Consider the following 56,442-nt stretch of genomic DNA (forward strand, 5'->3'; position numbering starts at 1 on the left):
CCTCTTGCGACGCCGGGGAAAGCTGCCGAGCGTTAGTCACCGCCACCCTCACACCATAACCAACGAACACGCCACATTTGAGTTACGCATCAATAAGTCACGGCTCCCGCAGTCCAGGCGGACGCTGAGGTTCCGCCACCCGCACCGCCACACAAGCCATTCTGCAACCACTCCTGATACCGTTGTGGCGTCTCGACTTCGCTTGCGTCGACTACTCGAATCGACGCATGGACAGCGGACTGTGGCGGGATCTTCTCGCTCTCGGGCGGTCGGTCGAACTCGCCGGTGCCGTGCCGTCGATTGGGCGCCGTGCCGTCGAGTACGTGGCCACATACGAGCGAGTGGTCGCCCCGATCGTCGAGTCGACGCTGGGCCGTTCGGGCCCTCGCCGGTACCTGGACAGTTCGATGTGCGAGGTGTGCGCCAAGCTGTGCTTCCTGGTCTCCGGCTACGCGGCCATCGCGAATGTGCCCTTTCGCGCGGATCTCGCAGTGCTCGGCGGCGCGGTCGCCAGGGTGTACGACGACCTCGTCGACGAGCACGGCGGCGGCGACGATCTGTTCGAGCGGCTTTCGACGCTGTTCGGCGGTGGCGCGTTCGCGCCGGCCAACCCCATCGAACGGCTGTTGTTCGCCCTGTACCTGGAGTTGGAACGGCGGCTCGGCCGGAGTCGCGACGATCCCATCAACTTCGCGCTGGCCGCATTGCACGAAGCGCAGGTCAGGTCGCAGCGCCAGCGTGACTCCACGATCCCGTCGTCGGTCCTGGCGGAGATCACGCGGGCCAAGGGCGGACACGCGATGGTGGTGATATTCGCGTTGCAGCGGCCGGCGATGGGAATCCGGGAACTGGAACTCGTGCGGGAACTGGGCGGGACACTGCAATTCCTCGACGACTACGTGGACGTCGCGGCCGACCGGAAGATCGGGATCACCACCTCGGCGACGAGAGGAGAGTTGTCACTCGCCCACATTTGTCGACGGCTGCGAAGGCTGCGTCCCGCGCTGTGCGACTTCTACGGCCGGTCCCAACCGCTTTGCGGTGTCATCTACGTCGGTTTGTGGGGATCTTTCCTACGACGCCGTTGGCCGAGCCGGCTCGCCGCGGGGACTCCGGCGAGAATGCTGGCATCCCTGGCTCGAAAGTGGGTGCGGGTACGACGAACCGGGGGCTGACAGGTGACGTCGACCGGAGGGTGGTGGATCTCGTGCACGGCGGCGTTTTCTCCGAGCAGGGGCCGCTGCGCCCGGACCTGTCCGTGCCGCTGCCGCCGACCGGTGGGGTGGCGGCGGCTATGTGGTTGCGCGGGCCTGCGTTGCGAAATGCTGCCCTCAGGCAGTCTCACCTACTGGCTGGCTGGCTGGCTGGCTGGCTGTTGGGCGGGCCGGTCGCGCGGCCAGCCGATCCTGCAACACCGCGTGCCGAAACTGGTAGTGCGGACCGACCTGACGCAGCACGCCGAGTCGATGAGCGTCCGCGAGGAAGGACATGAGCCGCAGCGGCGTTCGGCCGCGCAGCGCCAGCCAGAGCCGGACGACGAGGAAAGCGCCGCAAGCACTCGTGGACTGCATGACGAGACCGAGCCCGCAGGCACCGATCAATCCGCCGACCGCCGCGCCGACCAGGCCGACGAGCGCGGGGTCGTCGATCGGGGTGATCAGTCCTCGGTCGGCCGCGCCGAAAACGCCGCCCATCAACGCCCCGACCAGGGCTCCGACCACGGCACCGAGCCCCGCTGCGTAGAGCACCGCGAGTTCGTCGTCGCGCAGCGTTCGGGCCGGGGTGACCGCCTCGCGCGACTCGGTCGGCTCGGTGAACCGGCGGACCAGGCCGAATGCGAGCCCGAAGACCAACCCGATCACCACCCCGAAACCAGCGCCCCAGAGCACACCGACGACGATCCCGCCGACCAGCGCGCCGACCACACCGAACCCGAGGTCGCGAGCGAGTTCGCGCCGGCGCAGTGGCCGCGGTACGAACCGCCGAGGATTCTCCGGTCGGACGAAGCTCAGCCCGAACCCGCAGATCACGCCGACCGCGAGCCCGAGCAATGCCCCGAAGCCAGGGCGGCCGAACAGCCCGAAGAACAACCAGCCCAACAACGTGCACGACGAGCCGCCGGTCAACGCGCCTGCGCTGGGCCACACCGGTTTCGGCACCAGCTCGTGGAGGCGCCACCAGGCGATCTCTCGTCCGCCGCCGCGGGCGAGGAAAACCAGCCACCGCTCTGCTTTCGCTGGATCCCAACGTCGTGCCGGGTGCGCGGGGTTTGACAGCGGAGAGGGCGGCCGCGTCGCGAAAGCGTGTTGGGTGAACACATCCAGCAGGCGTTCTTCGATTTGGCGCGCGTCGGGAAGTGCGAGCAGTTCCGCAGGATCGGTGCCGGGATGGGCGTACGCGGTTCGGGCCAGGAAGAGCATCAGCGGGGTGCGCAGTGCCTCGACGATCGGCTCGTCGTGCCCCTCGGTGAGTTCGGCCAACACGGGATCCCAGCGATCGATGCCGGCATCGGGTGCTGCTTCGAGCAGGTAGCCGGCAGCGGTCTCAGCGGCTATCGGCAAAAGCTGCACTACCAACGCATCGCGCACGATCCCGGTCGTGTTCGCCGAGTGGAACTCGTCGCTGCGGCAGGTCAGCACAACCGGCTCGGCGTTGCGCGCGTCCAACTCGATGGCCCGCAACGCGGTGGCCCGGTCACTGGGGGCCATTTCGTCAAGACCGTCGAGCACCGGCAGGATTCGGTGCTGCGCAAGCAGATCCCGCACGGCAGTGGTGCCAAAGCGCGCCTCGTTGCCGAGGAACGGGTAGTCGTCGAGGATGTTGCGGATCAGCCAGGCGTGCAGGTTCTCCGACGGATCCCACGAGGAGATCTGGAGCGGCACGGGTACCTGGGGCGGCGCGGGCCGGCGCAACAGTTCCAGGGTCAGCAACAGGCACAAGGCCGTCTTCCCGGCGCCCGGCTCGCCGATCACTACGAGGCGGCGCGGATCGTCGGCGTAGGAAGCGATGAGCTGAGCCAGGTCTCCCGCATCCACGCCGCCCCTGGCCTGCCATCGGACCGGCAGGGATCCCGCATCCTCGAGCAGTCGCTGGTCGGCCTCGGCCTCCCGCTGCGTGCGCACTTCCCAGGCCAACGCCTCGGCGGCGCGGTCCACCTGTTCCGGTGTGCTCGGCTCCATCAGTTTCGAGCGCAACCGCCAGGCGGCAACGGCCTGCGCCACTGCAGCCGCGCCGGAAACGATGGTCAGTAGGGTCGTCGCGACGGCAGCGCCGTACTGAACCCACATGATCGTGAGTCCGAGTACCAGCGCGGCCCACAACGCGATGCGTCCCAACGCTCCTTTTCGCGACACTCGATCATTAAACCGAACCCGGCCGCTCGGGAACAGGAACGACCGCAGAACCGTTGAAGGCAACGCAAAAACACCCTCGGGCCGAGACCTCGGACGTCGTTGCGCCGGGCTCCGGCTAGTCGCCGCGGTGCGGTGCGGGGTCGGCGGGCCAGCGGGCGCCGTTCTCCCAGTAGGCGCGGATGCTCTCCAGGGACCGGCCCTTGGTCTCGGGCGCGAACCGGAACACGAACGCCCAGGCGATCGCCGCGAGCAGCACGAAGATCGCGAACGTGGTGGCACCGCCGAGGCCGTCCATCAGCGGCAGGAAGAACTGGGCGACGATCAGGTTCGCCACCAGGTCCGCGGTCAGCATCAGCGACGCGCCGAAGGCGCGCAGCCGCGCGGGGAAGCTCTCCGAGGCGAACACCCAGACCAGCGAACCGAAACCGAAGTTGAACCCGGCGGTGAACACCAGGATCGCCGCGAAACCCCACCACGATCCGCCGCCGCCCAGCGATCCGGTGGCGAACACCAGGATCATCGCGACCCCGGCGGCCATCATCGCCGCGATGCCGCCGAGCAGGATCGGGCGCCGCCCGGCGCGGTCCACGACGAACAGCGATCCGATGGTCGCCAGCAGCGCCGCCGCCTGCACCATCGCGGGCAGCCCGAGCACGGTGGCGTTGCCCTGGAAACCCATCTGCTTGAAGATCATCGGGCTGTAGTAGGTGATCGCGTTGATCCCGGTGATCTGCACGAGGAAGCCGAGGACCAGCACGAACATCGTCGCGCCGGAGTAGGGGCGGCGGAACATCTCGCCGAACCGGCCGCCGTGCCGGGCCGAGATGTCGGCGCGGATCTCGGCGAGCTCCCGCTCGGCGTCGGCGCCCGGGTCGACCAGCCGCAGGGTCCGGCCGGCCTCGTCGTGCCGGCCCTTGAGCACGTACCAGCGCGCGGTGTCGGGCAGCCGCACGAGCAGGAAGACCACCAGCACGGACGGGACCGCGGACAGGGCGAGCATCAGCCGCCAGTTCCCCGACGAGGCAAGGCTCCAGTCGACCAGGTAGGCGGCGAGGATGCCGGCCACGGTGGCGACCTGGTAGCCGACGACCAGCGCGCCGCGGATCGCCGCGGGCGCGGATTCGGCGAGGAAGATCGGCGCCACCACCAGCGACAAGCCGATGCTGACGCCGAGGAAGAACCGCGCGACGTCGAGCCAGAGGATGTCGGAGACCAGCCCGGACCAGGCGGCGAACACCGCGTAGCCGAGCACCACGACGATCATCGTCGGCTTCCGGCCGATCGCGGTGGCCAGCTTCCCGGCGAGCAGCGCGCCGACGATGTTGCCCGCCACCAGCACCGTGGTCACGCTGCCCTGCAGCGCGGGGGACAGGCGCATCTCCTCGGTGATGAACAGCAGCGCGCCGGAGACGTTGCCGATGTCGTAGCCGTAGATGACGCCGATGGTCGCGGCGGCGATCGCGATCCGCCGGGCCGTTGCCGAGGCGGCGCCCAGCGAGGGGGAGGCTCCGGACATGACACCCTCCTTGGTGCGGTCAGGTTCCGAGGACGTCGAGGTGCTTGCGGGGGTCGACGGCGGCCAGGGCCTCCGCCGTCAGCGGTCGAGCACGACGGAGCGGCTGAGGTGCCGCGGCGCGTCCGGGTCGAGGCCGCGGTGCCGCGCGAGCCGGACGGCGAGCAGCTGGGCGCGGACCAGATCCGCCATCGGGTCGATGGCGTGCCGGACGAACGTCGCGCCGGTGCGCCGCACGTCGGCTTCCAGGTCCGTCAGCGCCGCGCCGAGCAGCCACGTCACGCGCCCCGGTTCGGCGATGCTGATCGGCCCGTGCCGGTACTCCAGCGCCGGGTAGGACTCGGCCCAGATCCCCGTCGCCTCGCGGAACTTCAGCGCCGCCTCGTGCGCGAGCCCGACCGTCCAGCCCGTGCCGAGGAACGTGAACTGGTTCGCCTCCAACAGGTTCGGCAGCGGCTCGCGGAGCACGGCCTCGGCCTGGTCGGCGGCGCCGGCCAGGGATTGCCCGAGATGCGTGCGCAGCAGCGCGAGAGTGCTGGTGGCGAACCGGGTTTGCACCACCGAGCGCTCGTCGCAGAACGACAGGTCCACGACCTCGTCGGCGACGTCGCGCACAGCGTCGGGCGTCGCCGTGAGTACCGTGGTGGGCACTTTTCCACGCAGCGAAGCCAGGAGCTGCCGGACCTCCGTCGTCGTGCCGGAGCGCGTGATGGCCAGCGCCCGGTCGTAGCGGCGGCCGGCCGGCATCTCCGACGCGGGGAACGCGTCGGTCACGCCCAGCCCGGACGCCTCCCGGAGCGCCGCGAAGGACTGCGCGACGAACCACGAAGTCCCGCAGCCGATCGCCGCGACCAGCTCGTCCGCCCGCGGCAACGCGTCCTGCACCGAGTCGGCCAGCGCGGCCGCCCGGCGCCAGCACTCCGGTTGGCTGGTGATCTCGGCCTGCACGAACGACTGCGCCATCGCGCGCTCCTCCGAAGGGCGTCGGCGAACGAAACAGCCATCAGGCTAAGTGCGTGAAAGTGATTGATCAATGCTCTATTCGAGCATCATTGATCAGTCAGGCGACCAGGACCCTGGTCCCGGTCGCGTCGAAGGCCTGCCGGACCTCCTCGTCGACACCGGAGTTGGTGATCAGCGTGTCGATCGCGTCGCCCGCGCAGATCTGCGCGAACGCGCGGCGCCCCAGCTTCGAGCTGTCGGCGACCACGACGACGCGCGCCGCGCGCGAAGCCATCAGCCGGTTGATGCTCGCCTCGCCCTCGTGGTGCGCGTAGGCGCCGAGCTCGCTGTCGATCGCGTCGACGCCCAGGAACAGCAGGTCGAGGGTGATCTCCTGCAGGATGTGCGTGGCCAGCGGCCCGGTGAGCTCGAAGGACTGCTGCCGGGCGACGCCGCCGGTCACCACGATCTTGATGTGCGGCCGGACCACCAGCTCGTTGGCGATGTTCAAGGCGTTGGTGACCACGGTCAGCCCCGGATCGCCGCGCTCGCTGAGATCCGGCCGGGTGGCCAGGCAGCGGGCGACCTCGGTCGTGGTGGTGCCGCCGTTGAGCCCGATCACCATGCCGGGCTGGACCAGCCGCGCCGCCGCCGCGCTGATCCGCTGCTTCTCCGGCGCGTGCCGGGCGGCCTTGTGCCGCAGCGGCAGGTCGTAGGCGACGTTGGTGGCCACCGCGCCGCCGCGGGTGCGGGCGAGCAGCTGCTGGTCCGCGAGGTGGTCGAGGTCGCGGCGGATGGTCGCGGCGGAAACGTCCAGCTCGGCGGCCAGTTCCTCAACGTCGGCGCGTTCGCGCCGGCCGACGATGTCCAGGAGTTTGCTCAGCCGTTCGTGCCGGTTCACAGCCATTCCTTTCGCGCGGCCCCGACGAAAAGTACTACAACGCCCGTCGCGACCCGGGTGCTTCGGGGCAGCCGAACGGATCATCGCCGAACCGCCCGTGCGTCGGTACTGCCGCGAGGGCAGATGTGCAATTCTGCGCGAAACATTCTTTAATCACGCACTTTCATGCAGGAGGAGACCGATGGCCGACCGCACTCCTCTTTCCCGGCGGACCCTGCTGCGAACCGGTGCGGTGGCCGGAGCCGGGCTCGGGCTCGCCGACCTGGCGGCCGGATCCGCCGCCGCGCAGCAGGCCTGGCCCGAGGCCAAGGGAGATCCCATGATGGGCGTGCCGTTCGAGCCGCTCGACACCGTCCGCGTCGGGATCATCGGCCTGGGCAACCGCGGCGCGAGCATGCTGCCGCTGTTCCTGGAGCTCGAAGGCGTCGCGATCACCGCGCTGTGCGACGCGAACCTCGATGCCGTGAACCGCGCCGCCAAGGCCGTGGTCGACGCGGGGCGCCCGGAACCGGCCAAGCACGGCGGCGGGGACCACGACTTCGAGGCCCTGTGCGCCCGCGACGACGTCGACTTCGTCTACATCGCCACCCCGTGGGAATGGCACACGCCGATGGCGGTCACGGCGATGCGCGGCGGCAAGCACGTCGGCGTGGAATGCCCGGCCGGCGTGACCACCGCCGAGCTGTGGGAACTCGTCGACACCTCCGAGCAGACCCGGCGGCACTGCATCCAGCTGGAGAACTGCTGCTACGGCCAGAACGAGCTGCGCGTACTGCGGATGGCGCACGACGGCATGTTCGGCGACCTGCTCTACGGTGCCGGCGCTTACCTCCACGACCTGCGGGAACTGCTGTTCTCCAAGACCTACTACGCGAAGCAGTGGCGCCGCGCGTGGCACACCAAGGTCAACGGCGACCTGTACCCGACGCACGGGCTCGGCCCGGTCGCGGCGTACCTCGACGTCAACCGCGGCGACCGGCTGACGCGGATCACCTCCATGAGCACCCCGGCGCTCGGGCTGGCCGCCTACCGGCAGGAGCACCTGCCCGCGGACGACCCGGCGTGGCAGGAGCCCTACGTCAAGGGCGACGCGACCATGAGCCTGATCCAGACCGAGGCGGGCCGCGTCATCCACCTCGTGCACGACGTGTCCAACGGCCGGCCCTACAGCCGCCTCAACCAGCTGCAGGGCACCAAGGGCGTGTTCGAGGACTACCCGCCGCGGATCTACCTGGAGCCGACCGGAAATCCGCACGAGTGGGGGAACTGGGACGACTACGCGGGCCACGACCACTGGCTGTGGAAGGACGTCGGCCCGGGCCCGGGCGGGCACGGCGGCATGGACTACCTGATGCTCTACCGGCTCGCGCAGACCATGCGCCTCGGGCTGCCGCCGGACATCGACGTCTACGACTCGGCGACCTGGAGCGCGCCGTTCGTGCTCAGCGCGGAGTCGATCGCCGGCGGCAGCTCCGCGGTCGACTTCCCGGACTTCACCCGAGGCCGGTGGGACACCCCGCACCCCGGGACCGATTCCGCCAAGCCCTGACGTTCCGGGCATTTGCGAGGATCGGCGCGTGGCACCAGAACTCGCGCCGTGGGACCCGGCCGGACCGGCCGAGGTGCAACGCCTCTTCGCGCGGCAGCCCGCGCCCTGGTGGGTGGCCGGCGGGTACGCGGTCGAACTCGCAGCGGGGCGCAGGCTGCGCGAGCACGGCGACATCGACGTGCTGCTGCTGCGCCGCGACCAGCTCGCCGTCCAGCAGGCCCTGGCGGGCTGGGAGTGGTGGGCGGCCGACCCGCCCGGAACGCTTCGGCCCTGGCGCCGCGACGAGCGGCTGCCCGCGGGCGTGCACGACATCTGGTGCCGGCGGAACGCGGATTCGCCCTGGCGGATCCAGGTGATGCTGGACGAATCGGCCGGCGACGAGTGGGTGTCGAGACGAGCGCGACACCTCCGCCGGCCCATCGCCGGGATCGGCGGCCGGACCGCGGACGGCATCCCGTTCCTGGCCCCCGAGATCCAGCTGTTCTACAAGGCGGCGAACCCGCGCCCGAAGGACGAGTCCGACTTCGCGGCGGTGCTCCCGAGCCTCGGCGCGGCGCAGCGGCGCTGGCTCGCCGACGCGATCGCGACCACCTGCGGAGCCCATCCGTGGCTGTCCGCGCTCGTCCCCGCCGACGCCCCGCGCGATCCCGGCTGATGCCCGGATCCGCGATGCGGTCCTCACCGCATGCGCTAGCCGCGATGGTGTCGACCGGCGCTGAGCCGCACAAGGCGAGTTGAGCCTCGACCTGCGGTGATCGACGCGCGGCGGCTCGGTCCGGGACGCTGCCGGGTAGCATCGGGCTCCGGCCGCCCCGGGGGTGGCCGGAGCGCGAAACCGCCCGCCGGCCAGCGGAATCCCGGTCGGCTTTCGCGCTGCGAGCACAGTGGACGGAAGTTCGGGGGGCCGGGTGGCGCAAGGGCAGCGCGCGCAGGTGGAGCGGGCGGCGGAACAGGGCGTTCGGTTCGAGCACCTGCTGGACGAGCACGCGCAGGTGCTGCACCTGCTCGACGACACGGCCGCGCTGCGCGGGCTCGCGCAGCGGGTGCGCGACGAATGCGGCGCGCACATCGGCCTGGCCGGGCCGGTCGAGGCCGACCGCCTGCTGGTGCTGCGGCAGTGGAACGGCACCTGCGCCACCGGACTGCACGACCTGCGCGTTCCGATGGGCCTCGGGCTCGGCGGGTTGGCCTTCGCCGAGCTGCGGCCGGTGTGGGTCGACGACTACTGCGCGTCGGAGCTGATCACCCACGACTTCGACGGGCCGATCTCCGCCGACGGCATCAAGACCATGCTGGCGGTGCCGATGGTCCGGGCGGGCGAGGTGCACGGCGTGGTCTACGCCGCGATGCGCGAGATCACCGACTTCGGCGGCAGGCAGCTCGACGCCGCGGTGCACGTCGCCAACAGCGGGGGACTGGCGCTGCAGACGGCGTCGGCCGCGCGGCGCCAGCGCGAGACGGCGGCCGCGGCCGAACGCCGCCGGATCGCCTCGGAGCTGCACGATTCGGTGGGAGCGCGGCTGTTCCGGATGGGCGCGGAGCTGCGCGACCTGCGGACGCACGCCGAAGGCGGCAGCAGCGAACTGCTGGACCGGTTGGTGTCGCTGGAGAACCAGCTCGCGGAGACCGCGTCCGCCTTCCGGGACTCCGTGCACGCCCTGGACAACGGCGAACCGGGCGGCGGCCTCGCCGAGGCCTTGTCCCGGGATTGCGCGGCGTTCCAGCGCCGCACCGGCACGACGGCGCAGTCGGTCGAGGTCGGTGCGGTGCCGGACTGCGGGCCGCACCGCACCCGGGTGCTGCTCGCGGCCGCCCGCGAGGCGCTGCTCAACGTGGAGAAGCACGCCAACGCCCGCTCGGTGCTCATCAGCACGATCGCACTGGACGACGAGATCACCGTCTCGGTCGCCGACGACGGCAGCGGCTGGCCCGGCCGGGGCCAGGAGGGCAACGGCATCGGGCTGCGGGCCACCGCCGACCGGGTCGGCGAGGTCGGCGGCACGCTGTCGGTGGTGGCCAACGAGGACGGCGGGCTGACCGTGCGCATCCGGGTCCCGCTGACGTGAGCGAGGACATCCGCCTCGTCGTCGTCGACGACCACCCGGTGGTGCTCGACGGCGTTCGCCTGCTGCTGCGCGACGATCCGGGGATCCGAGTGGTCGGCGGCGCGCCGGACGCGGCCTCGGCGGTGCGGCTGGTCGCCCGGGCCCGGCCGCACGTCGTCCTGCTGGACCTGCGGTTGCCGGACGCGGTGGCGAGCGAACTCGTCGCGCCGCTGCGCCAGGCCGCGCCCGACGCGCGGATCGTGGTGTTCACGGCCTACCGCGACCACGCGGCGCTCCAGGCGACGCTCGACGCCGGTGTCGACGGCTGCCTGCTCAAGGACGCCGGCGCGACGGACCTGGTGGCGGCGGTGCGCCAGGCGGTGAGCGGGGTCGCGATCTTCGACCCGCGCGTCGACGCCCGGGCGGCGCCCCGGATGCGCGCCCGGCTGCACGACACCGGGCTGACGCAACGCGAGTACGACGTGGTCCGGCACGCCGCCGCGGGACGGACCAACCCGGAGATCGCCGAGCAGCTCGGCCTCACCCGGCACACCGTCACCGGCTACCTGCGCAACGCGATGCGCAAGCTCAACGCCCGCAACCGTATCGAGCTGATCACCAAGGCCGCCCAGTCGGGCCTGCTGTAGCCCCTGTTCGAGCACAAGCCCGACACGCCGGTGCATGTCGCGTCCCAGCGAAAACGTCACCTCAACCCGAACGGGTTTCGCCGGTAGCCCCCGATCCGGGGCGAAACCCCACAGGTGTGGGGGTCGGCTGTGCGTTCTGCGTCTCACCCATCGGTTCGATCGCGCGCCGGATCCGGCGTAGGCGCAGGTCAGGGGATCGCCGGTGCGAGCGGTCGGCGTCGGACTCCCGGTGCCGGCCTGGAAGGTGATCGCCATGGACAAGAAGTCGAAGCTGCTGATCATCGTCGTCGCCGGGGTCATCGCCATCGGACTGCTGTTCGTGGCCGTGTCGGTGGGCTGAAAAACGCCTGCACCCCCGGGTGCAGCCGGGAGTGCAGGCGTTCATCGGCAGGGCTCAGGCGTTGCCGGGCGGGGGCGTGCCGTACTGACCCGTGCCGTACTGGGTCGTTTCGGACGAGTCCGGGTCCGGCCACGTCGCTTCGTACGGGTTCTTGCGGGCCGTCTCCGCTTCGGACGAGTTCGCCGGGCGCGCCATCGGGCCACCCGCCGCCATGTAGGGCGAGCCGCTCTGGGAACCCGCCCCGGCCGCGGCCGAGTAGGCCGAGCCGGACGAACCCGGGTTCGTCCCCACGGGATTGGCGGTGGAGTAACCGGCCGCTGCCAGGCGAGGCGAGCCGGCGAGCGACGAGGTCGCGCCTGCCGCGGCCGTGCCTGCCGCGGCCGAATACGGCGCCCCCTCGAACGACGATCCCGGGATCGACGACTGGTCCGACGGCAGGCCGGAGAGCCCGGACCGCGTGCTCTGGGCCGTCGTGCCCCTCGGCGAGCCGGTGCTCTGCTGGGCGAGCTCGCTGATCTGCACGATCTTGTCGGTCAGCGAGGCCACGGCCTTGGCCGTCGAATCGACGTGCTTCATCAGGTTCTGCGCGCTGGAGAGCAGGGTCTGCAGGTGCCCCATGATCCGGCCGCCGTACTCCACGGCGACCTGCACGGCCTGCGGGATCGCGGCCGCGATGCTCGCCCCGAAGGTCGCCTGGGCCGCGGCGATCGCCTGGTTCATGATCATGATGATCTTGCCGACGGCCTCGTTGACGAGGGTCGTGACCTCCTGGAGGGTCTTCGCGACCGCTTCGCCCGCGCCGGCCGCGGCCTCCGCCAGCGCGACCCCCGCCTGGCCGAGCCCGTTGATCCCGTCCACCAGCTCCGCGCCGGTCTTCAGGTATCCGGCCGCTGCCTCGCCCGACCAGCCGCTGGTCTCCGGCCCGGTCGACTGCCCGTACTCCGAGGCGATCGTCGAGACCGCTCGCCCGGCGTTCTGGAAGCCCTCCGCGCCCGAGGCGATCGAGCTCGGGTCGCCGGCCAGCTGCTGCAGCGGTTCGGACAGGAACGACACCGATTCCGCCAGGAAGCCGAAACCGGCGCCGGCCAGGGCCGACAGCGGGTCGGACACCGAGCCGAGCACCTGCAGCCCGGCACCGGCCCCGCCGAAGTCACCGGTCTGCCAGTCCTTGTTCTGCACGGCCTGGATGGTCGACTTCAGGTCGTCGACGACCTGCGAGGCGTTCGACGGGTCCGGGTTCGCCGAGAAGTTGATCTCCACGGTCATCGCGCGTCCCTCCCGAACAGCAGGCCGGCGTTGCGGTCGTCGGAGCGCTCGTAGCCCTCGGCGGTCTGCACGAGCGCCGAGCTCATCCCGTCCATGGCGGACGCGGCGCTCCCGATGGCCTCCCCGGCCTGGGTCATGGCGCCGCTGAGCCCGGCCGTGATGAACTGCACGAACGAGCCGAGCGCGTTCTCGGCCAGCGCGCCGGGCAGGCCCCCGGCGGCGGAGGACAGCCCGTCGGCGATGCCGGCGACCGTCTTGGCGTGCTCCCGGATCTGCCCGGGATCGACCTGGAATTCGCCTGGCGCGCTCATCGGACGATCACCTGCGGGTTGGCGAAGAAGTAGTCGTCGTCGTCCGGCGGCGGCGGGCCCGACGAGGCGTCGACACCGGCGGCCGGCGGCATGTTCTGCTTCACGAAGTCCAGCGCGGGACCGTCGCCGACGTAGTCGGTCATGATCTCGACCACCTGGGCGCCGACCGAGCGCTGCGCCTGCTGCGCGGTGGTCAGGATGAGCCGCGCGAGCTGCTCGGCCTCCAGCGCGCGAGCCGCCGGCGTCAGCCGGATGTCCTCCATCGCGCCGCTGGGCCCTACCTGCACGGTGACCTCGCCGCGCGGCGAGGACGCCGTGCCGCTCATCCGGCTCAGGCTTTCGCTGGCCGCGCGGGCGTTCGCCGATGCCCGTGCGAGCTTCTTGTCGTAGTCAGCCAGCCACTGCGCTGGTGAATCCACGGTGTTTCCTCCGGCTTCGTCCTGGAAGTTGCCTGCGCTCACCGCGGCCGGCGGGCGATCCCGGCCAGCTCGTCGAGCGCGAAGCGCAGGTCCTCGCTGCGCAACGGGTTGATGCTCACCCAGCCGTTGCGGGCCGGGTTGACCCGCAGCCGGCCGCGCGGACCGTCCAACCAGGACAGTTCGGCGCCGGCCCGGACGTTCTCGGCGCCGTCGCGCCGCGTCGCGCCGAGCTGGCCCCGGCCGGTCAGGGTCGGCAGCAGCCCGGTGAGCTGGTCGAGCACGCCGGGGTCGCCGCCGCAGTCGCGGACGAGCTCCCGCAGGAGGCGTTCCTTCGCCTCGTCGTCCGCCGCGTCGCGGATCAGCTCCGCCGCGCTGCCGATCGCGCGCTCGGGCAACGAGATCGGCATCGCCCGGGCCGGGCCCAGGTCGGGCACCACCGGCCGCAGCGCGTCGCCCAGCGCGTTCGCCAGGACCCGCCTGATCCGCACCGGGCTGGCCGGGTCGCCGTCCAGCGGCTGCTCGCAGATCAGCGCCCACGACCGGTAGACCATCGCCACGACGGCGGTCGCGCCGTCGCCGTCGAACAGCACGAGATCGACCGTGCCCCGGTACTCGCGCAGCGCCGTGACCAGCTCGGCCGCGGCCCCGGCGGGCCCGTCCTCGTCGGCGAGCCCGCGCGCCTGGAGGGTCTGGCCCGCGGTGGCCAGCAGCACCTCCCGCTCGCCCTCGATCCGCCCGAACGACGGCACGCGCAGCGGGAAGGGGAAGCGCACGCCGACGTGCGAGGCGAGCAGATCGAGCTCGATCTGTCCGAAGTGGATGGTTCCGTCGGTGGCCCCGCGCCGGGCGGTGCGCGTGGTCGCGGTCGTCATTCCGCGGCACCGCCCGTCCTGCGCAGCGCCTGCGCGGTGTTGTCGTCGGAACTCACGTAGCGGGTGACGGTCTGGTGCAGCGCGTCGTGGAAGCCGTTCAGCTCGGTGTCGGCCGCGCTGATCTCGCCGGTGAGCCCGGACTGGCCGGCCGCCTCGCGCAGCCGCATCGCCAGGTGCATCGCCGGCGGCGCGGTGCCGAGCATCGGCATCCGCTCGGCGAGCTGGCGCGCGGACGTCACCAGGCCGTTGGTCTGCTCGCCGAGGGTGGTGAGCGTTTTGACCTGGGCCGCCAGGTCCTGCGGCGAGACCTGGTAGCCGGGCCCGGGGTTCGTTTCGGAGGTCAAGGGATTCACTCCTGTTCGTGTCAGCCGATGACCGGGGCGCTGGCCGGCCGGTCGTCGGCGAAGAGCTTCTGGTCGACGGTGGGCATGCGGTTCTGGTGGACCTGTTCTTCCTCTTCCTCGCCGCGCCGCGCGCCGGCCGGCCCCATGCCGCCGCCGGCCCCGCCGCGCCCGGCGACACCGGCCATTGAGCCGGACCCGGCCAGCAGCGCGCCGCCCGCGGCTCCGCCGCGCAGCCCCGCCTCCAGCGGTCCGGCGCCGACCAGCTTCCCCCAGGGCGTGCCGCCGCCGGCCCCGCCGGCCGCGCCGCCGAATCCGGCCGCGGAGGTCGACGCCGGCGCCCCGAAGCCGAAGGCCTCCGTCGAACCGCCCGGGGCGATCGTCTTGCTGCTGTTGAGCAGGCTCGTCTCGTACTGCTGCATCACGTGCACCGCCTGGGCCTTCTTCTCGGCGGCCGCGACATTGGCGAGGAACAGGCTGCCGCCACCGGCCGCCACGGCGCCGATCGCGGCACCCATCAGGGCACCCGGGGCCGCGCCGACGCCGCCCGCGCCCGCGCCGATCAGGCCGCCGATGACCGCCCCGGCCCCGGCACCGGCCGCGGCGCTGGCCACGGCGCCTCCGGTCGGGTCGCCGGGCGGCGGCGGCATCGTGTTGCGGGCGACGGAAAGCGCGTCGCCGGCGTCCTGGGTGGCCTGCTGGGTCGTGGCCGCGCGGGTGCTGATGTCGTCGGTCCGCTCGCCGATCGAGCCGAGCCGGTCCGTCGCCAGGTCGGCGGACGAACTGGTCCAGTTCGCCTGCATGGCGGTCCGCTGCCGGCGCATCGATTCCGCGTGATCGGTCAGCTCGCTGCTGTGCCGCCCCCACTCCGTGGCGACCGCGCTGACGTCTCCGACGTCGGCGTTGTCCCACAGCATCTGGTAGAGCTGCTCGTGGGAGTACGAGTTCCAGTTCGTGCCCTCGGGCGGGATCGGCGAACCGAAGTACCCCTCCCACACGTTGCGCAGGGCGTTCACCACGGGTTGCGCCAGCGCGCCGGCCGGGCCGGCGTCGTCCAGCACGGAGGTAGCGGCGTTCGCCAGGTCTTGCACGCCGGCGGACGCCATCTCAACGACGTTCGCCGTCTCCGAGTCGTTGATCATGTCCGGTGTTCTGCCTTCCAATCGGTCCGCCGACCCGGCGGCGGACCACCGATCACGGTGATCTTGCTGATTTCACGATCGCTGGAGACGGCTGCCGCCGTCGTCGCGCAGCGGTGGTGCGCTCACGGCGGGCGCGACGGGGCCGCCGATCGGCGCTGGTCTGCGCGCGAGATCCATGCGGGATGTCCACCTTCGTGCCGGGCCCGCATCCCCTCTGCGGGCACCGCACAAAGATCACCAGAACGGCGCAGCGGAATCATCCGCAACATTGCTGATGTTCCGGGAGCCGGGTAGGTAGCGGGCATCATTCGCGCTCCCCGAATCCGAGCGCGATCTCGATCCGCGACGAGTAGCCGAGCTTGGCGAGCACCCGCGACACGTGCGAATCGACCGTTCGCACCGACACGATCAGCCGTTCGGCCGTCTCCCGGTTGGTCAGGCCCTGCGCCACGAGTTCCGCGACGCGGTACTCGGCGGCGGTGAGGCTCTCCCAGCCGTGCTTCGGCCTGCGCCGGGAGCCGGTCGCGCCGCGCCGCAGGCCGAACGCTCGCAGCGCGGCGTCCGCCCGGTCGATGTCGCCGGTGGCGGTCAGCGCGGTGTACCGGTCGATCGCGGTCTGGTAGGCGGCCCGGGCGTCCGCGGATCTGCCGGACGCGGCCAGGACCTTCGCCGCGTCCTCCGCCGCCCGAGCGGCGAGGATCGGCGAGCCGGTGTCGGTGAACTCCTGGGCCGCGGCCAGCAGGACGTCGACGTCGCTGTCGACCAGCCCCTGGCAGTACATCAGCGCGCCGCGCTCGCCGGCCGATTCGCCTGTGCTCAGGTCCCGCATCTGCGCGACGAGCCGGTTGGCCAGGTCGCGGTCGCCGCCGGTGACCGCGATGCGCACGAGCCGGGCGCCGACCGTGGCGACCGAGTGCGCGTGGTGCACGCCGACGTCGCCGGCGGCGAGGGCGTGCACGATCTCCAGCGCCCGTTGCGAGTTGCCCTCGGCGTCGGCGACGTGCGCGCTGGCCAGGACGGAGATCTGCTCGTAGAACACGGCAACGCCGCGGCCGGGGGACCGCTCGGCGAGCTCGGCGTGGACGCGGGCGGCGGGCAGATCGCCGCGGTGCAGCATGATCATGGAGGCCACCCCGTGCAGCGGGCCGGCCAGCCCGTGCTGGTCGGGCAGCGCCATGGCGGCGCCGATCTCGTCGAGCGCCCGGTCCCAGAGCCCGTTGTTGAACGAGGCCAACGCGGCGATGGTGTGCAGCCAGACCAGCAGGCCAGCGCCGATCTCGCGGGCGATCGGGCGCGCCTGCTCGACGGTGTCCAGCGCGGCCTTGTCGTGGCGCAGGTCCTGGACCACCGCGCGCAGGAGGCGCGACATCAGCCACAGCCCGCGGTCGTCGATGGCGATCTCCAGCAGCGCGTCCCCGCGGTCCAGCCGCTCCAACGCCCCGTCGAGGTCGCGGAAGACGAACAAGCCCGTCGCCTCGACGTTGAGCAGGAAAACCTCGACGAGCGGATCGTGCGCGGCGGCCGGCGCCGCGAGCTCGACGGCGCGCTCCGTCCCGGTCAGATCGCCGGCCGCCAGGCGGGCGGCGGCGTCGATCGCGGCGAGCCGGCCGGACAGCTTGCCGTCGACGCGTTCCGGGTCCAGCGCCGCGATGGCGGCGGCGGGATCCATCTCCCGGAAGCAGATCAGGGCGAGCACGGCCCGCAACCGGTGCCGGATCGGCGTGTCCGGATGCGCGGCCAGGCTGGCGGTGGCGATGCGCTGCGACTCGTCGGTCCGGCCCGACCACATCAGCGCCTCGGCCAGCGCGGCGCGCAGCGGGTGCAGGCGCGGATCGCCGGGCGGCAGCCCGGAAACGGCCCGGTGGAACAGGTCCACCACCGCGGGCGTGGGCCGGGCGGCGAGCCGATCGGCGTGGTCGTCGAGCCAGTCGACGGTCCACGCGTCCACGGGCGTGTGCGCGAGCTGCTCGGCGACCGCCCGGGGCGGGGCGTTGCGGGCCGCGAGCGCGCGGGCCGCGGAGCCGCGCAAACCCGCCGAGGTCGCGGCCAGGTCCTGGCGCACCACCGGATGCCGGAACCGGACGAGCCCGCTTTCTTCCGCCAGCAACCCGATCCCGGCCAGCCGCTCGATCCGGGCCAGCGCGTCCACCGGTGTCGTTGCGGCGACGGCGGCCAGCTCGTCCACCGACGCGGGTTCGGCCAGGATCGCGGCGAAGCGCAGCAGGGCGGCGTCGTCGCCCGCCAGCCCGGTCGCCCAAGCCGTCACCGCCGCGGCGCGGTCGTCCGCGGTGAGGTGAGCCAGCAGCCACGGGTTGCCGCCTGCGCCGTCGGCCAGCCGCAACAGCGATTCCGGCGGTTCACCACCGGAGAGCTCGGTGAGGACGGCGCGGACCGCGCCGTCGTCCAGCGGTTCGAGGTCGTGCACGGTCGCGAGCCGGTCGAGCCCCGCGAACCGGGCGGACTCGACGCCGCGATGCCGCCCTGCGACGACCAGCAGCGGCCGGTCGGGCAGTCCTTCGGCGAGTTCGTGCAGCGCGAGCAGCGTCGCGTCGTCCGCCCGGTGCAGGTCGTCGATGACGATCGTGGCGGGCTCGGTCCAGTCCGGCGCACCGGCCGACAACGCGGTGGTTCCGCTCTGCGGCAGCACGGGAACCCGATGGGTCCGCATGCCGAGATCGCGCGCCACCGAGAGGTGCGCGTCCAACAGGGCGGTCACGCCGAGACCGGGATCGGCACGCAGCACGACGAGCCCGCCGCGCCCGGCACGTGCTGCCGCTGTGGCCTCAGCGAGCAGGCGCTGCGCCTCGTCTCGTCCGAATAAGTTCACCATCGCTATCGGCGGGAATGCTACAAGCGGATGATCACGAACAGAGCCGGTTCCGCCCGGAAAACCCCAGGTGGCCGGTTCCTGTCAGGGACTTGCGGGAGAATGTTCCCCATGGGTGTCCCGAGCGGTCAGTTCCTGCGGATGGTCGACGAGCTCGCCGAGGTCGAGCAGGCCGACTCGCGCAACTACACGTCGTTCAGCGTGCGCGGCAAGGGGTTCGGCTACTACTGGCCGCGCACCGAGACGGTCGGGCTGAAGCAGACGCTGTCCGAGCAGCTCGCGCTGGTGGCCGAGCGGCCGGAGGTGTTCGAGGTGCAGTTCACGGCGGGCGGCTACGGCTGGGTCGTCGTGCACCTGGCCAAGATCGACGCCGACGAGCTCGCCGAGCTGGTGTACGAGGCGTGGCGGCTCTCCGCCCCGGAAACCCTCGTCGAGGAGAACCCGCTCCCAGCCCGGTAGGGGTCCGGCCCGACCGCAGGCGCGAACCACTGTGGACGCCCGGGTTCAGCCGCGCGGTTCGGCCACCGAGTCGCGGTGCTTCGGCTCCGGGGCGATGAGCTTGCGGCGGCTCCGCCGGTTCTTGTCGACCGCCTTGAGCGCGCGCTCGACGACCGCGTCGACGACGGTTCGCACGTCCCAGCGGTAGGTGGACAGCGCGGGCGTCAGCAGGCGCGACACCGGGTGGTCGTCGTAGCCGAGGACCGAGAGGTCGGCGGGAATGGCCAGGCCGAGATCGCGCGCGGCCTCGTAGACGCCGTAGGCCATCGAGTCGGTGAGGCAGAACGCGGCCGTGGGGCGGGGCTTTTCGGCGAGCGCGGCCCGCGCGACCTCGGCGGCGCCGGTCAGGTCGTTCGGGCAGGCCACGACGCGCAGGCTCATCCGGAGCTCCTGCGCGACCTCGCGGACGACCTTCTCCGCGGGGCGCTGGCGCAGCAGCCGCGGCCCCGGCGTCAGCACCAGGATCTCGTCGTGTCCGGCGGAGCTGAGCGTTTTCAGCGCGTCGGTGACACCCAGGCCGTTGTCGAACACCACCTCGGCGGCGGTCGCCGCCCCGGGAAGCGGGTCGCCGATCGCGACGAGCATGGTCCGCTCGGCGGCGTCCGGCCAGTGCCGGGAATTCGGATCGACCGGGATCGTGACGAGCGCGTCGACCCGCTGGTCGAGGAGGTTCTTGGCGAGCAGGGCCTCGCGCGCGGGATCGGCGGCGGAGTCCATGAACAGCGTGTTGCGGTCGGCGGCGAGGAAGCGCCTGCCGAGCGTGGTGGCGAAGTTCTGCTGCCACAGGTCATCCAGCGAACTGCACAGCACGCCCACCATGCCGGTGCGGCCGCTGGCCAGCGCGCGGGCGACCGGGTCGGCCTCGTAGCCGAGGCGGTCGGCGACCTCCCGCACGCGCTGCTGGGTTTCCGGGGGAACCTGCAGGCCGCGGAGCGCGTAGGACACGGCGGCCGGGGAGAGCCCCGTCTCCGCCGCGATGTCCTTGATCGTGGGGCGCTTGCGGCGTTGCACCTGGAAAGCCTAGCGCGCGGCGGATGCGCACGTTCGGCCCTTGACCGCGCGAGCGCTGAGGCGGTTCACTGAAACCGTTCACTGAAGCGCTTCACAAGGGTGTGCCCGTGTCCGATCCGGTGATCGACGTGCACCAGCACCTGTGGCCCGCGGAGTTCGTCGACGTGTTGCGCGCACGCGCGGATCCACCGCTGCTGCGCGGCTGGACGCTGCACTTGGCCGGCGAGCCGCCGTTCGAGGTGGACCCGGCCGATCACGAGCCGTCCGAGCGCGCCGCTCGCGAAGCGGGGACGGCGGTCGCGCTCGTGTCGCTGTCCAGCCCGCTCGGCATCGAGTGGCTGCCGCCGGACGAGGCCGAACCACTGCTGGACGCCTGGCATCGCGGCGCCGCGGCACTGCCCGATCCGTTCCGGGTGTGGGCGGCGGCCAACGTGCTGGAGCCCGACGAGCAGCAGGTGCGCGAGGCTCTCGGCGGGGGATGCGCCGGCCTGCAGATCCCGGCCGACGCCATGCGGCAACCGGCCGACGTGGAACGCATCGCCGCGCTGCTCGCGGTGTGCGAGCAGGCGGACCGGCCAGTGTTCGTGCACCCCGGCGCCGCGACGAGCCCGGCCGCCGGCGTGCCCGGCTGGTGGCCACCGGTCGTCGACTACGTGGCGCAGCTGCAGGCGGCGTGGTGGTCCTGGCACGTCGCGGGCCGCGCACTGCTCCCGCGGCTGCGGATCTGCTTCGCCGCCGGGGCCGGGCTGGCGCCGGTGCACCACGAGCGGCTGGCGGCCAGGGGAGGCGCGTTCGACCGCGTCGATCCGGGTGTCTTCGTCGAGACCTCGTCGTACGGGCCGCGCGGGGTGGACGCGCTGGTCCGGGTGCTCGGGATCGACCCCGTCGTCCTCGGCAGCGACCGGCCCTACGCCGAACCGGCCGATCCGGGGCTGGGGGAGGCCGCCGCCCGGGCCATCCGCTGTTCGAACCCGCGTCGTCTGCTGGAAGGAGGAACACCGTGATCGGCGAACCGACCGCGCCCGGCCTGCCCGCCAGGCGAGCGCGCCGGATCGGCGACGTGCCGGGCGGATTCACCCTCGAAGCGCTGCCCGGGCGCTACCTCGACCAAGGCGAACTGCTCGGACTGGTCGCGGGTCTCGCACGCCGACCGGATGCGTGGCGGCACCACGTCGCGTTCAGCGACGAGAAGCGGCATTACGCGTCGCTGCACCGGGACGCGCACGTCGACGTCTGGGTGCTGTGCTGGACGCCGGAGAACGACACGGGCTGGCACGACCACGACATCTCCGCGTTCGCGGTCGCGGTGGCCCGCGGCGTGCTCGTCGAGCACAACCTGGCCGTCGCCGGGCCGAGCGCGGTCACCGACGTCGCCGCGGGCTTCGCGTACGGCGGCGGGCCGGACCACATCCACCGGCTCACCGGCCAGGAGCCGCGCAGCGTCTCGATCCACGCCTACTCGCCGCCGCTGTGGCGGATGGGCCAGTACTCCGTGGCCGACGGCGTGATCCGGCGCGTTTCCGTGTCCTACGCGGAGGAACTGCGTCCCATCGACGACACCGCGCCCGTCTGATCCGGCACGGGTTCGCGGGGAGGGAAGGGGCCATGACCGCGGTGCGCGCCGGAGCCCCGGTGCTCCTCGACGGCGCTGATATGTCCATTGTGGATGTCGCGCGGATCGCCGACGACCGGGTGGCGGTCTGCGTCGCGCCCGCCGAGCTGGCCCGGCTCGGCGCAGCCGCGGTGCCCACCGGGCCGGTCTACGGGCGCACCACCGGCGTGGGCGCCAACCGCTCCGAGGTGGTGCCCGGTGGAGCCGCGCACGGGATGCGGCTGCTGCGCAGCCATGCCAGCGGGATCGGGAACCTGCTGCCGGAGCGGGACGTGCGGGCGATGCTGGCCGTCCGGCTGAACCAGGTGCTGCGCGGCGGCACCGGCGTGCGGCCCGGGCTCGCGGAGGCGATGGCCGCGGCGCTCAACGCCGGGGCGTACCCGGAGGTGCACGAGCACGGCTCGGTCGGGACCGGCGATCTCGGGCCGTTGGCCGAACTCGGGCTCGCCCTCGCCGGCGAGGCGCGCTGGACCGGTCGCGGACCGGCCCCGGTCGCCCTGACCGAGGGCGAGGCGTTGGCGTTGATCAGCAGCAACGCCCTGACGATCGGCCAGGCGGCGCTGGCGGTGGCCGCGGTGCGGGGTCTGGTGTCGGCGACCGCCGCGATCGCGGCGCTGACCGCGCTCGCCGTCGACGGATCGACCGAGCCGTTCGCGCCCGAGGTGCACGCGGGCCGCCCGCACGCCGGCGCATCCCGGGTCGCAGCCGAGGTGCTGGCGCTGCTCGGCGGCGAGGTGGCTCCGGGCCGCCGGATCCAGGATCCGTTCGGGCTGCGGTGCTTCCCGCAGGTGCACGGCCCGGCGGTGGAGGCCGTGGCCGACGCCGACGCGGTCGTGGTGGTGGAGCTCAACGCGGCCGCGGAGAACCCGCTGCTCACGACCGGCGAACCGGCGGCGGCCCGCCACCACGGTGGATTCCACGCCGCCCAGCTGACCCTGGCGCTGGACCGGTTGCGGCTGGCGATGCTCGCCACGGCCCAGCTGTCGGCGGCGAGGCTGGCGATGCTCACCGAACCTGGGATGACGGGGCTGCGCCCGTTCCTGGCGGCGGGACCGCCGGGCAGCTCGGGGATCATGGCGCTCGAATACGGCGCCGGTTCCGCGCTCGCCGAACTGCGCGCCGCGGCGTTCCCGGCGACACTCGGCCACATCGCGCTGTCCAGGGGCGCCGAAGAGCACGCGAGCTTCGCCCCGCAGGCGGTCCGGCAGACCCGGCGCGCCGCGGATGCGCACCGGCTCGTCCTGGCCTGCGAACTCGTGGCAGCGGTCCGCGCGAACCGGCAGCGCGGCATCAGCCCGGGGCGACCGATCCGCGCGGTCTACCAGCGGGCGTGCGACGCGCTGGATCCGGATACCCGGGAACGCCCGCTGTCCGGCGACGTGGCGGCCGCGGCGGCCGTCGTCGACGAGATCCCGCGGCTGGTCCAGCGGGTTCGCCGGGATTGACCACTGTGGACAGGCATGGGGCTCACCCGCCGGCCTCCCGATCGAGCAGGCCCGCGCAGGCGGCGAACTCGCACAGCTCCGCCGACCACGCGGCCAGGCCGTCGAACGTGGTGACGTCGCCCCTGCGCACCGAGTCCCAGCAGAACTCGTCGGCCAGCCGGATCGCCCGATCCACCGCCGGGCCCAGCGCGTGCGGCGGCGCGGCTTCCACATCCCGGCGCAGGCTCGCGAACCCGTCCGCGGCCGGCGGATCGGCCGCCTCCTGGAGCTGGGCCAGCCGAACGGACAGTTCGCCGACGAGGTACTGCTGCGTCATCGCCACCGCCACCCATCCCGATGTTCGAAATGGGTGTACCCGGGCCGAATCCGGTCGTAATCCGGCGGACTGCGCCGCTACCGGGTCGGATTAACCGGGCGGCCTCAGCTCGCGTCGTCGCTCACCCGCCCGGGTTCCGGCGGTGCCGCGCGGGCCGCGACGACCTGGCCGATGAACAGGTCGTAGACGACGGCGCCGACGACGCCGCCGACGAGCGGCCCGACGATGGGGATCCAGAAGTACCAGCTGAACCACTGGTAGGTCCCGGGCAGGGCGATGCCGTCCCAGCCGGCGATGAACGTCCACAGGCGGGGGCCGAAGTCGCGCGCCGGGTTGATCGCGTAGCCGGCGTTGGGCCCGAAGGTCAGGCCGATCGCGGCGACGGCCAGGCCGATCAGGAACGGCCCGAGGTTGGCCGCCGGCGCGGTGTTGCGGGTGTCGGTGAGCGCGAAGATGAGCAGCACCAGGATCGCGGTGCCGACGATCTGGTCCAGCAGCGGCCCCCACCACGACCCGTCGAAGTACTTGGCCGGGAAGGTGGCGAAGATCGCGAAGGTGTCCAGGGACTGCGGGCGGGCGAGACCGGCCTTGGTGTTGAACGCGTCGATCGCCCAGCTGTACGTCGCGTACACCAGCGCGGCGGCGACGAACGCGCCCACGACCTGGGCGACGATGTAGGGCACGACCTTCACCCACGGGAAGGCCCGCCGCACCGCGAAGGCCAGCGTCACCGCCGGGTTGATGTGCGCGCCGCTGACGCCGCCCGCGACGTAGACGCCGAACACCACGGCGAGTCCCCAGCCCCACCCGATGATCAGCCAGTTCGCGGGCCCGAAGGCGTCGGATTGCCGCCCCGAGCCGGGAAGTCCGGCGACGGCCACCGCGACCGATGCGCACCCCAGCAGGATCAGGACGAAGGTTCCCAGGAATTCCGCCAGCATCTCGCCGCCGAGTCCTGCTCGGTAGCCGCGGCGGCGTACGTTCTCCTCGGCCATCGGTGGCTCCATACCCGAGTTGATTTACCCCCATCACGCGATTCGGCCGGTCTGGCGCGGCGGAATCGGTAACCGGAGTGTAGGACTCCCGCTCCGGACGCGCCGGGTGCGAGCGGCCGGGTGGGGGCTTGCGAAGAGAATTTTTCGGCATACCGTAATCTCGTGGACGGGAAGACGAATCGTTGTTCGCGCGGGCCCACCGGGGCGCCGCGCGCGGACCGGCAGGAGGCCGTCATCGGCGCGCAGGCAGCGGCTCGGGTGGACCGATGGGCGTGACCGAGGTCGAGGCGGGACGCGATTCCCGGGAGGACCTGGGGCAGGTGCTCGGGCGGGGGCGGATGCGGGGCGCGCTCGCGATGCTGGGGCCCGCCTTCATCGCGGCCATCGCCTACGTCGATCCCGGCAACTTCTCGACCAACATCGGCGCCGGCGCGGAGTTCGGCTACGCGCTGGTGTGGGTCGTGGTGCTGGCGAACCTGATGGCGATGCCGGTGCAGTTCCTGTCCGCGAAGATCGGCGTGGTCACCGGCAAGACGCTGCCCGAGGTGTGCCGGGAGCGGCACTCCCGGCCGGTGCGGTGGGGCCTGTGGCTGCAGGCGGAGATCGTCGCCATGTCGACCGACCTCGCCGAGTTCGTCGGCGCCGCCCTCGGCCTGTACCTGCTGTTCGGCATCCCGATGGTGCCGGCGGCGCTGATCACCGCGGTCGTCGCGTTCGCACTGCTGGGCCTGCAGGCGCGCGGCTACCGGCCCTTCGAGCGGGCGATCGCCGGGTTGCTGCTGCTGATCATCGCCGGCTTCGCCTACCAGCTGCTGCGCATCGGCGTGGAGCCCGCCCAGGCCATCGCCGGGCTGGTGCCGACGCTGCCGGCCGGCAGCGCCTACCTCGCGGTGGGGATCGTCGGCGCCACCGTGATGCCGCACGTGGTCTACCTCCACTCGGCGCTCACCAGCCGCCGGGTGGCCGTCTCCACCGACGACGACCGCCGGAAGGTGCTGCGGTTCGAGCGCTGGGACGTGGTCATCGCGCTCGGCCTCGCCGGGTTGATCAACCTGTCGATGCTGGTCATGGCCGCGAAGTTGTTCCACACCAGCGGCAACACCGGGATCAGCAGCATCGAGGACGCGCACGCGGGCCTCGCTACCTTCGCCGGTGGCACCGCCGCCCTGGTGTTCGCGGTCGCCCTGCTCGCGTCCGGGATCTCGTCGTCCAGCGTCGGCACCTTCGCCGGGCAGGTCGTGATGGCCGGGTTCATCAACTTCCGGATTCCGCTGCTGCTGCGCCGGTTGATCACGATGACGCCCGCGCTCGTGGTGATCGTGCTCGGCATGAACCCCACCGACGTCCTGAACTTCAGCCAGGTCGTGCTGAGCTTCGGCATCCCGTTCGCGCTGATCCCGCTGCTGCTGGTGACCAGGGACCGCTCGGTCATGGGCGCCTTCGCGAACCCGCGCTGGCTGACGGCGGTGATGACGGCGATCACGACGCTGATCATCGGCCTGAACGCCTACCTCCTCTACGACCAGTTCCTGGGCTGAGCCCATGAGAACCGAAGCGCCGGATGGGGCGCATCCCGGATCTGCGGGATTCTTCGCCGCGCTGGCCGATCTCGTGCGGCACGGCGAGATCGTCGTCGACCGGCCGAAGGGGCGGCCGCATCCGCGCATCCCGGACGTCGTCTACCCGCTGGACTACGGCTACCTGGCGGGCACCACCGGTGGTGACGGCGCCGGCATCGACGTCTTCGTCGGCTCGGCGGCGGGCGCGGGAGTGGCGGGCGTCCTGCTCACCGCGGACCTGGCCAAGCGGGACGCCGAGATCAAGGTGCTCGTCGACTGCTCGCCCGAGGAGGTCGGGATGGCCAGGGATTTCGTCAGCGGAGTCCTCGGCATCGGCGGTCATCTCGTCCGGCCGGGCGAGCCCTAGTGCCGTGACCGCATAGGTTCGCCGGGTTGCCGGTTGGGACGGGTGGCCTGGTGCGCTCTCGCCGGGTAAGGGCACGATCATCAGCCTGGCCGCGGCTGAAGCCGATCCGCTCCTATGACCGCGGTGTGCTGGCCCAGCGCCACGTGGTGAGACGAGGGTGCCCCGGCAGTTCGGCGCGGCCGGTGGCCCACAACAGGGTGAGCCAGGGATCCGCGCCGTCCGGAGCCTCTGGAAACAGACGGGCGAGCACCCGCGAGCAGAGAGCGGAGGGCGGGGTCCAGGCAAGTCCGAAGCCTTCCGCCAGATCGTGCATGTGTACCAGCGTCTCTACCACCCCCATCGCCGCGAAGCCTTCGGGGTCCGACACCCCGGCGGCGTGGTGGGCGCGGACCTGGGGCGGCGTGGTACGCACCATGGCGACCAGCAGCGCGCCGCACGCCTCCAGCACCTGCACCAGGCCGGCCGGACCCGCATCACGCTCCGCGAAGAGGAAGTACGCGGGTCCGTCCGGCCTCTTCTGGCTCAACGCGAAAGGCACATGGGTGTCCAGCGGCGGGCTCTGCGGCCCCAGCTGCACGGCGTAGTAGAACAGGTCGTTGGCGAGGTGCTCGGCGGTCTCCCAGCAGTCCCACTCCAGCGAACCGGCCTTGCCGCCCCACCCCTCCGGGGGTGCGTCCCGAAGGATGCCCACGGCGAGCCGCACGGCAAGGTCGACGTCGTCCGCGGTGACGGGAGACAACACTGATCCGGTTTCGACTGATCGAGACATCGCAGCACCGTATCGCGGGGGAAGAGGGCAACCCCTTCCAGTCACATCCAATCGGCACGAGGCCAGTCAGCACCAACCCGATGATCGTTTCCGGTCACGCACTAGCCGACTTCAGGATTCGGCCGGCGCGGCGCGGAGTTCCCGGACTTCGGCGCGGAGTTCGCGGATCTCGGTGAGCAGTTCGCGGACCGTTTCACCGTCGTCCTCGCGTTCGCGGCCCACCTGGGATTCCATCGCGGACACGGCGACGGCGATGAAGAGGTTGAGGACGGTGAACGTGGTGATGGCGATGTAGCCGATGAAGAAGATCCAGGCCAGCGGTTCCTCGGCCATCACCGCGCGGGCGACCTCGGACCAGGCTTCCCCGGTCATCACCTGGAACAGGGTGAACAGCGAGTCGCCGAGGTCGCCGAAGTAGTCCGGGGCGACCGCGCTGAACAGCTTGGTGGCGATCACCGCGCCCACGTACAGGATCAGCACCAGCAGGGCGGCGATGGAGGCCATCCCCGGGACGGCCGTGAGCAGCGCGCTGACCACGCGGCGCATGCTGGGGATCACCGAGATCAGCCGCAGGGCGCGGAGGATGCGCAGCGCGCGCAGGACTCCGAAGGCCCCGGTGGTGGGCAGCAGCGCGATGCCGACGATGACGGCGTCGAAGCAGTTCCACGGGTCTCGGAAGAATCGCCAGCCGTGGCCGTACAGGCGGGCGGCCAGTTCCACCGCGAACACCGCCAGCGCGGCCCGGTCCACCGCGTGGAGCAGCCAGCCGTGGCTGGCGACCAGGCCGGGGGAGGTCTCGCAGCCGAGCGTCACGGCGTTGACGAGGATGACCGCGATGACCACCCGCTGGGTGAGTGGCGCGTCGACCAGCTCGCGGACGCGTTCGCGCGTGCTCACCAAGTACTCCCGATCACGGCGGAGGCAACGATGTTGATCAATCTAACGGGTTGCCCCGACGGGAGTTGAGCTGACCGGCGCGCGGTGGGTGCCGGGAACGGATTCCCGGCGCCCACCGGAGGATCAGAACTCCTCTTCGTCGCCCTCGAAGACCTCTTCCAGCACCTCGCCCACGACCATGCCGCCGAGGATCCCGGCGCCGGCGCCCAGCGCGGCACCCGCGACCATGCCGCCCATCCCGGATCCGCGCCGGTGGTGCTCGTCGTGGTGGCCGTGGTGCTCGTAGCCGTGGTGGTCGTACCCGGCCATCGGGTGGCCCGCGCCGCGGCGGTCGGCGACCTGTTCCAGCCAGCCGTGGATCCGCCCGGCCCAGTCGGTGCCGAGGGCTTCCTCGTGGGAGGCGTGGAAGCGGCCGAAGGCGTCCTGGCTCGGGGTGAAGAACCCGCCGCGCTTGTCGGCCTCCAGCACCACGTCCAGCCCGTGCGGGCCGGCGACGAAGGTCAGCTCGACCTCGTTGATCCGCCCGGCGAACTGCTGGGGCGGGTAGAACTCGATCTCCTGGAAGAACGGCAGTTCCTGGCGGACGCCGTGCAACCGGCCGTGCTCCAGGTCGGCGCTCTTGAAGTGGAAACCGAGCTGGGAGAACGCCTCCAGCACCTTCTCCTGCGCGGGCAGGGGTTCCACCGACACCGGGTCGAGGTCGCCCTTGTCGGCGACCTTGGCGATGGCCAGCTCGGTGCGCACGCCGAGCGTCATGCCGTGCAGGTGCTGCCCGTAGACGCTGGTGATCGGCGTTTCCCACGGCACCGGCAACTGGAACGGGATGGTCTTGTTCTCGCCCTCGCGCAGCTCGAACCGGCCGGCCACCACGGCGCGGTGGAACTCCACGCCGGCGTGCCCGTCGTGGCCGCCGTGCTCGGTTTCGACGCGCGTGACGAAGCCGAGCGCGACGCTCTCGACGGTGACGTCCTGGTTCCCGCCGGTGATGCGGACTTCCCCGGCGAGGTTCTCGCCCGGGCGGACGTGCTGGTGGTGCAGCACGGTGTCCACCGACGGGCCGCCGACGCCGAGGGCGCCCAGGAGCTTCTTGAAGACCATTCTGCTGGCCCTTCCTCTTCTTCTCGCTGTCGATTCAGTTGCGGTGCGTGTGGTCGAACGGATTGCGGGCGGTGCGGCTCCTCCGGCCGGATCGGTGATGTCAGTGCGGTCCGATGCGGCCGCGCCCGCTCCGCGGCATTTTCGGATGCCGCGGTGTCGTGCGGGAAGGGGAGGAAAGTGCCATCGGCCGGCCAGGGGAGGAGTGCCGGGGAATCTTCGGCTGCACGGCGCGAGAAACGTACCGGGCTCGGGTCGAGGGCGACCGGAACGGGTGCCGGGCGAAGTCGTGGGCGGCGCCTGGCCGTGACGGGACTCCGCAGGGGAGGTGCTGTCCGCCGACGCGCGGCAGGCGGTTCGGTTCGGGCCGCCGACGTGCGGCGTCAGCGGCTCGGAGAGGTCCGCGCCCCTCGGCTCGCGAGGGGCGCGGCAGGTACTTCCAGGATCATCGCCCATGTCCGTAGCAACGGAGCAACAGGTGATCCGGTTCCGGACGAACGACACGAAGATCGTGATCAACACAACATCGCCCGTCCGCGATGCCTCGTTGAGAACCCCGGTAGACGTCGCCTAGCTCATCACCGAGCTGGCCTGCTTCCTCGGCGGGGATACAGTGAAACTCGACTCCACTCGCACCACCTGGCGGTGGAGATCGTCGATCCACACCTGGCGGGTGCACCTGTCGATGGCCGAGTAGGTAGCGGACCTCCCCTGCGATGGTGGGCGTGTGCTCCCGACTCCGGGGGCTTGCCGCCGCTCGTCTCTGATCCGCTCGGCGCTTCCGGCGAAGGTGGCCAGGGGCGACCGACAGGTCGCCGTCAACATCGTCATCACAGATGGCATGGGGCACCGCACGGCATGCAATCGCGCCGACAATTCTCGGTGGCATGTGCCACCGCTTAGGAAGTAGCCAAACCACCCAGTGGCCTCATGCCCGGAGTCGGCGGACGTGGCCCCGCAGAACTGGACAACGTGCCCTGCGTCACACCTTATTGGCGGTATCGCACAGTTGGTCTATTCCAATAAATTCCGCTCCTGACCACACGCGAGGGGCGTGTGGCGAGCAAAAAATGAAGGCTCGTTGGGGCGTCCTCGTGCCTTCATATGCCTGTTGTTACTTTTTGTCTGGGGTGTTGATGTCTATCAAAAGAATTTCGGTCGGCAACTCGCAATTGGTTCGCCTGCTCGTTGCATGCGTCTCATTTTTTGACTCTTCTCGTTGCGCCATTGTCGGCCCAGGCTGCAGAAGGTGATTCGTCGCGCCCGTGCGCGGTCGATCCGCGCACGGGAACGCAGCTCAACATTCCGCAAGCGGCCTGGGACATGCTTTCCTACTTGCAAAGTCACAACTTCACGCCTCCCCCAGGGATCAAAGGTGGTGCGATCTATCGCAACGCCGACGGCAAGCTTCCCGCCCTCCCTCCACCGTATGAATATCGGGAGTACGACATCTACCCGGCCGGCCCTAACGGGCGTGGTCCCGAGCGGATCGTGACCGACGCAGCCTTGGAAACTATCAACTACGACTGGTATAGTCCTGATCACTATCAGACGTTCATGCCGTTCATTAAGGGCAGGTGCGCCGCAACTAGCAGCTAGGCTGGTCGACGAGTGATCAACGATCTCAAGTGGGATGCGATCCTCGCCCCGGGGGTGTTTGTACCCCCGGGGCGAGGGCGCTCCGCAATGCACTGGGCTCATTTTGTTACTCTTTCCAATGTTCAGTTCACTGCAGCATTGGAGCGTCTCTCTCATCAACCGCCAGCGGATGGCGCACATCTTGCGGTTATCGATGGCAGTAAATGCCAGTCAGATAGGGAACTGTTTGACGAATTTGCTCGCCAACTTGAATTCCCATCCTACTTTGGCTACAACTGGGGGGCGTTCGATGAATGCCTATCTGATCTGCTGGTACTTGACGACGGAGGATTGGGCGCAGCGTTCGGCGATCGAGCAGGTGTTGCGGCTTCGACATTGCTAATTGCCATAAAATGCACCAAAGCTGTGCTGGCGCGCGAAAATAGGCACGAATTCGGGAAGTTTATTTCCGCGTTGCAGGCTGCGGCGAACGGTGAGCTGTTCAAATATGTGCGACCAAGACCGAGAGTGGCCCGACTGAGGGTAGTGTTCCACTCGGACGATCAAGAATTCGGCCACTTCAATGAAATGGTTGCCGAGTAGTCGACTTCGATCGGTTTCGTGACTCAAATATGGCATCTTCGTCCCGCGCGTTCGTATTGGTTGTGTTCGCGCGAGTTGTCGGTGCCGCCACGGCGATCGGCAGTTCGGCGTCGAGCAGACGGGCCGACGAGCGTCACTCCCCAGGCCGTGGCAGTCGATCGGGCTGCCGCCGAGGGAGCTGTGCGACGGGCCTGTGATGACGACCAGTGGTCCAGCGGCCGGCGCCGTGGGTAACTCGGGCCAACCCTATCCAGTCAGGGACAGGTCGACGCCCGCGAAGTGGTCATGGCTGGTGCCTTCTGCCTCAGCGGCGCAGCGACTCGCCGCGCTTGCGCGCCCGAGCCCACCGCAAGCCGTTGCCGAACAGCCGTTGGGTCTTGCGTGCCGCCAAGTGCTGCGTCAGCAGGTACTGCTGGTAGTGCCACGGCGGCTGCAAGCTGTTCCGGTTGCACATCGCGTAGCAGAACTCCACAGCATTGCGGTCGGTGTAGCGGTCGGTGTTCTCGAACCACGCCATGCTGGTGCGTGCCGAGGCCTGCGCCATGCGCATCATGGCGTGGCCTTCCTCATCGAACTCCTTGAGCGCCATGGACGTTTGCTCGCGATCCAGCAGTTTCTGCGCGAGCATCACCGCGTCGGTCATGGCCAGCCTGGTCCCGGAGCCGAGCGTGAAGTGCGTGGTGTGCGCGGCATCGCCGATCAGCACCATGTTCTCGTGGCGCCAGGTCTGGTTGTAGACCTGGGTGAAGTGCTGCCATGAGGCCGGCTTTCCCCGGGCGGCGCTGATCAGCGAGTGCCCGGCGAGCGGCTGGTCGAAGATGTCCTCCAGCAACCGCATGCTCTCGTCGTCGCCGAGCCGGTCGAACCCCAGTCGTTGCCAGGTGGTGTCCTGGCATTCGACGATGAAGGTGCTGATGCCGGCGCTGGAGGGGTAGGCGTGGAACCAGATCCAGCCCTCGGGTGTCTCTTCGAAGTCGAAGGTGAACATGTCGAAGACCCGGTCCGTGCCCAGCCAGATGTAGGGGTTGCGGCCGTGGTCGACCTGGGTGCCGAACTCCTCGGCGTAGTGCTGGCGGGTGCGGCTGTTCGCGCCGTCGGCGACCACGATCAGATCGGCGTCGGCGAACTCCGACAGGTCCTCCGCGGCGTGCTCGTAGCGGACGTCCACGTCGAGGTCGGTGGCGCGCTGGGCGAGTATCTCCAGCAGTGGCGCGCGGTTCACGCTGTACCCGTATCCGCCCATGTAGGCGTGTTCGGTGCCGTGCAGCGAGACGACCTGCTCCCGCCACAGCGTCGAAGCGGCGCGGATCTGCTCCGCGCTCTCCCGGTCGTTGCGGTACAGCATGTCCAGCAGGTCGTCCCAGTACACGACGCCCCAGCCGTAGGTTGCTCCCGGCGGGTCCCGTTCGATCACGGTGATGTCGTGCCCGGCGTCCCTGAGCTTCGCCGAGATGGCCAGGTAGAGGCCGGCCGGCCCGGCCCCGATGCACACGATCTTCATGACGTCTCCACACGAGCAGCGGGATGAGTGGTGACCGCGGAATGCTCGTGAGCGCCACGAGCGATCGGTGTCCGCATGGGTCGGTACGACCCCGTTGTACACCGGTGGGAAGCCGGTCGCATGCGCGCCGCCGCCTGCCCGCTTCCGGAGCTGCGGGACAAGGGACTTTCGCCCCGACATGCACCCACCGCGAGCCTTCCGGGCAGCCGCAGCAGCCCGGAAGGCCCACGGCCCGGCGTTACCGCACCGCGCGCAGCTCGACGACCCGCACTCCGTAGGCGGGCAGCGTGATCTTGGAAAGGAGTTCACCGGTCTTGGTGTCGTGCAAGGAAGAACCGTCCGCCCGCGGCGTTGTCGTGACTTCCTGGCCGTGCTGGCTGACGAGCCAGGCGAACCGGCGCCCGTCCTCGTGTCGGAGCTCGTCCGCGAACACCCGCGGATCGTCGACCGCGATCGTCCGATCGACGCCGGCGATCTCGGCCAGCGCCGCGTAAAGCCGGTGCGTGTCCTCCGGGTTGACGCGCGCGTTCCGCGCCGCGAAGTGCTCGATCGGATAGGTGCACAGCACGGTCTCGCCCCGCCCGCTGCGGTGGCGCAGCAGGGCCGGCCTGCCGTGCGCGTCGGTGGCCACCACCGTCGCTCCGCGCGGGTGGACCGGGAGGTACGCCCGGCTGTGCTCGTTGCCGCCGACCCGGAAGCGCAGCACCTCGCCTTCGGCGATGCCGCCGAAGTCCTCGGCGAAGGTGAACTCGACGACCTCGTCGGTCACCTCGTCGACCACGCCGTAGGTCATCTCCTTCGCGACGCCGAAGGTCTCGTCCAGGTAGGGGATCCACGGCTGCCGGTGGTGTCCGACCTCGCCCGCGGTGTAGGACAGGTACAGCACCGCGCCCTGCGCCACCCGCTCGCGCAGCCGCTGCCAGGTCGGCCCCTGGATCTGCTTGGTGCACGGCAGCAGGTACAGCGAGCAGTCCGGGTCGATGCCGTCGCGTTCCCTGGTGAACCCGACGGGCAGGTCGGCCTCCCGCGCGGCCACGTACGCCTGCTGCAGCGAGCTGAAGACGAGCGGCCGGTCGTCGTCCTGGCTGAACGGGTAGCCGCGCTCCAGGTACTCGGTCACCACCAGCGCGGCCTGCGCATCGGTGCGCTCGCACCTGGCGAAGTCCACAGTGGATAGAACGTCGGCGAACGCGGCCAGCTCGTGCAGCGGCGGCTTCGGGTTCCCGGCGCTGTCGGTGATGCCGAAGTGCATCTCGAAGGGGTGGTGCGAGTACGGGCCCTGCTCGATGAGGTCGTCGTAGTCGGTGTTGTTCCACGCCACCCAGCCGGTCGATCCGGCGAGCAGCGAGTTGTGCAGCGTCTGCCGGTAGTAGTGCGCGGCGTGCTCCGGCGACACCTGGTCGCTGGAGAGGCCGAACTCCTCCAGCACCACCGGCTTGCCGCCCACCGCGGCCAGCTCGCAGATGAACGCCGCGCCGAGGTGCTGGCGCACCGGGTCGCTGTCGATCCGGTACACGTGCGGGCCGACGAAGTCCACCAGCGCACCGGTCTCGCGGACCGAGAACCCGTTGTCCGTGCCGGTGACCTCGATGCCCCACGCGCCGTCGCCCAGCGACACGGGCTGGTGCCCGCCGCCGGCCCGCACCGCCTGCACCATCAGCTGCGCCCAGCTGGTGACCTGCTCGGTCGGCGCCTTCGGCTCGTGCCGCAACCGGCCGTAGATCGGCATCTCGTTGCTGATCAGCCAGCCCGCGACGGCCGGGTGCGCGGCGAAGCGCTCGGTCATCCGCTGCACGAACCACGCCTGCCGGGACACCAGCCAGACGTCGGCGTAGAGGTCGCGGCCGTCCCGCCACGCCGGATCCCAGTTGTCGCCGGACATGTGCCCCACGATGAAGGTCGGGATCGACGACATGCCGATCTCCTGGTGCGCGTCCAGGAAGTCGGCGAAGTGCTCGACCTTGGCCGCGTCGACGCTGTCCGGGGCCGGCATGAAGTCGGGCCAGTAGAAGAAGGAACGCGTCTGCCGCAGGCCGTGCTCGTGGAGCACCCGCAGTTCCTCGCGCACGACCCGCGGCGAGTAGTTCCGCCACATCAGCGGCCCGCCGGTGCGCGACCAGAAGTTCGCGCCGAGCCACACGGCCGGTTCCCCGGCCACGGTCACCTTGGCGGAGTTGCGTCGCATCGATCGCCCTTTCTCGGCTGGTGGATCCAACAGGTCACTTGACCGCGCCCGCGGTCAACCCCTGGGCCAGGTAGCGCTGGAGCAGCAGGAACCCGATGACCACCGGGATGCTGACGACCAGCGACGCCGCCATCACCTCGTTCCAGTACACCGAGGTCTGCGTGGCGTACTCGCGCAGCCCGACCGCGAGCGTGCGCGAACCCGAGTCGGTCATGATCGAGGCGAACAGGGTCTCGCCCCACGCCGTCATGAACGCGTAGATCGCCACCGCGGCGATGCCCGGTCGCGCGGCGGGCAGCACCACTCTGAGCAGGGCGCTCACCGGGCTCGCGCCGTCGATCAGCGCCGCCTCGTCGAGGTCCTTCGGGATGGAGTCGAAGTAGCCGACCAGCATCCAGATCGCGAACGGCAGCGAGAACGTCAGGTAGGTGATGATCAGGCCGAGGTGGCTGCCGTGCAGGGCGATGCCGGTCAGCCGGCCGATCGTGGCGTAGATCAGGTACAGCGGCAGCAGGAACAGGATCCCGGGGAACATCTGGGTGGACAGCACGACGATGCGGAACGCGTTGCGGCCGCGGAAGCGGAACCGGCTGATCGCGTACGCGGCGAACACGGCGATGGTCACCGACAGCGCCGCGGCGCCCAGGGCCACCACGGTGCTGTTCACGAAGTAGTCGGCCAGCGAGATCGTCGACCACATGTCGACGAACGGCTGGAACGTGATGTTCACCGGCAGCCACCGGAACCGGTCCTGCACGTCGCCCAGCGGCTTCACCGCCGAGGTCACCATGACGTACAGCGGCAGCGCGGTGAACAGCACCAGGAAGGTCAGCCCGCCCACCCGCAGGAGGCGGAACCACCGCGGCTCAGACATCTTTCAACCTCCGCGAGGTGAAGGCGAGGTAGCCCGCGGTCACCAGCAGCAGGAACAGCAGCAGGAGCGCGGACATCGCCGAGCCCAGGCCGAAGTTCCAGGTGAGGAACGAGCTTCCGTAGATGTGGATGGACAGCAGGTTGGCCGCGCCCGGCACCGACTTGTCGAAGAGGATGTAGGGCACGTTGAAGTCGTTGAACGTCCACAGGAACAGCACCAGCACCAGGACCTGGTTCACCGGCCGCAGCATCGGCACGGTGATGGACCGGAACTGCTGCCAGATCCCCGCACCGTCCACTGTGGCCTGCTCGTAGACGTCGGCTGGAATGGACTGCATCCCGGCCATCAGGACGAGGAACGCGAACGGCCACAGCCGCCACACCGAGGTGACGACGATGCTGCCGAAGGCGTTGTCGCCCAGCAACCAGAAGGTGCCGCCCGCGCCGGCCCCGAGGTCGTCCAGCACGGTGTTGACCATGCCGTCGCTGCGGTCGAGCATGAACTTCCAGATCATGACCGCGGTGTAGACCGGCAGCGCGTACGGCACCAGGAACAGCGTGCGCAGCACGGCCTGGCCGGGGAAGCTGCGCTGGAGCAGCGTCGCTGCGAAGAGACCGAGCGTCCAGGAAAGTCCGACGGTCAGGATCGCGTAGGCCAGCGTGACCGCGAAGGAGCGCAGGAGTTCCGCGCCCGCCGCGCCGTCGAGGTCCAGCGCGAAGCCGAAGTTGTCCAGGCCCGCGAACGGCGCGCGCACCCAGTCCCGCAGGTGGAACTGGGTCAGTTCGAGCAGGCTCATCCACAGGCCGCCGAGCATTGGCACCAGGTGCACCAGCAGCTCGAAGGCCAGCGCGGGCGCGATCAGCAGGTAGGGGAGCGCGCGCCGGCTCGGCGTCCACCCGCGACGCCGCGCCGGAATCGGTGTGGTGGCCGTCATCCTCCGGTCCCCCGCATCTTCTGCTCCGCCTCGGCCAGCGCCTCGCGCACGTCCTCCGCGCCGGGTGGTCGTCCGGTGGCGGTGGCCGCGAACAGGTCGCGCATCGCCGCGCCGACCGTCGTTTCGAAGTGGGCCTCGTTGGGGATCATCGGCACGGTTTCCGAGCCGCCGGCCAGCACTTCGCTGAACACCTGGTTCTTGGGCGTGTGGAAGGCCGGATCGGCGTAGGCGTCCTCGACCACCGGCAGCGTGCCGTACTTCTCGTTCAGCGACGCCTGGACCTCCTTGCTGGTGAGGAACTCGACCAGTTCGAGAGCCTGTTCCCGCCGCGGGCTGTCGGCGAACACCGCGACGTTCGAGCCCGCGACGTGGCTGCGCACGGCCCGGCCGCCGGGCGGCAGGGGATCGGGCACCGGCATCGGCACGACGCCGTAGTCCGCCTCGGCCATCCCGTTGTCGTGCAGCGTGGGGATGACGCTGTTCTGCGCGATCAGCATCGCGGCGTCACCGTCCACGAAATCCGCTGCCGCGCCGGAGGAATTGCCCTCCTCGGCGTCGTCGGGATCCACCACGCGGGCCGAGGCCATCAGGTCGATGTAGCGCTGCACCGCGGCGACGGCTTCCGGCGAGGCGAACGACGGGCTGCCGCGCTCGTCGATGAGGTGCGTGCCCTCCTGGCGGCCGAACATGAACGCGAAGTGCGCGTTCTCGGTGTAGCTGGCGCCGGGGACGGTGAGCCCCCAGCGGCCGCGCGCCGGGTCGGTGAGCCGCTTCGCGGTGTCGATGAACTCCCGCCAGTCCTTCGGCGGCTCGGTGATGCCGGCCTCGGCGAACAGCTTCTTGTTGTAGAACAGGCCGTAGGACAGCCCGTACAGCGGCAGCGAAGCCGGCGGTTGCCCGGGCATCCCGGTGGAGCTCATGCTGCTGTCGAGGAACCGGTCCCCGCCGCCGAAGCGGTTCATCAGCGCGTCGTCGAAGGGCACGAACGCGCCGGTCGCCTGCAGGGACGCGGCCCAGGTGTTGCCGAGGTTCACCACGTCCGGGCCCACGCCGGAGGTCGCCGCGCCGAGGATCCGGTTGAGCAGGTCGGACCAGCCGATCACCTCCAGCTTGACCTCGATGCCGGTCCGGGCGGTGAACTCGGCGAGCTCTTCGCCGAGGATTTCCCGGTCCTGCGCGGCGTTCTTGCCCTGGTTGCTCGCCCAGTAGGTGATCGTGTTGTCGTCGTCGGCCGGTGCCGCGCAGCCGGTCAGCGCGCCGGCGAGCAATGCCGCGACCAGCGGCACCGCCAGGAGTGAGCGCTTGAGCACGAAAGCCTCCTCGGCTCCGTCGGGCCCGTCGTTGGACCCCTGGCTCAAGCTAAGGACTTAACCGGTTAATCAGAAGGGCCGATCGGTGGCGTGATCATTTCGTTACCGTTGGCCGGTCGGTTGCCGGGAGCGGTCGCGGTGCTCCCGCGCGGCATCAGCGTCCGCGGCGACAGCTCACCGTCGTCGACCGAACCGGTCTCGATCAGCTCCAGCAGCATGCGGGCGGCGGTGGCGGAATCCACGACGACGCTGTGCGCGAACGCGGTGATGGCGGGGCGAACCACCTGGCACAACATCGAGTCGTCCCACGCCAGCACCGAGAGATCGGCCGGAACCCGCACGCCCAGCGCCTCGGCGTGCACCACCGCCGCGACCGCCATCACGTCGTTGTCGTAGATGACCGTGGTCGGGGGATTCGGTGCCGCGAGCAGGCGGCGCGTGGCGCGAACCCCGCCCTCCTCGGTGTAATCGCCGGGCGCGTGGTGCACCGAGAGACCCGGCGTTCCGCCCACGGCTCGGCGCAGCGCATCCGCCCGCCGAACGGTGTGCTGGAGATCGGGCGGCCCCTGCACGTGCCCGATCCGGCGGTGGCCGAGCTCCGAGAGGTGCGTGATCGCGCTGCGGATGGCCTCGTCCTCGTCGGCCCGCAGGACCGGGATCCCCGGCATCGGCCCCGCGGTGCCGAAGAACACCGCCGGCGTCCCCAGCTCGCGCAGCAGCTCCGGGCGCGGGTCGGAGACGCGGAGATCGGTCAGCACCACGCCGTCGACCCGCCGCTCCGCCCACCAGCGCCGGTAGGTGTCCAGCTCGGTGCCGGTGTCCGCCGCGAGCGCGAGCTGCAGCGAAAACCCGTCCGCCGAAAGGGTTTGCTCCAGGCCGGCGAGCATCTGCATGAAGAACGGCTCGGTGCGCAGCACCTCCGGGGAGCGGGCGAGCACGATGCCGACGTTCGCCGCCCGGTCGTTGGACAGGGCGCGCGCCGCGCTGCTGGCCCGCCAGCCCATCGCCGTCGCGACGTCGAGGATCCGCTCCCGGGTCTGCGGCGAGACCCCGGCGCGCCCGTTGAGCGCGTAGGAGACGGCGGCCTTCGAAACCCCGACCTCCCGGGCGATGTCGATGATCGTCGGCCGCTTCACCCGGCGCTCCTTCCCGGCCCGCGCCGGAGAAGACCGGGGCGGCGCGACGTCCCGGAGCGCAGCGTACTCGACGCGACTGGCCGGGCGGCCGCGATGGGCGCGCGGCATCCACTGTGGAACGCCGGGATCCGCCCGGCTACCGGTGGCCGGCCTCCCGGCCGTGGGCGGCCAGCGCGTAGATCACGACCACGTCGAGCACGATCACCACCGCCGACCACAGCGGATAGGCCATGAAGAAGGCGATGTTGGTCAGGATGCTGATCACCGCCATGGCGATGGCCACGGCACGCGCCCAGGTGCGACCGCTGAACAGCCCGACCCCGGTGGCGGCGAGCACGACACCGGTGATCAGGAAGCTCCAGCCGACCCCGGCGTAGCTGATCTGCACCGCCGATCCGGCCGGCGTCACGTACGTCGCGCCGGAGCGGGCGAACGCGATCGCCCCGTTGATCACCTGGACAATGCCGGTCAGCAGCAGGATGGTGGCGGCGAAGTACACCCATCCCACCCAACCGGTGTGCATGTGCCGTGCTCCGTGCGTGGTCATCGCCGCCTCCTCCGCTCGCCCTGCCTGGGACTCACCGTGCGGGAGGCGGAGCTGCCTGATCCAGAGGCCAAAGGCCCCGGCTCGCAGCGCCGTTCACCGGCGGCCGCGCAACGCGATCTCCGCGGCCCGCAGGACGGCGTCGGTGGTCGGTTCCCGGTCGAGGCCGGAGTGCATGGCCGCGTCGATCGCACCGATCAGGGCCCCGGTCAGCGCCGCGGCGTGCAGCGCGTCGAGCTCCGCGGGATAGGCCTCGCGGAGGGCGTGGGCGAGCCGCTGCTGCAGGGATGCGTTGCGGAGCAAGGCGCCCGCGCGCAAGGCCGGGACGGTGGCGATCAGCCGGGCTCGGATCCTGGTCAGCTCGTGGTCGAAGGGGAAGCTCCAGGCGTCGGCGGTGCTGAGCTGGTGGATCGTGCGCAGCAGCAGGTCTTCCGGCTGTTCGTCGGCGGCGCGACCGGCGAAGGCATCCTGGAGAAGGCCGTCGTAGAGATCGTCGTCGCCGAAGACGACCTCGTCCTTGGCTGAGAAGTAGTTGAAGAACGTCGCGGGCGACACCTCGGCGGCCGCCGCGATCTCGGCGACGGTGGTGCTGTCGTAGCCCTTCTCGTCGAACAGCCGGATGGCCGCCTCGATCAGGGCCTGCTTGGTGCGCCGCTTCTTCCGCTCCCGCAGTCTGGGCCGGTCACTCATGGTCGCCAATCCTACATGAGATCTAAAATTAGAGAGGCTCTAAGTTTCTGCTAGCGTGGTCGCCATGACGGATCGAACGCAGTGCTGCATCGTCGGGGGCGGCCCGGCGGGGATGATGCTGGGCCTGCTGCTCGCGCGCGCCGGCGTGGCGGTGACGGTGCTGGAGAAGCACCATGACTTCCTGCGGGATTTCCGCGGCGACACCGTGCATCCATCCACGCTGCGGCTTCTCGACGAGCTCGGTCTGGGCGAGCGGTTCGCCGAGCGGCCGGCCGGGAAGCTGGCGAAGATGCGCATCCAGATCGGCTCGAAGACGGTTGTCATGGCCGACTTCGGGCGGCTCCGCGAGCCGTACCGGCACATCGCGATGGTGCCGCAGTGGGACTTCCTCGACCTGCTGGCCACCGCGGCCGCCGAGCACCCGTCGTTCACGCTGCGCATGTGCAGCGCCGTGACCGGGCTGCGCAAGGACGGCGCCGGTCGCACCACTGGTGTGCACTACTGCGGCGCCGATGGCGTGGATCGCGAACTCGCCGCGCCGCTGACCGTCGGTTGCGACGGCCGCTGGTCGGTGGTCCGCCGGGAAGCCGGGCTGCGGCCGATCTTCTTCGACGTGCCGATGGATGTGTGGCAGGTCCGGGTGCCCAAGGCCGACGGCGACGCCGACGGCGAGGTGTTCGGCCACTTCGGCGGCGGCCAGGCCTCGGTCACCATGGACCGCGGCGACTACTTCCAGACGTCCTACCTGATCGGGAAGGGCCGGAACGAGGCCCTGCGCGCGCAGGACATCGCGGTGTTCCGGGCGCGGCTGGCCGGCCTGTTCGGCTGGCCGGAAGCCCGGCTGGAGTCGGTGCGCTCGTGGGACGACGTGAAGCTGCTGCGGGTGGAGATGAACCGCCTGCGCCGCTGGTACGGCGACGGCGTGCTGTGCATCGGCGACGCCGCGCACACGATGTCGCCGGTCGGCGGCGTCGGCGTCAACCTCGCCGTGCAGGACGCCGTCGCGGCGGCCCGGGTGCTGGCGGAACCGCTTCGGCGCGGCCGGGTTCCCGCCGCTGCGCTCGCGAAGATCCAGCGCCGCCGGTGGCTGCCGATGGCGGTGGCGCAGCAGTCGCAGCGCGGCGAACACGAGATGCTGCTGCGTCCGGCGCTCGACGGCACGCTCGACGAGAACAAGCTGCCGTTGATGCTGCGCGCCCTGCAACGCGCGCCGTTCCTGCGCGGCGTGACCGCGTACATCGGTGGGATGGGGGTCCTCCCCGAACACGCGCCCACGTTCGCGCGCAGGGCGGCGGCATGAGCTGTCCTCAGTGGAGGATCAGGCTGCGACCAGCTCGCGTTCCGTCCGCATGGCCGGGACTTCTGCGGCTTCTGGCGGGGTGACAGCCGCGCGCTCGGTGTTGCGCTCCAGGGTTCCGGAGACCGCGGCGAGCGCGAGGCCGATCACCGAGAGCGCCGAGCCGACCAGGTTCGGCGCCAGCAGCCCGAGGCCGTGCGCGATCGCCAGGCCGCCGGCGTAGGCGCCGATGGAGTTCGCGACGTTGAAGGCGGACTGCAGCGCCGCCGACACGAGCGCCGGTGCCCCGCCGGCCTTGTCCATCACCACGGCCTGCATGATCGGCGCGACCATGAAGCCGAGGGCGCCGATCACGAAGACGGTCACCGCGGCGGCGAGCTTGTCGCCGGAGGTGATCGTGAACGCGCCGAGCACCACGGCCAGCCCGACCAGCACGGCGTACAGGCCGGGCATCAACGCCTTGTCGGCGACCCGGCCGCCCAGGAAGTTGCCCAGCGTCATGCCGAGCCCGGCCAGCACCAGCAGGCCCGTCACGCCGGTCGGCGAGTACCCGGAGACGTCGGTGAGGATCGGGGTCAGGTAGCTCAGGCAGGCGAACGTCCCGCCGAGGCCGAAGGTCACGATCGCCAGCGCCAGCCACACCTGCGGCAGGCGGAACGCGGCGAGCTGCCCGCGCACCGAGGCCTCCGAGGGCGTGGGCCGGCCCTGGGCGGGCACCAGCCGGACGATGGCGGCGACGGCGACGAGACCGATGGCGGAGACCACGACGAACGTGGCGCGCCAGCCGAACTGCTGGCCCAGCAGCGTGCCGAGCGGCACGCCGACGACGTTGGCCAGCGTGAGGCCCATGAACATCATCGAGACGGCCTTGGCGCGGTTGCCCGGCCCGGCGAGGCTGGTCGCCACGACGGCGCCGGCGCCGAAGAAAGCGCCGTGCGGCAGGCCGGCCAGGAACCGGAACACCGTGCCGATCTCCGCGCTCGGGGACAGCGCGAAGAGCAGGTTGCCGAGCGTGAAGAGGCCCATCGTGCCGACGAGCATGGCTTTGCGGGGCAGCCGCGCGCCCAGGATCGTCAGGGCCGGGGCGCCGATCACCACGCCTAGCGCGTAACCCGTGATCAGGTTGCCTGCGGTCGGGATCGACACGCCGAGGTCGGCGGCCGCCTGGGGCAGCACGCCCATCATGACGAACTCGGTCGTGCCGATGCCGAAGGCGCCGATGGCCAGTGCGAGCAGCGCGATGGGCACAGTTGTCCTCTCGGGGAGCGGGGATCGGGGGAGCGCGGCGGGTCGTGATGGCCGCTGCCGGGGCGTGGCGGGTCCGGACTGTCTGTATCGATACAGAAGACGTACGCGAAGAAGTCCGGCCCCAATGCTGGCCACGTCACCGTCGGTTGTTCGGTGTCCAGTCTCGGGGCCCGGTGGCGGTCCTGTCCACCTCGCGGGCCGTGAAACGAGACACGGTGCGTAGTGGACGGACCGGCGTTGTCACTCAATAGAGTGAGGCCGGCGCCAGGCCGCATCGACAGATGTCCTTTGTGGACCGGGATGTTCGCGGCGCAGAATCGGGCGGGACATCCAGCCGGGAGGAACGGGAGGCGGCGTGCCGGAAGAACGTGGTGGGCACTTCGTCCGCTCGGTCGAGCGGACCCTGTCGGTGCTGCGGGCGTTCTCGCCCGGTCGGGCCGAGCTGACGCTGACCGAGGTGGCGCAGGCCAGCGGCCTGGACCGGGCCGGGGCCCGGCGGATCCTGCTGACGCTCGTCGACCTCGGCTACGTCCGCCACGACGAGCGGCACTTCGCGCTGACGCCGCAGGTCCTGGAGTTCGGCTACGCCTACCTGTCCAGCCGGTCGCTGCCGCAGATCGCCGAGCCGCACCTGCGCCGGCTCACCCGGGAACTGCGGGAGATGACGGCGGTGGCCGTGCTCGAAGGCGACGAGATCTGCTACATCGCGCAGGTGCCGAGCCCGAAGCTGCTGTCCGTGGCGATCCCGGTCGGCACCCGCTTCCCCGCGCACGCCACGTCGATGGGCAAGGTGCTGCTGGCCGGAATGCCGCCGGAGCGGTTGGAGGCGCGACTGCGCTCGACGGACCTGGCGGCACTCACGCCGCACACCATCACTACCCGCGAAGGCCTGCTCGCGGATCTCGGCAAAGTCCGCAGGCAGGGCTTCGTGATCTCCGACAGCGAACTGGAGGAGGGCCTGCGCGGTGTCGCCGCGCCGATCCGCGACGCCGACGGGAAGGTGTTCGCGGCGGTCAACGTCTCGCTGGACGCGCACAGCGCGTCGGAGGACAGCGTGCGGCGCGAGATCGTGCCGCTCCTGGTGGCGACGGCGGCCCGGATCGAAGCGGACCTGCGGCTGAAGCCGCCGGGCAGCCGTCCCGGACCGCCCGGCCGCGTGCCGTCGCCAGGCATGTGATGTGGCGCCGGGCGTTCGCTGGACGACCGCTGGTGTCGCCGTGCGAACGAGCCGCCGACGACTTCCCGCGTGCCGGCGGGGTGCCGATTTGCCTTGCCCACCAGTGACAACGCGGGGATTCGACGCTGCTCTGCGGAGTCCTCGCGGCCGTGGTGCCCTGCGTCACAGCTATTTTCCGCTGCGCTCCATGCTTAGGATCCCCGTCACATCAAGCCACCCCGGCGGCGTTCGGCGAATCACGGGTGGCGCCTTCGACCTCGATGGAGCGGGAGGGGCGGACATGACCCGCAGGGTTCGGAACCGGCAGCTGGCGGCGAAGATCGTCGACGCCGAGGAGGCCGCCGGGCTGATCGGGACCGGCGACAACGTGGGCATGAGCGGCTTCACCGGCGCCGGGTATCCGAAGGAGGTGCCGGGCGCGCTGGCCAAGCGGGTCGCCGCGGCCCGCGCGGAGGGGGAGCCGATGAAGGTCGGTCTGTGGACCGGCGCGTCCACCGCCCCGGAGCTCGACGGCGCGCTCGCCGAGGTGGAGGGCATCGACCTGCGGCTGCCGTACCAGTCCGACCCGGTCACCCGCGAGAAGATCAACTCTGGCCGGATGGACTACACCGACATCCACCTCTCGCACGTCGCGCAGCGCGTGTGGCAGGGCGTCTTCGGCGAGCTGGACGTCGCCGTCGTGGAGGTCAGCGGCATCACCGAGGACGGCCGCCTGATCCCGTCGTCGTCGGTGGGCAACAACAAGACCTGGCTGGAGCGGGCCGACCGGGTCATCCTCGAGGTCAACTCGTGGCAGAGCGAGCACCTGGAAGGGATGCACGACATCTACTACGGGACGGCGCTGCCACCGCGGCGCAAGCCCGTCCCGATCACGCATCCCGCCGACCGGATCGGCGTGCCGTACCTGGAATGCCCGGTGGACAAGGTGATCGCGGTGGTCGAGACCGAATCGCCCGACCGCAACACGGTTTTCACGCCGCCGGACGAGACGTCCGGGCGGATCGCCGGGCACGTGCTGGACTTCCTGGACCTGGAGGTGCGGTCGGGCCGGCTGCCGCGGGCCCTGCTCCCGCTGCAGTCCGGGGTGGGCAACGTGGCGAACGCCGTCCTCGCCGGGCTGCAAGCGGGTCCGTTCGACGGGCTGACCGCCTACACCGAGGTGATCCAGGACGGGATGCTGCAGCTGATCGAGTCGGGCAAGCTCCTGATGGCGTCCGCGACCGCCTTCTCGCTGAGCCCGGCGGCGGTGGACCGCTTCAACCGCGACGCCGCCGCCTACCGCGACAAGATCGTGCTGCGGCCGCAGGAGATCAGCAACCATCCGGAGGTCGTGCGCCGGCTCGGCTGCCTGGCGATGAACGGCATCGTGGAGGCCGACATCTACGGCAACATCAACTCGACGCACCTGATGGGCAGCCGGATCCAGAACGGCATCGGCGGCTCGGGGGACTTCGCGCGCAACGCCTACGTGTCGATCTTCGTGACGCCGTCGGTGGCCAAGGGCGGCGCCGTGTCCTCGATCGTGCCGATGGTCTCGCACGTGGACCACACCGAGCACGACGTCGACGTGATCGTGACCGAGCAGGGCCTGGCGGATCTGCGCGGCCTCTCGCCCCGCAGGCGCGCGGAGCTGGTCATCGAGCGGTGCGCGCATCCCGATTTCCGCCCGGCGCTGCGGGACTACCACGACCGCGCCCTGGAATCGTCGTTCGGCCGCCACACCCCGCACCTCCTCGGCGAGGCCCTGTCCTGGCACCAGCGCTACCTCGACGAAGGCACCATGCGCCCGGCCTAGCGCAGAAGTCTGATGTGGACGGCATCGGCGCACCAGGCGCGAGCATTGCGGTGGAACCCGAGACGGATCCCGCGTCGCCGTAGCAGGTGGAAGCTAAGATTCAGCACCTCGTCGTGGCGCCAGGCTGGTCGCCGTTGGCCCATCAGCAGTGGCTTTCCAACTCGGGGAACTCATTGCGGATGAACCGTGACGCCTCGACATCAGCGGTGTCGTCGGGTTGCTTTCGCTCGACGAGCTCAGGCCAAGGCGCGGTCCCCGGTCGGCGTCGCCTATCCGAAGTCCCGGTGGCGGAGGGCCAGCAGTCCGCCGCCGAGCAGGACGGCCGACAGCGCGATCATCGCCAGTGCCGGGCCCGGGTCGAACGGGTTTCCGGCGATGGTGTTCGGGATGTAGTGGAACGGCTCGAACGGCGTCCCGCCCCACACCCCGTACAGCGGGCCGGCAATCTGCCCCAGCGCCGCCGTCGCCACCCACACCGCCCAGCAGATCGCCCCGCTCGCCTTCGGCAGGAGCCCGTAGGCGAACGCGCAGACCGCGCCCACCAGCCACGCGGCCGGGACGGTTCCCATCGTCTGGAGGAGGATGCGCGGCACGTCCGTCGCGAAATCGCCCACGAGCCAAGCGAAGAACACCCCGAAGACGAGTCCGGTGACGGCCAGCAGCGCCGCCGTGCCGAGGCCGGTCACCAGCAGGTGCCCGGCCGCCCAGCGCAGCCGTGTCATCGGCGTGGCCTGCGCTGCTTCGGCCCGGCCGCTGCTCTCCTCGGCGCGCAGCCGCTGGACCATCAGCACCGGGTACAGGGCGATGACGTGCGCGAAGATCAGGATGAGGGGCCACAGGAAGTAGTGGAGCTCCGAACCGGCCCGGCCGCCGAAGTTCTCCAGCAGCCGGGCCGCGCCGGGCGCGTTGAGCAGCTGGTGCGCCAGGGTGCTCAGCGCGCCGGCGGCGGCCGCGAACACCGCGAGCGCAACGGCCCACTTCACCAGCAGGCCGCGGTTCAGGCGCCAGGACAGGCTGATCGGGCCGCGCAGCCGCGGCGCGGACGCGGGCCCGGTGCGCTCGGGGATCAGCCCGGCTCCGAGGTCGCGGCGATCCACCAGGCGGTAGGCGATGGCCGACAGCGCCGCGGTCGTGGCGATCGACACCGCGAGCATCCACCACCGCTCGTCGCGGTACGGCGCCACCAGGTGGCTCCAGCCGATCGGGGACACGTACGTCATCCAGTACTGCCCGCTCGCGTCGCCGGCGTAGCGCAGGACGTAGGCGGCGCCGAGGGCGGAAAGCGCGAAAGCCCTTGCGGTGCGGGCGTTCTGCGCGAGCTGGGCGGCGACCGCGGCGACTCCGCCGAACACCCAACCGGCGGCGGTGATGCCCGCCCCGTAGGCGATCGACCCCACCGCGTCCAGCCCGGTCGCGATCAGCACGACGGCGGTCAGCGCGCCACCGGCCAGGCTCACCCCGCCCGCCACCGCCAGGGCGGCGGTCAGCGCGGCGTAGCGGCTGACCGCGCCCGCGCGCAGCAGCTCGGCGCGGCCGGCGTCCTCGTCTGCGCGGGTGTACCGGACGACGGCCATCAGGGCGGCGAGACCGTTCATCACGTACAGGAATCCGCCGCTGCGCCAGGACGAGAGGACGCCGAGGTCCGGTTCGACGGTTCCGCCGCCGAGTGCCCGGAAGAAGGCGTTCTGGTTGATCATCGCGGTGTAGATCGCCTTCAGCTCCGGCGTGCCCATGTTCCGGTTGATGTAGCCGACCATGATCAACGACATGGTGACGAGCAGGAGGACCCACCACGGCGCGATGTTCCGCTCGCGGCGCAGCGCCAGCCGCACCAGGCTGGAGGTTCCGGCGGGGGTGCTCATCGGGTGGCCTCCGCGGAGGTTTTGCCGTAGTGCCGCAGGAAGAGCTCTTCGAGCGTGGGCGGCCGGCTGACGAGGCCGCGAACGCCGATCGAGCCGAGCCGGCTCAGCGCCGGACCGAGGGCGTCGGCGTCGGCGTCGAAGCACACCTGGCCGTCCTCCGTCCGGAAGTCGTGCACTCCCGCGAGCTCGGCGAGCCCGTCCGCGGGGCCGGTGAGTTCGGCGCGCACGGAGGTGCGGGCCAGGTGGCGGAGTTCGGCGAGCGAACCGGAATCGACGGCCCGGCCGTCGCGGATGATGGTGACGCGATCGCACAACTCCTCGACCTCGCCGAGGATGTGGCTGGACAGCAGCACGGTCCGGCCGCCGCTCCGCACCTCCTCCCGGACGACGTCGCGGAACACCACCTCCATCAGCGGGTCCAGGCCCGAGGTGGGTTCGTCGAGGATGAGGAGCTCGGCGTCGGAGGCGAGCGCGGCGATCAGCGCCACCTTCTGCCGGTTGCCCTTGGAGTAGGCGCGGGACTTGGTGCGGGGATCCAGGTCGAAGCGGTCGATCAGCTCCGCGCGCCTGGCGTGGTCGGCGCCGCCCCGCAGCTGCGTGAGGAGATCGATGACCTCGCCGCCGGAAAGTCCGGGCCAGAGCGTGACGTCGCCCGGCACGTAGGCGAGCCTGCGGTGCAGGCTCGTCGCGTCCCGCCACGGATCGCCGCCGAGCAGCCGGGCGGAGCCCGCGTCGGCGCGCAACAGCCCGAGCAGGATCCTGATCGTCGTGCTCTTCCCGGCGCCGTTCGGGCCGAGGAAGCCGTGCACCTCACCGGTTCTTACCGCGAGGTCGAGGCCGTTCAGCGCCGTGGTCCGGCCGAACTCCTTGACCAGGCCGGCGATCGATATCGCGTCAGTCATCGAGGCCTCCTCCGGGAACGGGGTTTCCACCGGCGGGCAGCCGCGACCGGATGGCGGCGGCTTCCTCCGGGCTGAGGAGCGGATGGGAGTAGAGGTCGAGCAGGACGCGGGCCAGCACGTCCTCGCCCTGTGGGGTGAACACGTCGACGCCGAGGCCGCGGGACACGTGCTCGTGCATGACGGCGATGGACAGCGCCATCGCCGCGCTGACGGTCGCGCGCTGCTCCGGGGACACCTCCGGCGGATCGGAACGCTTCCGGTCGGCTTCCGCCAGCCACTGCGCGCCCAGCTCGGCGAGCTTGTCGAACAGCGGCGCGGCCCGCCCCTCGACCAGCGCACGCGCGACGTACCGCTGGTACGGGCCGAAGGCCGCGCCCGCGACGCCGACGTAGTTCACGCCGCCCGGCGCGCTGTCGGCCCTGACGTCGTCGTTGATCCCGTTCAGGACCTTGGCGAGGTAGGCGTCGCAGGCGTCGCGCAGCGCTTCCTTGGAGCCGAAGTGGTGGCGCACCAGCCCCGACGACACGCCCGCCGTCTCGGCGATCCCGCGGATCGTCGCCCGGTCGAAGCCGTGCTCGCCGAAGTGCCGCAGCGCCGCGTCCCGGATCCGCGCCCGGGCGGTCAGGTCCTCCGGATCCAGTCCCGGCAAGCTCATGTCCCGTCACCTATCCACACGTGCATCTGACTATTCACATGAGAAGGCTACTACACACGTGTGTAGCTCGGGAGTGGTGATTTCGGCGCGCGGCGACGATTCCCGGTTCCGCGAGCCGTCTACCTCGGGGAACGGAACCCGAGGAGGATCAGTGATTGACCTGAAGCCGGCCTGCCGCCGGATGAACGACCTGCTGGCAGGCATCGCGGACGACCAGCTCGCCGCCCCTACGCCCTGCGCCGAGTACACCGTCGGCGACCTGATCGACCACGTCGACGAGGCCGCTCACGGCTTCGCCGCGCTCGCCGGCGGCGACGTCGGCGAGCGAGCCGCCGACCTCGGCGACGACTGGCGGCACGAGGTCGCCGAGCACGTCCGGGCACTCGGCGAGGCGTGGGACGACCCGGCGGCCTGGCGGGGCAGCTCCGGCGGCGCGGGAGTGGAGCTGCCGAACGAGGTGTGGGGCAAGATCGCGCTCACCGAGGTGGTCGTGCACGGCTGGGATCTCGCGAAGGCGACCGGCCAGCCCTTCGAGCTGCCCGAGGAGACCCTGCGGGCCTGCCTCGACCACGTGGCGGAGTTCGTCCCGAACGCCCCGGTCAAGAGCCTGTGGGGGAGTCCCGTCGAGACGCCGGCCGACGCCCCGCTGTTGGATCGGATCGTCGCCATCACCGGCCGCACCCCGTGAATTCCGTTGCCCAGCAACGGAATCTGGTCACGGCAGCGGCAGGCCCTGCTCCAGGAGGGCGGTGAACCGGTCCTCCTGGACCGGGCGGGCGAACAGGAAGCCCTGGTACACGTCGATCCCGACGCTGGCGAGCAGGTTGAACTGCTCCGCCGTTTCGACGCCTTCGGCCACGGTCTGGCAGTCCAGCGCGCGGGCGAACTCCGCCACCGCGCGGGCGACCGCCAGATCGCGGGAGCCGACGCCGAGGTCGGAGACGAAGCTGCGGTCCGCCTTGATGATCTGTGCCGGCAGGTCCTTGATCCGGGCCAGCGAGGAGTAGCCGGTGCCGAAGTCGTCGACGGCGAACCGCACGCCGCGGTCGACGAGTTCGAGCATCGCGCGTCGCGGCCCGCTCGGTAGATCGACCAGCACCGTCTCGACCAGTTCGAGGACGACGCGGTTCGGCTCGATGCCGGACTCGGCTATCGCCCCGGTCACCTCGGCGGTGAACTCCGGGTCGTCGGGCAGCAACCCGGCGAGGTTCACCGCGATGCCGACCGGGCGCCCGCCGACGGTCGGCCACTGGGCGGCCCGGCTCAGGGCGGTGTGCAGCACCCATCGGTCCAGGTCGCGCAGCAGGTCGCCCTGCTCGGCGACAGGCAGGAAGACGTCCGGGTAGAGCAGGCCGTGCTCGGGGTGCTGCCACCGGACCAGCGCCTCGGCCGAGACCACGATGCCCGCGGCGTCCACCACGGGCTGGTAGTGGAGCACGAGGTCGTCGTTGTCGATGGCCTCGCGCAGCTCCGACTCCAGCCGCAGCTGCTGGCTGATGGCCTGGGCCAGCCCCGGATCGGCCAGCGCCACCCGCCCCGGCCCGCGCCGCTTCGCCCGGTACATGGCCGCGTCGGCGAAGCGGAGCAGGTCGTCGCCGCAGGTCGTGGCGCCGTCGGGCATCGCGCAGCCGACCGCGGCCGACACCTGAACCGGCTGGCCCTGCAGGCGCACCACGGTGCGGAGCAGGCCGGACACCGTCGCGCCCAGCGCCTCCAGGCCGCCCACGGCGTCGACGTCGCGGCAGACCACCACGAACTCGTCACCGGAGAGCCGGGCCGGGACGCATCCCGGCGGCATGCCGCCGCGCAGCCTGCGGGCCAGGGTCGCGACCAGCTCGTCCCCGGCGTCGTGGCCCAGGGAGTCGTTCACCCGTTTGAAGTTGTCGATGTCGCAGAACAGCACGCCGACCCGCTCGGCGCCGGGCCCGCTCACCAGTTCGTCGAGGAGTTCCTTGACCGCGCGGCGGTTGAACAGCCCGGTCAGCGAGTCATGGGTGGCCTGGTAGCGGAGCTCCTCGGCCCGCTGGTGCCGTTCGGTGATGTCCTGGAACGCCACCAGCCAGAACAGCCGCCCGTCGTCCTGCACCGCGGCGGCGCAGCGGAGGTCGCAGTGCACCGGCCGGCCGTCGGCCCGCTTGAGCACCCGGTGGGTCGGCGCATCCGAGATCATGACGAGCGGGCCCGACCGGTCCTGGGGGTGCCGCAGGTCGTCGGCCCGCGTGCCGTGCAGCTCGGAGATCTCCGAGCCGAGCAGGTCGCACAGCGCGTCGTTGGCCCGGGCCAGCCGGTGCGACTCGTCGAACAGGGCGATGCCCACCGGGGTCAGGCCCATCAGGTTGGTGAATCGCTCGCTGGAGCGCTCCAGCCGGGTGTGGGATTCGGTGTCGTCCCTGGTGACCTTGGCGAAGCCGCGCAGGCTGCCGTCGGAGGACCGCAGCGCGGCGGTGACGACGTGGGCCCAGAAGTGGGTGCCGTCCTTGCGGACGAGCCACCCCTCGGCCTGGTGGTAGCCGGTGCGCGCGGCGTGTTCGAGCTCCCGCTCCGGCCGGCGTTCGGCCGCGGCCTCGGGCGGGTAGAACACGGAGAAGTGCTGCCCGACGATTTCGTCGCTGCGGTAGCCCTTCATGCGTTCGGCGCCCGGGTTCCAGCTCGTCACGGTCCCGTTCGCGTCGAGCATGTAGATCGCGTACTCGTTGATGGCCGTGGCCAGCAGGTCGAGTCCGACCTCTTGCGCTAGTGGGAACCCGAGTTGTTCCGAATGGGTCAGCCCGTTCTTCGTCTGCAGAATTATCGCCCCTGAATGCACCCGGACTTACACGGTTGCCGCAGTAGAGCGTAGCCATGGCGGGGACCGAACAACAGCTCCCGGTCGGCTCGCGCTCGGGAGAACGTGTGCAAGGCCACTGCGCTGAGACTTCGGCATCGGCGCACCGGCCGAAACGTTGAACTGATTTCGTATTCGTGGTCCACCGTGATCCATTGTGGATCAGTTCAATGCCGGATCCCGCGCTGCTCGACACGGGTGAATTCCTGGTGTCCTCTCAGCCAATTCTCAAGGAGCGCCCTGGTTTCGCCGGTAACTTGGATTGCACGGGCCCGGCCGCAACGGTGCCGGGCCTGGCGGGTTCCCCCGACGACCTGCGCCGGCAGCCGCCGCGTGCGCGACGGCGACTCGAATCCGTCAGGAGGACGCCATGAACCAGAGTCGATGCGGTGCGGCCGCCATGCCCGTCGGAACCTTCGGCGACGAGCCGCCCGCGATCCCGGCGCAGGCCGGGGCCGCCACGCCCGCACCACGCGTCGCAGCCGACCCCGCAGGCGGGGCCGCGGCGCTGGTGGTCCGCCGCGGTCCCCACGCGGGCACCGTCATCCCGGTCGCCGACGCGGTGACCGTGGGACGCGGCCGGGATTGCGACATCACGCTCGACGCGCCCACGGTCTCGCTCCGGCACGCCCGGATCCACCGCGTCGGCGACCGGTACGCGATCACCGATTCGGGCTCGCTGAACGGCACCTACCTCAACCGCAACCCGGTCGACCGGGCGGAGCTGTCCGACGGCGACGAGCTCTGGATCGGCACCTACCGGTTCACCTTCCGCGCGGCCTGACCCCCGCGGTCCGCGGCGTCGTCCACATCGGACGAACGCCGCGGACGTGGTGGTGCTATGCCGGGGCCGAGGTGTCGAGGCGGCCGCCGAGGTGCTCGGCGAAGTAGACCTCGGCGAAGTGCGGGTCCAGCACCTCGATCCGAGGCCGGTCGCCGACGAAGCGATGGGCGAACCCGACTCAACACCATGCCCTGGGGGCACGGTCAACCACCGGTCGTCCGATGCGCTCGCGTGTCGCGGCGGGGTCTCCGGCCGCCGGGCCCGGTGGGCGACCGATCGCAGCTGCGTTGACACGGGAGGCGCAGCCGGTCGGCGGCACCTCGCCGACGGCGGAAGTAGAAAGTGGACACTCCGGCACTTGAGCGGCGACCAGATCAGCGTCTGGGAGCTGGAACGCCGGGTTCTGGAAGACCGCTTCCGCACCCTCCGGCCCCGGGGTCTCCCGGTTTTCCGCCCGCGGGCCCTGGTGGATCGGCCGAGCCAGCGGCAGCATGGACCGGAATCCCGAGGGACGGAGGAACATGGCTGCTGTGGCATCGGGCCGGTTGTCGGGCCGGACGGCCGTTGTGACCGGCGCGGCATCGGGCATCGGAGCGGCCACCGCGCGCAGGCTCGCGGCCGAGGGCGCCGGTGTGCTGGTCGCCGACGTGGACGCGGAAGGCGGCAGCGCGGTCGCCGCCGAAATCAACTCGGCCGGCGGGCGGGCGCTGTTCCAGCGCTGCGACGTCGCAGACCAGGCCGACTGGACCGCGGCGGTGCACGCCGCGCGCGAAGCGTTCGGACCGGTCTCGGCGCTGGTCGGCAACGCCTACGCGGTCCAGGTGGCGCCCGCCGACGCGACCACCCGCGAGTCGTGGGACCACCAGCTGGCGGTCAGCCTCACGGGAGCGTTCCTCGGGTTCAAGGCGTGCCTGGAAGACCTGGCCGAGACGGCGGGAGCCGCGGTGCTGACCTCGTCGGTGCACGCCCTGGTCGGCCTGCCGGGCCGCCCCGCCTACGCGGCGGCGAAAGCGGGCCTGACGGGCCTGACCCGGCAACTGGCGGTCGAGTACGGCCCGCGCATCAGGGTCAACAGCGTCCTCCCGGGACCGATCCTGACCCGAGCCTGGGACGAAGTCCCGGAAGCGGACCGCAAGCGGACGGCGGAGCAGACCGCGGCGGGAAGGATCGGAGACCCCGAGGAGATCGCGGCGCCGATAGCCTTCCTCCTCAGCGAAGAGGCGTCCTTCATAACGGGAGCAAGCCTCGTCGTCGACGGAGGCTGGAGCGTCTACAAGACCTCCGCGTGATCATCGCGGGCGGTGGCCGGATCATGTTGCTGCAGAAGGAGGTTCTGGCGGAATCGGGTGGCGATCGTTGCCGGGTCGTCGAGGAGCCAGGGGGTGTTCGGCGCGTTTCCGCCCGCTATTCGTGCCACCACCGCTGTCGGGCAGTCGGCGGACCGGGCGTTCAGCAGCGCTTCGCGGAGCCCGCCGGGGTCCGTCGCCTCCGCGGTCTTCAGCCCCGCCGCGGCCGTGAGATGCGCGAGCCGGACGTGTCCGGCTTGCGTCGGCATCTTGTCGGCCGACGCGTGCTGGTGGTTGTCGAGCACGATCAGCGTGTACGCGGCGGGTGCGTTGGCGCCGAGCGTCGGGAGCGCGTTCAGGCCCATGAGCAGCGACCCGTCGCCTTCGATCGCCCACACCCGGTGAGCGCCCGCCAGGGCGATGCCCAGGCCGACCGCCGCGGACAGCCCCATCGAATCGAGCAGGTACAGGTGGCTGTCGCGGCCGTGGTGGTGGGCGAGTTCCCGCGCCGTGGCACCACAGGTGACGACCAGCGGGTCGGCGCCGACGACGTCGTCGACGACCGCGAGGGCGGTGAGGCGGTCCATCATCGGGCGGCCTCCTCGGGGCGCAGTTCGACGGCGGGGTGCAGCAGGTCCAGCAGCGCGACCATGGGGCGGCGGGTCATCGCCGCGGTGCGGCACAGGTCCCGCGTGGTGACCCGCCAGGCCTCCGGCGCGACGTGCGGGCCCAGCGGCGTGTGGTGGATGCCCGCCGCGGTCAGCAACGCCGGGACCGCGGCGGAGAACTCGTGGATCATCGCGTTGTACTCGCCGAGCCCGCCGCGGGTGTTCGCCAGGATCGGCAGGCCGACGTGGTAGGCCTTGGCGAACGTCGTGAGCGCGGTCAGGGCGTTGCCGAAACCGTTGTCCTGCATGACGATGAGCGCTCGCTTGCCTGCCAGCGCTGCGCCGCCCGCGATGCCGACGGCCTCCTCCTCGCGGTTCGCCAGCACCGACGGCGTGCCGGCCTGCTCGAAGGCGCGGATCAGCGGGGCCGCGTGGGAGGACGGGACGTGGACGAGGAGTTCGGGTTCCCATTCGAGGACGCCGGCGACCGCGGCGTCGGTGTACGCATTGGATCCGGCCATGGATCAGCTCCGTTGGGCGTCAGGCGGTGGATTCGAGGGCGGACAGGGTGCGCGAGACGTCGTCGGCCGTGTTGAAGCCGTGCAGGCCGAACCTTAGGGCACCGGCCCGCGCCGTGGCACGCACATCGCGGGCCGCCAGCCGGTGCGCCGCGGCGTCGGCGTCCGGGACCGCGATGGTCACGATGTGGCTCGGCCGTTCGGTGGGAGAGCAGCGGAATCCCCGCTCCTGGGCGCCGTCCCGGAGCATCCCGGCCAGTTCCAGGCAGTGCCGTTCGAGCGCGGCGGCGTCGAGCGCCAGCAGCAGGTCGAGCGCGGCGGCAGCGCCGGCCCAGGAAGGCCAGCACGGCGACATGTCGAGCCTGCGTGCGCCGGGCGCATAGGACAGCGGACCGCCGTAGTAGCCCTGTGGTTCGGGCGAAGTCTTGACGTTGGGCGCCAGCGGCGCGAGCGCGGCAAGCCGGTCGGGACGCACGTAGAGCCATGCGGCGCCGCGCGGGCACAACAACCACTTGTAGCCGTGGATCGCGATGAAGTCGGGATCCACGCCTTCGGGCAGCGTGAGCACGCCGGCGCTTTGCGTCGCGTCGACGAACAACTGCGCACCCACCTCCCGGCACCGCGCCGAGACGGCCGCCAGATCGGTGCGCCAACCGGTCGCGGACTGCACGTCGCTCAGCGCCACCAGAGTCGTGTCCTCGGTTATCGCCGCCACCAGCGATTCGCTGCGCAGGCAACCGCCCGGCATCGGCACCTGCTCCACGTGCACACCGCGTTGTTCCGCGGCGAGCAGGGGAAAGATGTTGCTGCGGAACTCCTCGGCGCCGACGACGACCCTGCTGCCGGCCGGCAGCGCCGCGGCCACCGTCGCGACCGCCTCCGCCACCGACTGGACGAGCGCGACGTGCTCGGGATCGACGCCGAGCAGCCCGGCGACCTGGCGCCGGCTGTGCTGAGCCGCCCGATCGCGCTGCGGCCAGGAGAAGTCGCCGAGATCCCAGTTCGCGAGCTCCGCGTGGAGCGCACGCAGCACCGGCTCGGCGGCGGGCGCGCAGCTCGGGGTGAACAGCCACGCGATGCGGTCCAGGACGGCGAACTG

53 protein-coding genes (1 of these 53 only partly in view) are annotated in these 56,442 nt (G+C 71.1%); 20 read left to right on the forward strand and 33 right to left on the reverse strand.

All coding sequences use genetic code 11. The features are described from left to right. The first annotated feature begins 227 nt into the window (after window positions 1-227). Entirely contained in the window at window positions 228-1,175 is a 948-nt protein-coding gene (locus tag AC07FN_RS04080; protein WP_478394274.1) for a class 1 isoprenoid biosynthesis enzyme, read from the forward strand. A 156-nt stretch (window positions 1,176-1,331) separates the two neighbouring features. Here the strand turns inward: AC07FN_RS04080 and AC07FN_RS04085 are convergent, their stop codons facing one another. The 4 genes from AC07FN_RS04085 to AC07FN_RS04100 all read right to left on the reverse strand — a co-directional run bounded on the left by AC07FN_RS04085 (window position 1,332) and on the right by AC07FN_RS04100 (window position 6,709). Next, window positions 1,332-3,335, reverse strand: coding sequence for a GtrA domain-containing protein (locus AC07FN_RS04085; RefSeq protein WP_478394275.1), 2,004 nt, complete (start codon window positions 3,333-3,335; stop codon window positions 1,332-1,334). Window positions 3,336-3,468: 133 nt separating this feature from the next. Continuing rightward, window positions 3,469-4,869, reverse strand: coding sequence for a sugar porter family MFS transporter (locus AC07FN_RS04090; RefSeq protein ID WP_478394276.1), 1,401 nt, complete (start codon window positions 4,867-4,869; stop codon window positions 3,469-3,471). Between the two features lie 78 nt (window positions 4,870-4,947). After that, complete coding sequence (locus AC07FN_RS04095) at window positions 4,948-5,829, reverse strand: SIS domain-containing protein (protein WP_478394277.1); 882 nt, start codon at window positions 5,827-5,829, stop codon at window positions 4,948-4,950. 97 nt (window positions 5,830-5,926) lie between these two features. Beyond that, window positions 5,927-6,709: a DeoR/GlpR family DNA-binding transcription regulator gene (locus tag AC07FN_RS04100; protein WP_478394278.1), complete on the reverse strand. Its 783-nt coding sequence runs from the start codon at window positions 6,707-6,709 to the stop codon at window positions 5,927-5,929. A gap of 181 nt (window positions 6,710-6,890) precedes the next feature. On the opposite strand from AC07FN_RS04100, the gene AC07FN_RS04105 reads away from it, so the two are divergent. From AC07FN_RS04105 to AC07FN_RS04125, 5 genes are all read left to right on the forward strand, one after another. After that, entirely contained in the window at window positions 6,891-8,258 is a 1,368-nt protein-coding gene (locus AC07FN_RS04105; protein WP_478394279.1) for a Gfo/Idh/MocA family protein, read from the forward strand. Between the two features lie 28 nt (window positions 8,259-8,286). Next, the gene (locus AC07FN_RS04110; protein WP_478394280.1) at window positions 8,287-8,913 is read left to right on the forward strand and encodes a nucleotidyltransferase domain-containing protein; all 627 of its coding nucleotides are present in this window, start codon (window positions 8,287-8,289) and stop codon (window positions 8,911-8,913) included. Between the two features lie 253 nt (window positions 8,914-9,166). Then, on the forward strand, window positions 9,167-10,324 hold the full coding sequence (locus AC07FN_RS04115; protein WP_478394281.1) for a GAF domain-containing sensor histidine kinase: 1,158 nt from the start codon (window positions 9,167-9,169) through the stop codon (window positions 10,322-10,324). Next, window positions 10,321-10,950: a response regulator gene (locus AC07FN_RS04120; RefSeq protein ID WP_478394282.1), complete on the forward strand. Its 630-nt coding sequence runs from the start codon at window positions 10,321-10,323 to the stop codon at window positions 10,948-10,950. The genes AC07FN_RS04115 and AC07FN_RS04120 overlap by 4 nt, the downstream gene beginning before the upstream one ends. Window positions 10,951-11,152: 202 nt before the next feature. After that, window positions 11,153-11,290: a hypothetical protein gene (locus AC07FN_RS04125; protein ID WP_478394283.1), complete on the forward strand. Its 138-nt coding sequence runs from the start codon at window positions 11,153-11,155 to the stop codon at window positions 11,288-11,290. A 54-nt stretch (window positions 11,291-11,344) separates the two neighbouring features. On the opposite strand, the gene AC07FN_RS04130 is transcribed toward AC07FN_RS04125, so the two are convergent. The 7 genes from AC07FN_RS04130 to AC07FN_RS04160 all read right to left on the reverse strand — a co-directional run bounded on the left by AC07FN_RS04130 (window position 11,345) and on the right by AC07FN_RS04160 (window position 18,471). Beyond that, window positions 11,345-12,556, reverse strand: a complete 1,212-nt coding sequence (locus tag AC07FN_RS04130; protein WP_478394284.1) for a hypothetical protein — start codon at window positions 12,554-12,556, stop codon at window positions 11,345-11,347. Further along, window positions 12,553-12,867, reverse strand: coding sequence for a type VII secretion target (locus AC07FN_RS04135; protein ID WP_358565577.1), 315 nt, complete (start codon window positions 12,865-12,867; stop codon window positions 12,553-12,555). The genes AC07FN_RS04130 and AC07FN_RS04135 overlap by 4 nt, the downstream gene beginning before the upstream one ends. After that, window positions 12,864-13,286, reverse strand: a complete 423-nt coding sequence (locus AC07FN_RS04140; protein WP_478394285.1) for a YbaB/EbfC family nucleoid-associated protein — start codon at window positions 13,284-13,286, stop codon at window positions 12,864-12,866. The genes AC07FN_RS04135 and AC07FN_RS04140 overlap by 4 nt, the downstream gene beginning before the upstream one ends. 38 nt (window positions 13,287-13,324) lie before the next feature. Continuing rightward, window positions 13,325-14,158, reverse strand: a complete 834-nt coding sequence (locus AC07FN_RS04145) for an ESX secretion-associated protein EspG (RefSeq protein WP_478394286.1) — start codon at window positions 14,156-14,158, stop codon at window positions 13,325-13,327. Continuing rightward, window positions 14,155-14,502, reverse strand: coding sequence for a hypothetical protein (locus tag AC07FN_RS04150; RefSeq protein ID WP_478394287.1), 348 nt, complete (start codon window positions 14,500-14,502; stop codon window positions 14,155-14,157). Before AC07FN_RS04150 ends, AC07FN_RS04145 begins: the two co-directional genes overlap by 4 nt. Before the next feature lie 20 nt (window positions 14,503-14,522). Beyond that, window positions 14,523-15,641, reverse strand: coding sequence for a WXG100 family type VII secretion target (locus AC07FN_RS04155; protein WP_478394288.1), 1,119 nt, complete (start codon window positions 15,639-15,641; stop codon window positions 14,523-14,525). A 304-nt stretch (window positions 15,642-15,945) separates the two neighbouring features. Then, window positions 15,946-18,471 (reverse strand): helix-turn-helix transcriptional regulator, encoded by a 2,526-nt coding sequence (locus AC07FN_RS04160; protein WP_478394289.1) that lies wholly within the window; start codon window positions 18,469-18,471, stop codon window positions 15,946-15,948. Window positions 18,472-18,579: 108 nt separating this feature from the next. Between AC07FN_RS04160 and AC07FN_RS04165 the strand changes: the two genes are divergently transcribed. Beyond that, window positions 18,580-18,927, forward strand: coding sequence for an MmcQ/YjbR family DNA-binding protein (locus tag AC07FN_RS04165; protein ID WP_478394290.1), 348 nt, complete (start codon window positions 18,580-18,582; stop codon window positions 18,925-18,927). A gap of 45 nt (window positions 18,928-18,972) precedes the next feature. Here the strand turns inward: AC07FN_RS04165 and AC07FN_RS04170 are convergent, their stop codons facing one another. Continuing rightward, complete coding sequence (locus tag AC07FN_RS04170) at window positions 18,973-19,977, reverse strand: LacI family DNA-binding transcriptional regulator (protein ID WP_478394291.1); 1,005 nt, start codon at window positions 19,975-19,977, stop codon at window positions 18,973-18,975. 107 nt (window positions 19,978-20,084) lie between these two features. Between AC07FN_RS04170 and AC07FN_RS04175 the strand changes: the two genes are divergently transcribed. Genes AC07FN_RS04175 through AC07FN_RS04185 form a run of 3 tightly spaced genes read left to right on the forward strand, consistent with a single transcriptional unit; the run spans window position 20,085 to window position 23,034 of the window. Beyond that, entirely contained in the window at window positions 20,085-20,981 is an 897-nt protein-coding gene (locus tag AC07FN_RS04175) for an amidohydrolase family protein (protein ID WP_478394292.1), read from the forward strand. Next, window positions 20,978-21,550: a cysteine dioxygenase gene (locus tag AC07FN_RS04180; protein WP_478394293.1), complete on the forward strand. Its 573-nt coding sequence runs from the start codon at window positions 20,978-20,980 to the stop codon at window positions 21,548-21,550. Before AC07FN_RS04175 ends, AC07FN_RS04180 begins: the two co-directional genes overlap by 4 nt. A gap of 32 nt (window positions 21,551-21,582) precedes the next feature. After that, window positions 21,583-23,034 (forward strand): aromatic amino acid lyase, encoded by a 1,452-nt coding sequence (locus AC07FN_RS04185; RefSeq protein WP_478394294.1) that lies wholly within the window; start codon window positions 21,583-21,585, stop codon window positions 23,032-23,034. 22 nt (window positions 23,035-23,056) lie between these two features. Here the strand turns inward: AC07FN_RS04185 and AC07FN_RS04190 are convergent, their stop codons facing one another. Further along, window positions 23,057-23,350, reverse strand: a complete 294-nt coding sequence (locus tag AC07FN_RS04190) for a hypothetical protein (RefSeq protein ID WP_478394295.1) — start codon at window positions 23,348-23,350, stop codon at window positions 23,057-23,059. Window positions 23,351-23,454: 104 nt separating this feature from the next. Further along, complete coding sequence (locus tag AC07FN_RS04195; RefSeq protein ID WP_478394296.1) at window positions 23,455-24,345, reverse strand: MIP/aquaporin family protein; 891 nt, start codon at window positions 24,343-24,345, stop codon at window positions 23,455-23,457. Window positions 24,346-24,611: 266 nt separating this feature from the next. Between AC07FN_RS04195 and AC07FN_RS04200 the strand changes: the two genes are divergently transcribed. Together AC07FN_RS04200 and AC07FN_RS04205 are read left to right on the forward strand one after the other, a co-directional pair. Next, window positions 24,612-25,883: an Nramp family divalent metal transporter gene (locus AC07FN_RS04200; RefSeq protein WP_478394297.1), complete on the forward strand. Its 1,272-nt coding sequence runs from the start codon at window positions 24,612-24,614 to the stop codon at window positions 25,881-25,883. Window positions 25,884-25,887: 4 nt separating this feature from the next. Beyond that, a complete protein-coding gene (locus AC07FN_RS04205) occupies window positions 25,888-26,271 on the forward strand; it encodes an inorganic pyrophosphatase (protein ID WP_478394298.1) in 384 nt (127 codons plus the stop codon). A gap of 112 nt (window positions 26,272-26,383) precedes the next feature. Here the strand turns inward: AC07FN_RS04205 and AC07FN_RS04210 are convergent, their stop codons facing one another. The 3 genes from AC07FN_RS04210 to AC07FN_RS04220 form a co-directional block, all read right to left on the reverse strand. Then, window positions 26,384-27,040 carry a hypothetical protein gene (locus tag AC07FN_RS04210; RefSeq protein ID WP_478394299.1) on the reverse strand — a complete coding sequence of 219 codons (657 nt, stop codon included), beginning with the start codon at window positions 27,038-27,040 and terminating at the stop codon, window positions 26,384-26,386. A 111-nt stretch (window positions 27,041-27,151) separates the two neighbouring features. Then, entirely contained in the window at window positions 27,152-27,937 is a 786-nt protein-coding gene (locus AC07FN_RS04215) for an ion transporter (RefSeq protein WP_478394300.1), read from the reverse strand. 123 nt (window positions 27,938-28,060) lie between these two features. Next, complete coding sequence (locus AC07FN_RS04220) at window positions 28,061-29,035, reverse strand: sporulation protein (protein ID WP_478394301.1); 975 nt, start codon at window positions 29,033-29,035, stop codon at window positions 28,061-28,063. A gap of 1,224 nt (window positions 29,036-30,259) precedes the next feature. On the opposite strand from AC07FN_RS04220, the gene AC07FN_RS04225 reads away from it, so the two are divergent. Together AC07FN_RS04225 and AC07FN_RS04230 are read left to right on the forward strand one after the other, a co-directional pair. Beyond that, window positions 30,260-30,631: a ribonuclease domain-containing protein gene (locus tag AC07FN_RS04225; RefSeq protein ID WP_478394302.1), complete on the forward strand. Its 372-nt coding sequence runs from the start codon at window positions 30,260-30,262 to the stop codon at window positions 30,629-30,631. A 12-nt stretch (window positions 30,632-30,643) separates the two neighbouring features. After that, on the forward strand, window positions 30,644-31,213 hold the full coding sequence (locus tag AC07FN_RS04230; RefSeq protein ID WP_478394303.1) for a barstar family protein: 570 nt from the start codon (window positions 30,644-30,646) through the stop codon (window positions 31,211-31,213). Between the two features lie 304 nt (window positions 31,214-31,517). Here the strand turns inward: AC07FN_RS04230 and AC07FN_RS04235 are convergent, their stop codons facing one another. The 8 genes from AC07FN_RS04235 to AC07FN_RS04270 form a co-directional block, all read right to left on the reverse strand. Then, window positions 31,518-32,714, reverse strand: a complete 1,197-nt coding sequence (locus AC07FN_RS04235; protein WP_478394304.1) for an FAD-dependent monooxygenase — start codon at window positions 32,712-32,714, stop codon at window positions 31,518-31,520. A gap of 238 nt (window positions 32,715-32,952) precedes the next feature. Further along, complete coding sequence (locus tag AC07FN_RS04240; protein WP_478394305.1) at window positions 32,953-34,899, reverse strand: cellulase family glycosylhydrolase; 1,947 nt, start codon at window positions 34,897-34,899, stop codon at window positions 32,953-32,955. 34 nt (window positions 34,900-34,933) lie between these two features. Further along, window positions 34,934-35,773 carry a carbohydrate ABC transporter permease gene (locus AC07FN_RS04245; protein ID WP_452615748.1) on the reverse strand — a complete coding sequence of 280 codons (840 nt, stop codon included), beginning with the start codon at window positions 35,771-35,773 and terminating at the stop codon, window positions 34,934-34,936. Beyond that, window positions 35,766-36,707, reverse strand: coding sequence for a carbohydrate ABC transporter permease (locus AC07FN_RS04250; protein ID WP_478394306.1), 942 nt, complete (start codon window positions 36,705-36,707; stop codon window positions 35,766-35,768). The genes AC07FN_RS04245 and AC07FN_RS04250 overlap by 8 nt, the downstream gene beginning before the upstream one ends. Beyond that, window positions 36,704-38,017, reverse strand: coding sequence for an ABC transporter substrate-binding protein (locus tag AC07FN_RS04255; RefSeq protein ID WP_478394307.1), 1,314 nt, complete (start codon window positions 38,015-38,017; stop codon window positions 36,704-36,706). The genes AC07FN_RS04250 and AC07FN_RS04255 overlap by 4 nt, the downstream gene beginning before the upstream one ends. A gap of 65 nt (window positions 38,018-38,082) precedes the next feature. After that, on the reverse strand, window positions 38,083-39,153 hold the full coding sequence (locus tag AC07FN_RS04260) for a LacI family DNA-binding transcriptional regulator (protein ID WP_478394308.1): 1,071 nt from the start codon (window positions 39,151-39,153) through the stop codon (window positions 38,083-38,085). A 136-nt stretch (window positions 39,154-39,289) separates the two neighbouring features. After that, window positions 39,290-39,700 carry a DUF7144 family membrane protein gene (locus AC07FN_RS04265; RefSeq protein ID WP_478394309.1) on the reverse strand — a complete coding sequence of 137 codons (411 nt, stop codon included), beginning with the start codon at window positions 39,698-39,700 and terminating at the stop codon, window positions 39,290-39,292. A 93-nt stretch (window positions 39,701-39,793) separates the two neighbouring features. Further along, window positions 39,794-40,387: a TetR/AcrR family transcriptional regulator gene (locus tag AC07FN_RS04270; protein ID WP_478394310.1), complete on the reverse strand. Its 594-nt coding sequence runs from the start codon at window positions 40,385-40,387 to the stop codon at window positions 39,794-39,796. 64 nt (window positions 40,388-40,451) lie between these two features. Between AC07FN_RS04270 and AC07FN_RS04275 the strand changes: the two genes are divergently transcribed. After that, window positions 40,452-41,687: an FAD-dependent oxidoreductase gene (locus AC07FN_RS04275; RefSeq protein WP_478394311.1), complete on the forward strand. Its 1,236-nt coding sequence runs from the start codon at window positions 40,452-40,454 to the stop codon at window positions 41,685-41,687. A gap of 18 nt (window positions 41,688-41,705) precedes the next feature. Here AC07FN_RS04275 and AC07FN_RS04280 read toward each other — a convergent pair whose 3' ends face one another. After that, window positions 41,706-42,932, reverse strand: a complete 1,227-nt coding sequence (locus AC07FN_RS04280; protein WP_478394312.1) for an MFS transporter — start codon at window positions 42,930-42,932, stop codon at window positions 41,706-41,708. Between the two features lie 355 nt (window positions 42,933-43,287). On the opposite strand from AC07FN_RS04280, the gene AC07FN_RS04285 reads away from it, so the two are divergent. Beyond that, window positions 43,288-44,109, forward strand: coding sequence for an IclR family transcriptional regulator domain-containing protein (locus AC07FN_RS04285; protein WP_478394313.1), 822 nt, complete (start codon window positions 43,288-43,290; stop codon window positions 44,107-44,109). 280 nt (window positions 44,110-44,389) lie between these two features. After that, complete coding sequence (locus AC07FN_RS04290) at window positions 44,390-45,904, forward strand: acetyl-CoA hydrolase/transferase family protein (RefSeq protein WP_478394314.1); 1,515 nt, start codon at window positions 44,390-44,392, stop codon at window positions 45,902-45,904. A gap of 269 nt (window positions 45,905-46,173) precedes the next feature. Here AC07FN_RS04290 and AC07FN_RS04295 read toward each other — a convergent pair whose 3' ends face one another. The 3 genes from AC07FN_RS04295 to AC07FN_RS04305 are packed head-to-tail and all read right to left on the reverse strand — an operon-like array spanning window position 46,174 to window position 49,323. Further along, entirely contained in the window at window positions 46,174-47,766 is a 1,593-nt protein-coding gene (locus AC07FN_RS04295) for an ABC transporter permease (RefSeq protein WP_478394315.1), read from the reverse strand. Next, window positions 47,763-48,668 (reverse strand): ABC transporter ATP-binding protein, encoded by a 906-nt coding sequence (locus AC07FN_RS04300; RefSeq protein WP_478394316.1) that lies wholly within the window; start codon window positions 48,666-48,668, stop codon window positions 47,763-47,765. The genes AC07FN_RS04295 and AC07FN_RS04300 overlap by 4 nt, the downstream gene beginning before the upstream one ends. After that, window positions 48,661-49,323 carry a TetR/AcrR family transcriptional regulator gene (locus AC07FN_RS04305; protein ID WP_478394317.1) on the reverse strand — a complete coding sequence of 221 codons (663 nt, stop codon included), beginning with the start codon at window positions 49,321-49,323 and terminating at the stop codon, window positions 48,661-48,663. Before AC07FN_RS04305 ends, AC07FN_RS04300 begins: the two co-directional genes overlap by 8 nt. Window positions 49,324-49,474: 151 nt before the next feature. Between AC07FN_RS04305 and AC07FN_RS04310 the strand changes: the two genes are divergently transcribed. Then, a complete protein-coding gene (locus AC07FN_RS04310; RefSeq protein ID WP_478394318.1) occupies window positions 49,475-50,011 on the forward strand; it encodes a TIGR03086 family metal-binding protein in 537 nt (178 codons plus the stop codon). Between the two features lie 27 nt (window positions 50,012-50,038). Here the strand turns inward: AC07FN_RS04310 and AC07FN_RS04315 are convergent, their stop codons facing one another. Then, complete coding sequence (locus tag AC07FN_RS04315) at window positions 50,039-52,129, reverse strand: putative bifunctional diguanylate cyclase/phosphodiesterase (protein ID WP_478394319.1); 2,091 nt, start codon at window positions 52,127-52,129, stop codon at window positions 50,039-50,041. Window positions 52,130-52,517: 388 nt separating this feature from the next. Between AC07FN_RS04315 and AC07FN_RS04320 the strand changes: the two genes are divergently transcribed. Then, window positions 52,518-52,931: an FHA domain-containing protein gene (locus tag AC07FN_RS04320; RefSeq protein ID WP_478394320.1), complete on the forward strand. Its 414-nt coding sequence runs from the start codon at window positions 52,518-52,520 to the stop codon at window positions 52,929-52,931. 521 nt (window positions 52,932-53,452) lie between these two features. Further along, window positions 53,453-54,220 carry an SDR family NAD(P)-dependent oxidoreductase gene (locus tag AC07FN_RS04325; protein ID WP_478394321.1) on the forward strand — a complete coding sequence of 256 codons (768 nt, stop codon included), beginning with the start codon at window positions 53,453-53,455 and terminating at the stop codon, window positions 54,218-54,220. Here AC07FN_RS04325 and AC07FN_RS04330 read toward each other — a convergent pair. The 3 genes in view from AC07FN_RS04330 to AC07FN_RS04340 are tightly spaced (at most 19 nt apart) and all read right to left on the reverse strand, a layout consistent with a single transcriptional unit that may run on beyond the window. Continuing rightward, a complete protein-coding gene (locus AC07FN_RS04330) occupies window positions 54,202-54,807 on the reverse strand; it encodes a thiamine pyrophosphate-dependent enzyme (RefSeq protein ID WP_478394322.1) in 606 nt (201 codons plus the stop codon). The two genes, AC07FN_RS04325 and AC07FN_RS04330, sit on opposite strands and share 19 nt — an antisense overlap. Continuing rightward, complete coding sequence (locus AC07FN_RS04335; RefSeq protein ID WP_478394323.1) at window positions 54,804-55,346, reverse strand: thiamine pyrophosphate-binding protein; 543 nt, start codon at window positions 55,344-55,346, stop codon at window positions 54,804-54,806. Before AC07FN_RS04335 ends, AC07FN_RS04330 begins: the two co-directional genes overlap by 4 nt. Before the next feature lie 19 nt (window positions 55,347-55,365). Further along, window positions 55,366-56,442 carry the 3' portion of an aminotransferase class V-fold PLP-dependent enzyme gene (locus AC07FN_RS04340; protein WP_478394324.1) on the reverse strand. 24 nt of this gene lie beyond the right edge of the window, so only the last 1,077 of its 1,101 coding nucleotides appear in the window; its start codon lies off the right edge, out of view; the stop codon is at window positions 55,366-55,368.

This window comes from Saccharopolyspora sp. NPDC045941, from assembly GCF_056431445.1.

Coding starts and splice junctions, on each gene's coding strand:
- AC07FN_RS04080 (WP_478394274.1), top strand. CDS start 228: ATGGACAGCGGACTGTGGCGGGATCTTCTCGCTCTCGGGCGGTCGGTC.
- AC07FN_RS04090 (WP_478394276.1), bottom strand. CDS start 4,869: ATGTCCGGAGCCTCCCCCTCGCTGGGCGCCGCCTCGGCAACGGCCCGG.
- AC07FN_RS04095 (WP_478394277.1), bottom strand. CDS start 5,829: ATGGCGCAGTCGTTCGTGCAGGCCGAGATCACCAGCCAACCGGAGTGC.
- AC07FN_RS04105 (WP_478394279.1), top strand. CDS start 6,891: ATGGCCGACCGCACTCCTCTTTCCCGGCGGACCCTGCTGCGAACCGGT.
- AC07FN_RS04130 (WP_478394284.1), bottom strand. CDS start 12,556: ATGACCGTGGAGATCAACTTCTCGGCGAACCCGGACCCGTCGAACGCC.
- AC07FN_RS04135 (WP_358565577.1), bottom strand. CDS start 12,867: ATGAGCGCGCCAGGCGAATTCCAGGTCGATCCCGGGCAGATCCGGGAG.
- AC07FN_RS04145 (WP_478394286.1), bottom strand. CDS start 14,158: ATGACGACCGCGACCACGCGCACCGCCCGGCGCGGGGCCACCGACGGA.
- AC07FN_RS04155 (WP_478394288.1), bottom strand. CDS start 15,641: ATGATCAACGACTCGGAGACGGCGAACGTCGTTGAGATGGCGTCCGCC.
- AC07FN_RS04160 (WP_478394289.1), bottom strand. CDS start 18,471: ATGGTGAACTTATTCGGACGAGACGAGGCGCAGCGCCTGCTCGCTGAG.
- AC07FN_RS04165 (WP_478394290.1), top strand. CDS start 18,580: ATGGGTGTCCCGAGCGGTCAGTTCCTGCGGATGGTCGACGAGCTCGCC.
- AC07FN_RS04185 (WP_478394294.1), top strand. CDS start 21,583: ATGACCGCGGTGCGCGCCGGAGCCCCGGTGCTCCTCGACGGCGCTGAT.
- AC07FN_RS04190 (WP_478394295.1), bottom strand. CDS start 23,350: ATGACGCAGCAGTACCTCGTCGGCGAACTGTCCGTTCGGCTGGCCCAG.
- AC07FN_RS04195 (WP_478394296.1), bottom strand. CDS start 24,345: ATGGCCGAGGAGAACGTACGCCGCCGCGGCTACCGAGCAGGACTCGGC.
- AC07FN_RS04200 (WP_478394297.1), top strand. CDS start 24,612: ATGGGCGTGACCGAGGTCGAGGCGGGACGCGATTCCCGGGAGGACCTG.
- AC07FN_RS04205 (WP_478394298.1), top strand. CDS start 25,888: ATGAGAACCGAAGCGCCGGATGGGGCGCATCCCGGATCTGCGGGATTC.
- AC07FN_RS04210 (WP_478394299.1), bottom strand. CDS start 27,040: ATGTCTCGATCAGTCGAAACCGGATCAGTGTTGTCTCCCGTCACCGCG.
- AC07FN_RS04220 (WP_478394301.1), bottom strand. CDS start 29,035: ATGGTCTTCAAGAAGCTCCTGGGCGCCCTCGGCGTCGGCGGCCCGTCG.
- AC07FN_RS04235 (WP_478394304.1), bottom strand. CDS start 32,714: ATGAAGATCGTGTGCATCGGGGCCGGGCCGGCCGGCCTCTACCTGGCC.
- AC07FN_RS04240 (WP_478394305.1), bottom strand. CDS start 34,899: ATGCGACGCAACTCCGCCAAGGTGACCGTGGCCGGGGAACCGGCCGTG.
- AC07FN_RS04245 (WP_452615748.1), bottom strand. CDS start 35,773: ATGTCTGAGCCGCGGTGGTTCCGCCTCCTGCGGGTGGGCGGGCTGACC.
- AC07FN_RS04250 (WP_478394306.1), bottom strand. CDS start 36,707: ATGACGGCCACCACACCGATTCCGGCGCGGCGTCGCGGGTGGACGCCG.
- AC07FN_RS04265 (WP_478394309.1), bottom strand. CDS start 39,700: ATGACCACGCACGGAGCACGGCACATGCACACCGGTTGGGTGGGATGG.
- AC07FN_RS04270 (WP_478394310.1), bottom strand. CDS start 40,387: ATGAGTGACCGGCCCAGACTGCGGGAGCGGAAGAAGCGGCGCACCAAG.
- AC07FN_RS04275 (WP_478394311.1), top strand. CDS start 40,452: ATGACGGATCGAACGCAGTGCTGCATCGTCGGGGGCGGCCCGGCGGGG.
- AC07FN_RS04290 (WP_478394314.1), top strand. CDS start 44,390: ATGACCCGCAGGGTTCGGAACCGGCAGCTGGCGGCGAAGATCGTCGAC.
- AC07FN_RS04295 (WP_478394315.1), bottom strand. CDS start 47,766: ATGAGCACCCCCGCCGGAACCTCCAGCCTGGTGCGGCTGGCGCTGCGC.
- AC07FN_RS04300 (WP_478394316.1), bottom strand. CDS start 48,668: ATGACTGACGCGATATCGATCGCCGGCCTGGTCAAGGAGTTCGGCCGG.
- AC07FN_RS04305 (WP_478394317.1), bottom strand. CDS start 49,323: ATGAGCTTGCCGGGACTGGATCCGGAGGACCTGACCGCCCGGGCGCGG.
- AC07FN_RS04320 (WP_478394320.1), top strand. CDS start 52,518: ATGAACCAGAGTCGATGCGGTGCGGCCGCCATGCCCGTCGGAACCTTC.
- AC07FN_RS04325 (WP_478394321.1), top strand. CDS start 53,453: ATGGCTGCTGTGGCATCGGGCCGGTTGTCGGGCCGGACGGCCGTTGTG.
- AC07FN_RS04330 (WP_478394322.1), bottom strand. CDS start 54,807: ATGATGGACCGCCTCACCGCCCTCGCGGTCGTCGACGACGTCGTCGGC.
- AC07FN_RS04335 (WP_478394323.1), bottom strand. CDS start 55,346: ATGGCCGGATCCAATGCGTACACCGACGCCGCGGTCGCCGGCGTCCTC.